Origin of the sequence: Cognatundibacterium oligocarboniphilum (genome assembly GCF_013377855.1) — a bacterium.
GTDB classification, from domain to species: domain Bacteria; phylum Pseudomonadota; class Gammaproteobacteria; order Burkholderiales; family Burkholderiaceae_D; genus Undibacterium; species Undibacterium oligocarboniphilum.
This window is the reverse complement of the sequence record NZ_JABXYJ010000002.1, coordinates 230,687-288,173: the sequence shown is the minus strand read 5'-3', so window position 1 is coordinate 288,173 and position 57,487 is coordinate 230,687. Positions and strand designations below refer to the sequence as shown.

Annotated in this window: 56 protein-coding genes, 7 tRNA genes and 1 riboswitch (2 of these 64 cut by a window edge); of the genes, 40 read left to right on the top strand and 23 right to left on the bottom strand. The window is 51.1% G+C overall.

Annotation, left to right across the window (positions count from 1 at the left end):
• The 9 genes from HV832_RS04350 to HV832_RS04310 form a co-directional block, all read right to left on the bottom strand.
• A protein-coding gene (locus tag HV832_RS04350) for an acyltransferase family protein (RefSeq protein WP_176802327.1) crosses the window boundary here: on the bottom strand, positions 1–329 show its 5' end (the start). The gene continues 739 nt to the left of window position 1, outside the view; the window shows 329 of its 1,068 coding nt (coding positions 1–329); it begins with the start codon at positions 327–329; its stop codon lies off the left edge, out of view.
• 5 nt (positions 330–334) lie between these two features.
• Complete coding sequence (gene rng / locus HV832_RS04345; RefSeq protein ID WP_176802326.1) at positions 335–1,801, bottom strand: ribonuclease G; 1,467 nt, start codon at positions 1,799–1,801, stop codon at positions 335–337.
• 12 nt (positions 1,802–1,813) lie between these two features.
• Complete coding sequence (locus HV832_RS04340; RefSeq protein WP_176802325.1) at positions 1,814–2,431, bottom strand: Maf family protein; 618 nt, start codon at positions 2,429–2,431, stop codon at positions 1,814–1,816.
• A gap of 18 nt (positions 2,432–2,449) precedes the next feature.
• Complete coding sequence (gene rlmH, locus HV832_RS04335) at positions 2,450–2,920, bottom strand: 23S rRNA (pseudouridine(1915)-N(3))-methyltransferase RlmH (protein WP_176802324.1); 471 nt, start codon at positions 2,918–2,920, stop codon at positions 2,450–2,452.
• A 99-nt stretch (positions 2,921–3,019) separates the two neighbouring features.
• Positions 3,020–3,727, bottom strand: a complete 708-nt coding sequence (gene rsfS / locus HV832_RS04330) for a ribosome silencing factor (protein WP_176802323.1) — start codon at positions 3,725–3,727, stop codon at positions 3,020–3,022.
• Positions 3,728–3,729: 2 nt separating this feature from the next.
• On the bottom strand, positions 3,730–4,398 hold the full coding sequence (nadD, locus tag HV832_RS04325; protein WP_176802322.1) for a nicotinate (nicotinamide) nucleotide adenylyltransferase: 669 nt from the start codon (positions 4,396–4,398) through the stop codon (positions 3,730–3,732).
• Positions 4,389–5,297 (bottom strand): oxygen-dependent coproporphyrinogen oxidase, encoded by a 909-nt coding sequence (hemF, locus tag HV832_RS04320; protein WP_176802321.1) that lies wholly within the window; start codon positions 5,295–5,297, stop codon positions 4,389–4,391. Before hemF ends, nadD begins: the two co-directional genes overlap by 10 nt.
• Before the next feature lie 87 nt (positions 5,298–5,384).
• On the bottom strand, positions 5,385–6,659 hold the full coding sequence (gene purD / locus HV832_RS04315) for a phosphoribosylamine--glycine ligase (protein ID WP_176802320.1): 1,275 nt from the start codon (positions 6,657–6,659) through the stop codon (positions 5,385–5,387).
• Between the two features lies 1 nt (position 6,660).
• Positions 6,661–7,386 carry a YebC/PmpR family DNA-binding transcriptional regulator gene (locus HV832_RS04310; protein ID WP_176802319.1) on the bottom strand — a complete coding sequence of 242 codons (726 nt, stop codon included), beginning with the start codon at positions 7,384–7,386 and terminating at the stop codon, positions 6,661–6,663.
• A 297-nt stretch (positions 7,387–7,683) separates the two neighbouring features.
• Here HV832_RS04310 and HV832_RS04305 point away from each other — a divergent pair, with 297 nt between their 5' ends.
• The 4 genes from HV832_RS04305 (at position 7,684) to HV832_RS04290 (ending at position 12,020) form a co-directional block, all read left to right on the top strand.
• Positions 7,684–8,595 (top strand): DMT family transporter, encoded by a 912-nt coding sequence (locus HV832_RS04305; protein WP_176802318.1) that lies wholly within the window; start codon positions 7,684–7,686, stop codon positions 8,593–8,595.
• An 8-nt stretch (positions 8,596–8,603) separates the two neighbouring features.
• Entirely contained in the window at positions 8,604–9,578 is a 975-nt protein-coding gene (locus HV832_RS04300; protein WP_176802517.1) for a quinone oxidoreductase family protein, read from the top strand.
• 23 nt (positions 9,579–9,601) lie between these two features.
• Positions 9,602–9,739: a hypothetical protein gene (locus HV832_RS04295; protein WP_176802112.1), complete on the top strand. Its 138-nt coding sequence runs from the start codon at positions 9,602–9,604 to the stop codon at positions 9,737–9,739.
• An 85-nt stretch (positions 9,740–9,824) separates the two neighbouring features.
• Positions 9,825–12,020 (top strand): DUF1631 family protein, encoded by a 2,196-nt coding sequence (locus HV832_RS04290; RefSeq protein WP_176802317.1) that lies wholly within the window; start codon positions 9,825–9,827, stop codon positions 12,018–12,020.
• A 21-nt stretch (positions 12,021–12,041) separates the two neighbouring features.
• Here HV832_RS04290 and HV832_RS04285 read toward each other — a convergent pair whose 3' ends face one another.
• The gene (locus HV832_RS04285) at positions 12,042–12,674 is read right to left on the bottom strand and encodes a DUF4136 domain-containing protein (protein ID WP_176802316.1); all 633 of its coding nucleotides are present in this window, start codon (positions 12,672–12,674) and stop codon (positions 12,042–12,044) included.
• A 380-nt stretch (positions 12,675–13,054) separates the two neighbouring features.
• Here HV832_RS04285 and pepN point away from each other — a divergent pair, with 380 nt between their 5' ends.
• From pepN to HV832_RS04210, 15 genes are all read left to right on the top strand, one after another.
• A complete protein-coding gene (pepN, locus tag HV832_RS04280; protein ID WP_176802315.1) occupies positions 13,055–15,733 on the top strand; it encodes an aminopeptidase N in 2,679 nt (892 codons plus the stop codon).
• Positions 15,734–15,801: 68 nt separating this feature from the next.
• The gene (locus HV832_RS04275) at positions 15,802–16,797 is read left to right on the top strand and encodes a class 1 fructose-bisphosphatase (RefSeq protein WP_176802314.1); all 996 of its coding nucleotides are present in this window, start codon (positions 15,802–15,804) and stop codon (positions 16,795–16,797) included.
• Between the two features lie 293 nt (positions 16,798–17,090).
• The gene (locus HV832_RS04270; protein ID WP_176802313.1) at positions 17,091–17,360 is read left to right on the top strand and encodes a LysR substrate-binding domain-containing protein; all 270 of its coding nucleotides are present in this window, start codon (positions 17,091–17,093) and stop codon (positions 17,358–17,360) included.
• A 177-nt stretch (positions 17,361–17,537) separates the two neighbouring features.
• Positions 17,538–18,479, top strand: coding sequence for a cell envelope integrity protein TolA (tolA, locus tag HV832_RS04265; RefSeq protein ID WP_176802312.1), 942 nt, complete (start codon positions 17,538–17,540; stop codon positions 18,477–18,479).
• A 6-nt stretch (positions 18,480–18,485) separates the two neighbouring features.
• Complete coding sequence (gene tolB / locus HV832_RS04260) at positions 18,486–19,769, top strand: Tol-Pal system beta propeller repeat protein TolB (RefSeq protein WP_176802311.1); 1,284 nt, start codon at positions 18,486–18,488, stop codon at positions 19,767–19,769.
• 58 nt (positions 19,770–19,827) lie between these two features.
• Positions 19,828–20,361, top strand: coding sequence for a peptidoglycan-associated lipoprotein Pal (gene pal / locus HV832_RS04255; protein WP_176802310.1), 534 nt, complete (start codon positions 19,828–19,830; stop codon positions 20,359–20,361).
• Positions 20,362–20,457: 96 nt separating this feature from the next.
• Entirely contained in the window at positions 20,458–21,216 is a 759-nt protein-coding gene (ybgF, locus tag HV832_RS04250) for a tol-pal system protein YbgF (RefSeq protein WP_176802309.1), read from the top strand.
• Positions 21,217–21,283: 67 nt separating this feature from the next.
• Positions 21,284–21,359 (top strand) — tRNA-Lys (locus HV832_RS04245).
• A 57-nt stretch (positions 21,360–21,416) separates the two neighbouring features.
• Positions 21,417–21,492: transfer RNA gene (locus HV832_RS04240), tRNA-Lys, on the top strand.
• 57 nt (positions 21,493–21,549) lie between these two features.
• Positions 21,550–21,625: transfer RNA gene (locus HV832_RS04235), tRNA-Lys, on the top strand.
• A 57-nt stretch (positions 21,626–21,682) separates the two neighbouring features.
• A tRNA-Lys gene (locus HV832_RS04230) sits at positions 21,683–21,758 on the top strand.
• 57 nt (positions 21,759–21,815) lie between these two features.
• A tRNA-Lys gene (locus HV832_RS04225) sits at positions 21,816–21,891 on the top strand.
• A 57-nt stretch (positions 21,892–21,948) separates the two neighbouring features.
• Positions 21,949–22,024 (top strand) — tRNA-Lys (locus HV832_RS04220).
• A 154-nt stretch (positions 22,025–22,178) separates the two neighbouring features.
• Complete coding sequence (locus HV832_RS04215) at positions 22,179–23,063, top strand: class I SAM-dependent methyltransferase (RefSeq protein WP_176802308.1); 885 nt, start codon at positions 22,179–22,181, stop codon at positions 23,061–23,063.
• A gap of 121 nt (positions 23,064–23,184) precedes the next feature.
• Complete coding sequence (locus HV832_RS04210) at positions 23,185–24,642, top strand: Ppx/GppA phosphatase family protein (protein WP_176802307.1); 1,458 nt, start codon at positions 23,185–23,187, stop codon at positions 24,640–24,642.
• Between the two features lie 303 nt (positions 24,643–24,945).
• Here HV832_RS04210 and HV832_RS04205 read toward each other — a convergent pair whose 3' ends face one another.
• The 13 genes from HV832_RS04205 to HV832_RS04145 all read right to left on the bottom strand — a co-directional run bounded on the left by HV832_RS04205 (position 24,946) and on the right by HV832_RS04145 (position 36,180).
• Positions 24,946–26,007: an alginate lyase family protein gene (locus HV832_RS04205; protein WP_176802306.1), complete on the bottom strand. Its 1,062-nt coding sequence runs from the start codon at positions 26,005–26,007 to the stop codon at positions 24,946–24,948.
• A 139-nt stretch (positions 26,008–26,146) separates the two neighbouring features.
• The gene (locus HV832_RS04200) at positions 26,147–28,270 is read right to left on the bottom strand and encodes a TonB-dependent siderophore receptor (RefSeq protein WP_176802305.1); all 2,124 of its coding nucleotides are present in this window, start codon (positions 28,268–28,270) and stop codon (positions 26,147–26,149) included.
• A 55-nt stretch (positions 28,271–28,325) separates the two neighbouring features.
• Positions 28,326–28,438, bottom strand: a riboswitch (TPP riboswitch).
• 217 nt (positions 28,439–28,655) lie between these two features.
• Positions 28,656–29,537 (bottom strand): EamA family transporter RarD, encoded by an 882-nt coding sequence (rarD, locus tag HV832_RS04195; protein WP_176802304.1) that lies wholly within the window; start codon positions 29,535–29,537, stop codon positions 28,656–28,658.
• Positions 29,538–29,658: 121 nt separating this feature from the next.
• Entirely contained in the window at positions 29,659–30,579 is a 921-nt protein-coding gene (locus HV832_RS04190; RefSeq protein WP_176802303.1) for a cobalamin-binding protein, read from the bottom strand.
• A complete protein-coding gene (gene panC, locus HV832_RS04185) occupies positions 30,579–31,418 on the bottom strand; it encodes a pantoate--beta-alanine ligase (protein WP_176802302.1) in 840 nt (279 codons plus the stop codon). Before panC ends, HV832_RS04190 begins: the two co-directional genes overlap by 1 nt.
• A gap of 80 nt (positions 31,419–31,498) precedes the next feature.
• The gene (locus HV832_RS04180; protein ID WP_317889291.1) at positions 31,499–32,353 is read right to left on the bottom strand and encodes a segregation and condensation protein A; all 855 of its coding nucleotides are present in this window, start codon (positions 32,351–32,353) and stop codon (positions 31,499–31,501) included.
• A gap of 20 nt (positions 32,354–32,373) precedes the next feature.
• Positions 32,374–32,583, bottom strand: coding sequence for a DUF3460 family protein (locus HV832_RS04175; RefSeq protein WP_176802301.1), 210 nt, complete (start codon positions 32,581–32,583; stop codon positions 32,374–32,376).
• 122 nt (positions 32,584–32,705) lie between these two features.
• On the bottom strand, positions 32,706–33,287 hold the full coding sequence (locus tag HV832_RS04170; protein ID WP_176802300.1) for an LOG family protein: 582 nt from the start codon (positions 33,285–33,287) through the stop codon (positions 32,706–32,708).
• Positions 33,284–33,955 carry a TetR/AcrR family transcriptional regulator gene (locus tag HV832_RS04165; protein ID WP_176802299.1) on the bottom strand — a complete coding sequence of 224 codons (672 nt, stop codon included), beginning with the start codon at positions 33,953–33,955 and terminating at the stop codon, positions 33,284–33,286. The genes HV832_RS04170 and HV832_RS04165 overlap by 4 nt, the downstream gene beginning before the upstream one ends.
• Before the next feature lie 63 nt (positions 33,956–34,018).
• Positions 34,019–34,528 carry an RDD family protein gene (locus HV832_RS04160; protein ID WP_176802298.1) on the bottom strand — a complete coding sequence of 170 codons (510 nt, stop codon included), beginning with the start codon at positions 34,526–34,528 and terminating at the stop codon, positions 34,019–34,021.
• A 1-nt stretch (position 34,529) separates the two neighbouring features.
• Complete coding sequence (locus HV832_RS04155) at positions 34,530–35,192, bottom strand: DUF3106 domain-containing protein (RefSeq protein ID WP_176802297.1); 663 nt, start codon at positions 35,190–35,192, stop codon at positions 34,530–34,532.
• Positions 35,193–35,194: 2 nt separating this feature from the next.
• A complete protein-coding gene (locus HV832_RS04150; protein ID WP_176802296.1) occupies positions 35,195–35,611 on the bottom strand; it encodes a DUF3619 family protein in 417 nt (138 codons plus the stop codon).
• Positions 35,608–36,180, bottom strand: coding sequence for an RNA polymerase sigma factor (locus tag HV832_RS04145; RefSeq protein ID WP_176802295.1), 573 nt, complete (start codon positions 36,178–36,180; stop codon positions 35,608–35,610). The genes HV832_RS04150 and HV832_RS04145 overlap by 4 nt, the downstream gene beginning before the upstream one ends.
• A gap of 520 nt (positions 36,181–36,700) precedes the next feature.
• Here HV832_RS04145 and HV832_RS04140 point away from each other — a divergent pair.
• From HV832_RS04140 to nuoI, 21 genes are all read left to right on the top strand, one after another.
• Positions 36,701–38,416 (top strand): acetolactate synthase 3 catalytic subunit, encoded by a 1,716-nt coding sequence (locus tag HV832_RS04140; protein WP_176802294.1) that lies wholly within the window; start codon positions 36,701–36,703, stop codon positions 38,414–38,416.
• Positions 38,416–38,907 carry an acetolactate synthase small subunit gene (gene ilvN / locus HV832_RS04135; RefSeq protein ID WP_176802293.1) on the top strand — a complete coding sequence of 164 codons (492 nt, stop codon included), beginning with the start codon at positions 38,416–38,418 and terminating at the stop codon, positions 38,905–38,907. The genes HV832_RS04140 and ilvN overlap by 1 nt, the downstream gene beginning before the upstream one ends.
• 102 nt (positions 38,908–39,009) lie before the next feature.
• Positions 39,010–40,026: a ketol-acid reductoisomerase gene (gene ilvC / locus HV832_RS04130; protein WP_176802292.1), complete on the top strand. Its 1,017-nt coding sequence runs from the start codon at positions 39,010–39,012 to the stop codon at positions 40,024–40,026.
• A 204-nt stretch (positions 40,027–40,230) separates the two neighbouring features.
• Complete coding sequence (locus tag HV832_RS04125) at positions 40,231–40,959, top strand: SIMPL domain-containing protein (protein ID WP_176802291.1); 729 nt, start codon at positions 40,231–40,233, stop codon at positions 40,957–40,959.
• A 110-nt stretch (positions 40,960–41,069) separates the two neighbouring features.
• The gene (pssA, locus tag HV832_RS04120; RefSeq protein WP_176802290.1) at positions 41,070–41,936 is read left to right on the top strand and encodes a CDP-diacylglycerol--serine O-phosphatidyltransferase; all 867 of its coding nucleotides are present in this window, start codon (positions 41,070–41,072) and stop codon (positions 41,934–41,936) included.
• Between the two features lie 356 nt (positions 41,937–42,292).
• A complete protein-coding gene (locus HV832_RS04115) occupies positions 42,293–43,831 on the top strand; it encodes a 2-isopropylmalate synthase (protein ID WP_176802289.1) in 1,539 nt (512 codons plus the stop codon).
• 121 nt (positions 43,832–43,952) lie between these two features.
• Positions 43,953–44,222 (top strand): 30S ribosomal protein S15, encoded by a 270-nt coding sequence (gene rpsO / locus HV832_RS04110; RefSeq protein WP_176802288.1) that lies wholly within the window; start codon positions 43,953–43,955, stop codon positions 44,220–44,222.
• Between the two features lie 208 nt (positions 44,223–44,430).
• Positions 44,431–46,560: a polyribonucleotide nucleotidyltransferase gene (gene pnp, locus HV832_RS04105; protein ID WP_176802287.1), complete on the top strand. Its 2,130-nt coding sequence runs from the start codon at positions 44,431–44,433 to the stop codon at positions 46,558–46,560.
• Between the two features lie 89 nt (positions 46,561–46,649).
• The gene (locus tag HV832_RS04100; protein ID WP_176802286.1) at positions 46,650–47,636 is read left to right on the top strand and encodes an NAD(P)H-quinone oxidoreductase; all 987 of its coding nucleotides are present in this window, start codon (positions 46,650–46,652) and stop codon (positions 47,634–47,636) included.
• 140 nt (positions 47,637–47,776) lie between these two features.
• On the top strand, positions 47,777–48,526 hold the full coding sequence (tpiA, locus tag HV832_RS04095) for a triose-phosphate isomerase (protein WP_176802285.1): 750 nt from the start codon (positions 47,777–47,779) through the stop codon (positions 48,524–48,526).
• A 44-nt stretch (positions 48,527–48,570) separates the two neighbouring features.
• Positions 48,571–48,930: a preprotein translocase subunit SecG gene (secG, locus tag HV832_RS04090; protein ID WP_176802515.1), complete on the top strand. Its 360-nt coding sequence runs from the start codon at positions 48,571–48,573 to the stop codon at positions 48,928–48,930.
• Between the two features lie 84 nt (positions 48,931–49,014).
• Positions 49,015–49,099, top strand: a tRNA-Leu gene (locus HV832_RS04085).
• 112 nt (positions 49,100–49,211) lie between these two features.
• On the top strand, positions 49,212–49,571 hold the full coding sequence (locus HV832_RS04080; protein ID WP_176802284.1) for an NADH-quinone oxidoreductase subunit A: 360 nt from the start codon (positions 49,212–49,214) through the stop codon (positions 49,569–49,571).
• A 6-nt stretch (positions 49,572–49,577) separates the two neighbouring features.
• Positions 49,578–50,054, top strand: a complete 477-nt coding sequence (locus HV832_RS04075; protein ID WP_176802283.1) for a NuoB/complex I 20 kDa subunit family protein — start codon at positions 49,578–49,580, stop codon at positions 50,052–50,054.
• 29 nt (positions 50,055–50,083) lie between these two features.
• The gene (locus tag HV832_RS04070; RefSeq protein ID WP_176802282.1) at positions 50,084–50,680 is read left to right on the top strand and encodes an NADH-quinone oxidoreductase subunit C; all 597 of its coding nucleotides are present in this window, start codon (positions 50,084–50,086) and stop codon (positions 50,678–50,680) included.
• Complete coding sequence (locus HV832_RS04065) at positions 50,680–51,933, top strand: NADH-quinone oxidoreductase subunit D (RefSeq protein ID WP_176802281.1); 1,254 nt, start codon at positions 50,680–50,682, stop codon at positions 51,931–51,933. Before HV832_RS04070 ends, HV832_RS04065 begins: the two co-directional genes overlap by 1 nt.
• Positions 51,934–51,967: 34 nt before the next feature.
• Entirely contained in the window at positions 51,968–52,456 is a 489-nt protein-coding gene (nuoE, locus tag HV832_RS04060; RefSeq protein WP_176802280.1) for an NADH-quinone oxidoreductase subunit NuoE, read from the top strand.
• The gene (gene nuoF, locus HV832_RS04055; protein WP_176802279.1) at positions 52,456–53,751 is read left to right on the top strand and encodes an NADH-quinone oxidoreductase subunit NuoF; all 1,296 of its coding nucleotides are present in this window, start codon (positions 52,456–52,458) and stop codon (positions 53,749–53,751) included. Before nuoE ends, nuoF begins: the two co-directional genes overlap by 1 nt.
• A 32-nt stretch (positions 53,752–53,783) precedes the next feature.
• Positions 53,784–56,090: an NADH-quinone oxidoreductase subunit NuoG gene (gene nuoG, locus HV832_RS04050; RefSeq protein WP_176802278.1), complete on the top strand. Its 2,307-nt coding sequence runs from the start codon at positions 53,784–53,786 to the stop codon at positions 56,088–56,090.
• Positions 56,090–57,160: an NADH-quinone oxidoreductase subunit NuoH gene (nuoH, locus tag HV832_RS04045; protein ID WP_176802277.1), complete on the top strand. Its 1,071-nt coding sequence runs from the start codon at positions 56,090–56,092 to the stop codon at positions 57,158–57,160. Before nuoG ends, nuoH begins: the two co-directional genes overlap by 1 nt.
• A 12-nt stretch (positions 57,161–57,172) precedes the next feature.
• Positions 57,173–57,487: the 5' portion of an NADH-quinone oxidoreductase subunit NuoI gene (gene nuoI / locus HV832_RS04040; protein WP_176802276.1), read on the top strand. Its footprint extends 174 nt past the window's final position; 315 of the gene's 489 nt are visible here — the first part of the coding sequence; its start codon is at positions 57,173–57,175; its stop codon lies off the right edge, out of view.

The following is a 57,487-nucleotide window of genomic DNA, read 5'->3' as shown; positions in this document are numbered from 1 at the left end:
GTCCTGGCCGTGGTGAAACGTGACAACAGCACTTCTGTGCCGCCCTGCAGCAGCGACCAGATAAGGTAGGGATAAAGAATACTGTCGATCTTTTCGGCGACCAGCCCGCGGCTGCCGTATTTCTTCAGACCGGGTAGCAGGAACAGACCGGACAGGAAAAAAAACAGCGGCATGTGAAAGCTATAAATCACACTGTCGGCTACTGTGAACCAGGCCAGATCCACAGCCATACCTGCATTGACAATGCCGCGGCTCACATGACCGTATACCACCAGCAAAATGCCGATTCCCTTGGCAAAATCAACCCAGTTTTCGCGCTTTTGCTGCATGCTTGTCACATCAGGATAATGTCGTACTGCTCCTGATGGAACATGTTTTCTACCTGCAGGGAAATCGGTTTCTCGATGAAATCACCCAGCATTGCCAGATGCTGCGATTCTTCCTCCAGAAACATATCCACCACGACCTGCGAGGCCATGATACGGAACTCGCGGGGATTAAACTGCTTGGCTTCGCGCAACAGCTCACGCAGTATCTCGTAGCAGATGGTGCGGGCGGTCTTGACCTGTCCTTTGCCGTTACACGCGGGGCAGGTTTCGCACAGGACATGAGCCAGCGATTCGCGGGTGCGTTTGCGGGTGACTTCAACCAGGCCCAGTGCGGAGAAGCCTGATACTGACAATTTGGTGCGGTCGCGTGACAATGCTTTGTTCAGCTCCGACAACACAGCCGCTTTGTGCTCATCATTTTCCATATCGATGATATCGAGAATGATGATGCCACCCAGATTACGCAGGCGCAGCTGACGGGCAATGGCGTGCGCCGCTTCCAGATTGGTTTTGAAGATAGTGTCATCAAAGTTGCGGCCAGCGACAAAACTACCGGTATTGACGTCGATCGTCGTCATGGCTTCGGTCTGGTCGACAATCAGGTAGCCGCCGGATTTCAGATCGACACGGCGGCCCAGCGCCCGTTCGATTTCCTCTTCGACGCCATACAGGTCAAACAGCGGACGTTCGCCGGTGTAATGCTGCAGTTTGGCCAGCACGGAGGGCATGTAGCGGTTAGCAAATTCCTGCAGCATCAGGTAATTTTCGCGGGAATCTACCTGAATACTGTCGGTTTCTTCATTCACAAAATCACGCAGCACGCGCTGCGCCAGATTCAGATCCTGATACAGTAATGTGGTCGGCGGCTGGGTTTTGGCCAGTTGCGTAATGGTGGACCAGGTGCGCCGCAGATAATCGATATCGGCCTTTAAATCTTCGTCGGAAGCGTCTTCTGCCATTGTCCTGACGATGAAACCACCTTTTTCATCCGGCTGCTGCAATCCTTGAACTTTACTGCGAAGTGCTTCACGTTCAGCCTCGTTTTCAATTTTTTGCGAGATGCCGATATGGGAATCCTGAGGAAGGTAGACTAGCATGCGCCCGGCAATCGAAATCTGAGTCGAAAGGCGGGCCCCCTTGGTGCCTATCGGGTCTTTGATCACCTGCACGGTGATGGACTGACCGTCAAACAGCAGTTTTTCGATCGGAATCAGTGGTGCGTTCGCATTGCCTTCTTGTGGTCGTGCATCCCAGATGTCGGCAACATGCAGGAAAGCGGCCCGTTCCAGGCCAATGTCGATAAATGCAGATTGCATGCCAGGCAGTACGCGCACGACTTTACCCAGATAAATATTCCCGACCAGTCCGCGGGACAAGGTTCTTTCTATGTGCAACTCTTGAACAGCACCCTGAAAAATCAGGGCGACACGGGTTTCTTGCGGGGTAATGTTAATGAGGAGATTTTCGCTCATGAATATCGGAAATTAAGGAATAAAAATACCGGACTGACGTAATGCCTGACAAGTCTCAAATAAGGGTAAACCCATAATGCCAGAATAACTGCCATTGATGTGTGAAATAAAGCGGGCGGCAGCACCCTGTATGCCGTATCCGCCCGCTTTGTCATAAGGTTCCTGAGTGCTGCAATAAGCCAGAATCTGTTTTTCAGTTAAAGAGCTGAAGGTCACTTCGGAATACTGCGTCATGCTGACCTGCCCGTGCTGGTGCTGTACCGCAAGGCTGGTCAGTACTTGGTGAGTCTGGCCAGCCAGCATGGTCAGCATACGGATTGCTTCCTCAAGGTTTGCCGGTTTGCCCAGAATCTGATCCCGGAAGACCACCGTGGTATCTGCGGCCAGCACCGGGCGTACCGGTAATTTGCGCATATGCATGACTTTCCATGCCATTTCAGCTTTTTCTTTTGTGACACGGCTTACATATGTCAGCGGCAGTTCACCAGGCAGGACGATTTCACTGACATCCGGGCCGCGCGGTGGAGCATCGCGTAGCAGCAGTAATTCAAATTCGATGCCAACTTGTGCCAGCAATTCTCTGCGGCGCGGGCTTTTGGAGGCGAGGTAAATTTTGTTATCAGGCAGCATATTTGTCGAAAGTGAGATTCAGATCCGGTGATAAGGGTGATTTTGCGTGATACTCCATGCACGGTACAACTGCTCTGCCAGCAGAACTCTGACCATACCGTGCGGCAGGGTCAGGCTGGAAATTCTCAGCAGGGTGTCTGCGCTGGCTTTGAGTCCGGCATCCAGACCATCTGCGCCACCGATCAGAAATACGACATCACGCCCGTCCTGCTGCCACTGTGTCAGGTTCTGAGACAGCGCAACACTGGTCCAGTCCCTGCCCCGTTCATCGAGCGCGATAATCCGGGCATTCTTGGGGATCACAGCTTCAATTCTGGCACGTTCCAGCGCCATGACGGTTTCAGCCGTTTTACTGCCGGAACGCTCCACCGGTTTGATTTCCTTCAGGGACAGGCGGCATTCCGGAGGCATGCGTTTTGTGTATTCATGAAAACCGGTTTCTATCCAGTCTGGCATTTTGTGGCCAACGGCAACGATAATTAATTGCATACGGAGTTTCAGCGAAATAAATACGTAAATTGATTGCTAAAAAAATGGCTGCGCAAGGCAGCCATTTCTTCAGCATCATTCAGCAATGGAGCAACCGGTTCATTCGGCAGCTTTCTTGCGTGCAGGACGTTTGGCCGCGGCCTCTTTGGCTGACGCGATTGCTGTTTTTGTCGCTGCGACTTTTACCCGTGCACCGGTCGGAATTTTGGCAGGTTTGGCTGCGGCTCCTTCCGCTGTCTTTCGTGCTGCCGGTTTGCGCGCCGGTTTGACATCGCCGTCGGCTGCCTTGGTGGTACGTGGCTTGCGCGCCGTTTTTTTCGGCTCGTCATCCAGCGTGGTCTGAATTGCCATCATATCCGGAGTTACTTCCAGCGGTGCTGCCTTACCGGCTGGCTTGCGTGATGTGCGTTTCGGTTTGTCTGCAACATCATCACTTGGGCTGGCGCTCTTTCTTGCCGTACGTTTGGCGGCGCCCAGCTTGACCGGCTTGTCTCCCCAAATTTCTTCCAGACGATAGTAAGCGCGGATCGCTGGTTGCATGATGTGCACGACCATATCACCCAGATCAACCAGCACCCACTCGCCGGTGACTTCGCCTTCCATGCTGACGATTTGACCGCCGTTTTCCTTGACCTTGTCGCGCACCGAGGCTGCCAGCGCTTTGGTCTGGCGATTGGATGTCCCTGAAGCGATCAGGACGCGGTCAAACAGGCTGGTCAGATGGGTTGTGTCGAATAACTGTATGTCCTGGCCTTTAACGTCCTCGAGAGCGTCGACGACCAGAGTTTGTAATTTTTTAATATCCATTTTTAATAAATTGAATGTTGTTGTATGTAGTCTAGCACCTTGTGGGGGACTAGCAATCTCATTGTCGGGTTATGCTGCTTTAATCCTGTGCGCAACTGCGTTGCCGATACATCCACCGCCAGCTCCGGTTCTGTACAGGTGCCGCCATAAGCCTGCCTGCGCATGACATCCGGCGTTACTGCGCGCCGCTGCCATTCGGCTGCCACTGCAGGTGCGGCGATATCGAGGCTGAAGCCCGGTCTGGCAGCAACGCATAAATTGGCTACCTCAAACAGGCTGCGCCATTCATGCCATGTATGCAGATTTTGCAGCTGGTCGGCACCCATCGCAAAACAGATGGATACCTTATCACCCCATGTACTACGCAGGGCACGCAGGGTGTCTATGGTATAAGTCGGCTGACGCTGGCGGTTTTTTTGTATTTCCTGTTCGTCAATACAGACCGGGCAGTCTGCCCAGTTTTCAAATGCCAGTTTCAGCATACTTACACGTTGCTCCGATGTAGCCGTCAGAGCGTTTTTTTGCCAGGGTTGACCCGCGGGAATAATGCGTAATTCATCTGGCCTCAGCATGTTGGCCAGACTGCGGGCAAGGGCGACATGACCTGCATGAACCGGATCAAAACTACCACCCAGAACCAGTATGCAGCGTGTGGCGGTGTTTACACCCATTCCCTGTGCACCAGAAAGTCTCGCGCCAGTGCTGCTTCCGGGCTATCAGCTTCCGGTGTCCAGTTGTAGCGCCATTTTACGACAGGTGGCATCGACATCAGGATAGATTCAGTGCGACCGCCGGATTGCAAACCAAAATGGGTACCCCGGTCAAACACCAGATTGAATTCCACATAACGTCCGCGCCGGTAGGCCTGAAAATCACGCTCACGTTCACCATAGGCGAGGTTCAGGCGCTTTTCAAGAATAGGTCGATAAGCGGGGATGAACGCGTTACCGACAGCCTGTGTCATGGCGAAGCTGCGCTCAAATCCGAGTTCATGAAAATCATCAAAAAATACTCCGCCGACACCGCGTGCCTCCTGACGGTGTTTCAGATAAAAATATTCGTCACACCATTTTTTAAAACGGGGATGTAAATGGTCGCCAAACGGCGTGAGCGCATTTTTACAAGTCTGGTGGAAGTGGCGGGCATCTTCTTCAAAGCCATAATAGGGTGTCAGATCCATGCCGCCGCCAAACCACCAGACTGCTTCGCCGTCAGCTGCATGGGTTGTGAAAAAGCGGACATTCATATGCACTGTCGGTGCATATGGATTGCGTGGATGTAATACCAGCGACACACCCATGGCTTCCCAGGCTCTGCCTGCGAGCTCCGGTCTGCCGGCAGCAGCCGATGCCGGCAGTTGCGTGCCACGGACATGAGAGAAGTTGACGCCGCCGCGTTCAAAGACCTGGCTATCTTCGATGACGCGTGAAATCCCGCCGCCACCCTCGGGACGCTCCCAGCTATCGCTCAGGAACAGCTTCCCGTCTGCTGCTTCCAGAGCCGACACAATATGATTCTGGAGATCCAGAAAATATTGTTTGACCACCTGAGTATTTGTGATGTCCGTCATATTGTTGCTTTCTTCAAAAAGCAAGACGGGCTGGACAGCGTCCAACCCATCACGATTACAAGGAGGCATCTGCCTCCCATCTGCTGATTAATGTTTGCGGTTCAGCGCGCGCCAGCCAATGTCGCGGCGATACTGTGCGCCATCGAAATGAATTTTTTCGACTGCGTCATAAGCATGTTTTTGCGCCAGCTTCACTGTGTCACCGAGACCGACAACGCACAGCACGCGGCCACCGCTGCAGCTCAGAGTTTTGTCTGTCAGCGTTGTACCTGCATGGAATGTCACGCAATCCGCTGTCTCTGCCGGAATACCGGTGATTTTATCGCCTTTGCGCGGGGTATCAGGATAGCCGGCAGCCGCCATCACGACGCCCATGGCAGTACGTCTATCCCATTCCAGCTCAACGCTATCGAGCGTGCCGTTGACTGCATGTTCCATGACTTGCACCAGATCGGTTTTCAGGCGTGCCATGATAGGCTGGGTTTCTGGATCTCCCATACGGCAGTTAAATTCCAGTGTTTTAGGATGACCCTGATCGTCGATCATCAGACCGGCGTACAGGAAGCCCGTGAAAACGATTCCGTCTTTTGCCATGCCTTGCACGGTCGGGACGATGATCTCGCGCATGACCCGTGCATGCAGCTGTGGTGTGACGATCGGGGCAGGAGAGTAGGCGCCCATGCCGCCGGTATTCGGGCCTTCATCATTGTCCAGCAGGCGTTTATGATCCTGACTGGTTGCCAGCGGAAGAATATTTTTGCCATCGACCATGACGATGAAACTGGCTTCTTCGCCAGCCAGAAACTCTTCGATCACGACGCGCGCACCGGCATCACCGAGCTTGTTGTCAGATAACATCATATCGATAGCTGCATGTGCTTCGGCCAGCGTCATTGCCACGACCACGCCTTTACCGGCAGCCAGTCCGTCGGCCTTGATCACAATCGGCGCACCTTTGGCATCAATGTATGCGTGTGCTGCCATAAGGTCGGCAAAAGTCTGATATTCCGCAGTCGGAATAGCATGGCGGTGCATGAATGCCTTGGCAAAATCTTTGGAACTTTCCAGTTGCGCAGCCTCTCTGGTAGGGCCAAAAATTTTCAGGCCGCGGTCGCGGAAAATATTGACAATACCGGCTGCCAGCGGCACTTCGGGGCCAACCACGGTCAGGCCAATATGTTCCTGTTCTGCGAAATCAGCCAGCGCTGCAGGATCCGTAATCGGGATATTTTTGAGACGGATATCGGTTGCTGTTCCACCATTGCCCGGTGCAACAAAGATCGTCTGTACGCGTTCAGACTGGGCGAGTTTCCAGGCAAGAGCGTGTTCGCGGCCACCTGAGCCGACAACGAGAATTTTCATCTTATTCTTCTATGATGGCGTTGGTATAAACTTCCTGCACGTCGTCCAGGTTTTCCAGCGCGTCGAGCAATTTTTGCATTTTGATTGCATCGTCACCGGTAAAGGCGGTTTCAGTCGCCGGTTTCATCGTCACTTCGGCAACTTCCGGCTTGAATCCTGCAGCTTCCAGCCTGGCACGGATATCGGACATATCAAACGGTGCGCACAGTACTTCAATGCCGCCTTCTTCATCAGTCAGGATGTCTTCGGCGCCAGCTTCGAGTGCCGCTTCCATCAGCGCATCTTCATTGGTGCCTGGTGCAAACAACATCTGACCGCAATGTTTGAACATGAAAGCGACAGAACCTTCTGTACCCATGTTGCCACCAAATTTGTTGAATGCATGACGTACTTCGGCTACCGTGCGAACCCGATTGTCGGTCATGCAGTCGACGATCAGTGCCGCGCCGCCGATGCCGTAGCCTTCGTAGCGAACTTCTTCATAGTTCGCACCTTCCAGAGTGCCGGCGCCACGTTGTATGGCACGTGTAACGTTTTCTTTCGGCATATTGGCGTCAGCGGCTTTATCAACAGCCAGGCGCAGGCGAGGGTTGGAATCCACATCTTCGCCACCCATACGTGCCGCAACGGTAATTTCTTTAATCAGACGGGTCCAGATTTTGCCGCGTTTTGCATCAGTCGCAGCTTTTTTGTGTTTGATATTGGCCCATTTACTATGTCCTGCCATGGTCGTTCTTTCCTGAATCGGCGCTAACGGATGATTGCTAACCGCTGTTCTGCCTAGCTTGGTTTGATATTGAAGTCGCGCATTTTACCATATAGACATGACAGAAATCCGACCGGAACCATGCCTCAGATCATGTAAATTCAGTTCAGTGATGCAGATCAGACAGATGAAAAAAATTGTTACGCCGGAAGAAAATGGCGGGATTGCGTACAATGGGTTATAGATGACATGACAATACCCTGAAACGATGTCTTGTTGTACCCGGTCTGATGCTGCTCAAATAATATAAATTTTTCCATGGATTCTCTCGTTCTGACGTCACATGCCAGACAACATTATCTCAGCGGTTTGCTGATCGCTATTGCCGGTGCGGTTTTGTTCTCTACTAAGGCTATTGTTGCTAAACTGATTTACCGTTATCACGTTGACGCGGTGACGCTGATTACATTCCGCATGGCGTTTTCCCTGCCGGTGTTTGCTGGCATTGCGTTGTGGCAGATGCGTCAGTCAGCAGCATTGCCAGCGGCAGACCGCTGGCGCCTGGTAGTGCTTGGTCTGATGGGATATTACCTGTCTTCGTTTCTGGATTTTCTCGGTCTGCAGTACATTACTGCCGGGCTGGAGCGGCTGATTCTGTTTTTGACGCCTTCTTTCGTCCTGCTGATGTCAGCTGTGTACTACCGCAGACCGGTCTCCCGGCTGGAATGGGCTGCCCTGATTGTCAGTTATCTGGGTATCGTGCTGGTTTTTCTGCATGATCTGAAATTCGGGGGGGCGGATGTCTTGCTGGGTTCTTTGCTGGTATTGGGTGCAGCGGTATCCTATGCGGTATATCTGATTCAGTCCGGACAACTGGTGATGAAGCTCGGCTCGCTGCGGCTGGTGTCTTACGCCATGTGCGTTTCCAGTGCCGCCTGCATCGGGCAATTTTTCATCCTGCGGCCTGGCAGCATGTTATTGCAACCAGCACCGGTGTACTGGCTGTCTCTGGTGAATGCGATTTTTTGTACGGTATTGCCGGTTTTCATGACAATGATTGCAGTAAAGCGGATCGGTGCGGCAACGGCTTCCCAGGCAGGTATGATAGGACCGGTCTCGACTTTGTTTTTAGGCGCATTTTTCCTGGCCGAACCCATTACCGGCTGGCAGCTTGCCGGTACGGTGCTGGTCATGGGTGGCATGTATCTTTTATCGAAGAAAAAAATCTAGGAGGCATGATGGTGAAAGCAGTCAGAATTCAACATACCGGCGGGCCGGAAGTCATGGAATACGTCGATGTCCCAATCGACGAACCAGGACCGGGTGAGGTCAGGGTCAGGCATCATGCATGCGGCTTGAATTATATTGATGTGTATTTCCGGACTGGTCTTTATGCTCAGCCTTTACCAGCCGGATTAGGAATGGAAGCGGCCGGTGTGGTCGAGGCAGTTGGCTCAGGTGTTACCCATTTGCGCGCTGGCGATCGGGTGGCCTACGCGGGGCGCCCGGTGGGCGCTTATGCCGAGGCGCGTATCATGCCTGCCGACAATATCGTCAGATTGCCGGACAGCATTTCTTTTGACACGGCGGCGGCGATGATGCTGCAAGGATTAACCGTCCAATATCTGTTTCATCGGACATTCCCTCTGCGTGGTGGCGAAACTATCCTGTTTCATGCAGCGGCGGGCGGGGTTGGTCTGATTGCCTGCCAGTGGGCGCGGGCAATTGGCGTCACCATGATCGGCACTGTCGGTTCGGATGAGAAGGCTGAACTGGCAAAAGCACATGGCTGTGCGCATGTAATCAACTACAATACAGAAAATTTTGTACAACGTGTCAGGGAAATCACCGGAGGAAAAGGTGTTCCCGTAGTTTACGATTCGATTGGCCGCGATACGTTCATCGGCTCACTCGATTGCCTGTCGCCCATGGGGATGATGGTCAGCTTTGGCAGTGCTTCCGGTCCGGTACCGTCATTCAGCCTGAACGAGCTGGCATCCCGCGGTTCATTGTTCATCACACGACCAAGCCTGATGAACTACACGGCAAAGCGCGAAGACCTGGAACAGATGGCGGCACAGTTGTTTGCAATGGTGGAAAGCGGAAAAGTGAAAATTGATATCCGCCAGCGTTACCCTTTAAGCGAAGTTCAGCAGGCACATCGCGATCTGGAAGCCAGAAAAACAACAGGTTCCACCTTGTTAATTCCATAAAGCAACAAATAAGACCATAAAATATGCGTGAATCTGATAATAACTTTCCGGTAACGAATGACGGCACGCCCAAGTTTGGGCGTTTGTTAATCGTTCTGTTTTTTGCTGTGATGCTGATTGTGCTGATTACGGTGGCGACAGAGGCTTATTACAGTCCGTAACAGGGGTGGCTGAATCTGGTGCAGCGGATTATCATTCCGGAAAAAATTATCTGAAAGATTATTGATAGGCGCTGAAAACTGGGTAATGGATACAATTCCTTTAAATACTGCCAAAAAGCATGAATTTTCCAGCTCCGGACGTCTGCTCATGCTGCAGAGTCTGGTGCCGGTGGCAACCAATCTGATTTCATCTCAGCTGGAGGCATTTTCGTCGCGGCTGACAGATGCCTTGTTTAAAGTCTCGGACCAGACTGTCCAGCCGGAAGAAGCAGCAAAAAGCTTCGGGGCTTATCAATTGCTTAAGCGCAATCCTTCCACGTTTTATCGCCTCCTGGCATCCCAGATCAGCGCGATCCTGACCAAAGAAGTCAGTATTATCAATACCCGCAGAAAATATACTGAAACACATGATGCCAAAGATTTTTCTCTGGTGACGTTTGAGGAAATGGAAAATAAGGTATTGAGCAATAACCTGATCAAGGCTTTGGAAGTGAATAATGCCGAGAAACTGGTGGAACTGAATTCCCGGATTGGGCTGGCGCTGAACCGTACCCCGATCAGCGTTTCTCAAAACCCGTTCCGGCCTGAAGTTTTTGTCAACGCAGTCGTCCAGTCGTGGCAGGAATTTGAATCGGTACAGGAAACGCCCCGACTGATCTTAAGCCTGATGCAGCCTGACCTGTTTTTGCAGTTAGGGACCGTGTATCAGGGGTTAAATGATGCTTTGCATGAGCGTGGTGTTGTCGTTGATACCGATGCGGTCAAGCGGGAAAACAAAAAACGCCATACTCCGGTCAGTGACCGTAAGCATGAGTCGGGCGACCCGTATCTGGAAAATAAATTACGTAGCATTTTTTCTGCCAACGCACAGAAAATCGGGCAAACGGGGCAGGGTGCCCCTGTCAGAAATGCCGCCGGTGAAGCCGGAAGCGGACAATCAATGTCCTGGTCGGGCTCGTCGCTTGCTGGGCAGGGAGAGGAAGGGATGGCGGCGGCACCAGAGATGGTGATGATCGACCGGCATTTCTTTGACTATCTGACCGGCTTACAGAAACAGTTATTCCAGAATCAGCCCGCAGATGACCGCACCTATTTGCGTCGCCTCAGTCAGGAAGCGCCGGCAGCGGAACTGACCCACATAGATCAGAATACCATTGAACTTCTGGCCCGGATTTTTGATTATGTGTTCAATGATCCGAGCATTCCCGAAGAAATTAAATCCCTGATCGGACAGCTTCAGATTCCGACGTTGAAAGTGGCTTTGCTGGATAAGGATTTCTTTTTCAAAGAGAGCCATCCGGCCCGGGTACTGATCGATACGCTGGCAAAATCAAGTGTTTCCCTGGGACAGGATGCCAGTAATGAAGATCCGCTGTACCAGATGATCGAAGGTATTGTTGATCGGGTACAGCAGGATTTCGACCAGCAGATCGAGTTATTTTCCAATGTCGTCGCCGATCTGGAAGCTTTCCTGAAGGAAGAAGAGCAGCAGGCAGAACAGGCGATTTCCGAACCGGTTGCGCAGGCGCTACAACAGGAAAAGATGCGCCTGGCGCGGGAATTTGCCGAAAATGATGTCGCTATCCGCGTTGAAACCGGAGAGGTCGCCGGATTTCTGGAGGAGTTTTTACGCAATCAATGGATACGTATTTTAACGATTGCGCATAACGTCAAAGAAGAAAAGCCGAATGCACTGGAAAATGCATTGCGGACGATGGATGACCTGATCTGGAGCCTGAAGCCGAAGAATAGTCCGGAAGAGCGGAAAGAGCTGGTCAGCAAGTTGCCAGCGATGCTGACGTTATTGAATGCCTGGCTGAATGCGATCAAATGGGATGAGCCGGAGCGGGTCTTGTTTTTTTCCAAGCTGGCAGAGCGTCATGCGGCTATTGCCAGAGCACCTCTGGAGTTTTCACCGCGCCGGCAGTTGGAAATAGCGGTCAACATTGCCCAGCGCGCAAGTGAGAAAAAGCTGAACCGGCAGGTGAGCGATCAGTCGGAGCAATTGCCCGATCCGTGGTTGCCTGTGCTGGAAAAAATGGAGCGTGGCATCTGGCTCGATTTCATGAGCAGCAGTGGCGTCATTAACCGCTTTAAACTGGCCTGGGTCAGCCCTAAAAGAACACGCTATATTTTCACCAACAGAAAAGGGTATGACTCTTTTTCTATTTCCAGCGAAGAGCTGTTGGCGCAGTTGCGTACCGGTGATGCTGTCGAAGTTTCCGCCAGCTCGATTGTGGACCGCGCTCTGGTTGAGGCTTTACGCGATCCACCGGCCTGATTCTCTTGTATCCGCGATGGGTTAATTTTTATTAAGCGGAATTTCAACCTTAGTTGTGCTGCCGCTTTGCCCGGGGAAATTTTTCAAGGCGCTCTCAATCAGATAGGGCATGCTTTCCGTAATATTCGGATTCAGCTGTTCCGTGCTGGCTTTGATATCAGCCAGCTTCTTGCCATTGGAAAAGTCACTGATGCTGATTTCCAGCTGGTGCAGGTAATAGCGACGTACCGTAATATCAGACGTTCTCAGCATATAGAAAGGGCTGCCGAAATAGTAAGGCGAATACGGATAGAAGTGATATGCCCGGCTGAAATGAAGTCGCCAGTAAGGATCCATCATGGCTGGTCCCCAAGGCATCGAATACTGGATTTCGCTTGGTGACGTTGCGTATTGCAGGTTCACTTTCAGCGCTGGCGTCATGCCCGATGTGACTTCCTGAAAACCATGCAAACCCAATTGTTGTCGCAATTCATCTTCATAAACTTTGTATTCCGGATTATTTTCCTGCGCAGGCAAACGCTCGACAATGTAGCTGCTCGACGATAGCTGTTGCGGCCATTCGTGGAAAGTCGTGACCTGACCGGTGAAAGTCGTTGCGCATCCAGACAGCAGTATGCCTAAAGAGATGACTGTGGCGGATAAAAATCGTTTCATGACTGACTCCTTACTTGAAAATATCAGACATATCGGTACTGAAGCTGCAATACGCGCCGGTCTCGATTCAGATCTCACACCGATATGCCTGCTGATGCTAGCTATAATAAGACGAAGTATTGCTGATTTCTATTTCGGTGTGTAACTGTCTGACTGCTTATCCTGCTGCGGGGTTCCCCGATAAGTGATTCTGCTTCGGTCATTTTCCAGCATACAGACTTATCTGTGAGCGCATCGTTTCGTGCCTGCAGCCGCTGGTATTGGTAGAATGATGGTGTCGGAGCATATTGAATTCATCTTGACTCATGAATCCGTGCATTCCGGTCAGGTTCACAAGATTCTGACCACTTTCCTCATTTTATTCAGCGAGACATCAGGCTATGCGTAACGATACCGCACCAACACCTCAAGCTATTTACCGTAAAGACTATGTTGCCCCCGGTTATTGGGTGGATACGGTAGAAATGGGCTTTGATCTGGATCTTGACCATACCCATGTCGCGACCAGACTCACCATGCGCAGAAATCACGACAGCGCGGAAAAAGATCTGGTGCTGTTTGGTGCGTCACTCAAGTTGCTGCAATTGCGGATGAACGGCGTGAATCTCAAGAAATCGGCTTATTCGATTGACGGAGAAATCATGCGGATCCCGAATGCCCCTGATCAGGTGGTGTTGGAGATTGAAACCCGGATTCAGCCGGTAAAAAATACTTCCTTGTCCGGTCTGTACGCATCCAACGGCAACTTCATTACTCAGTGCGAAGCTGAGGGTTTTCGGAAGATCACATGGTTCCCGGATCGTCCGGATGTGATGGCGAAATACACCGTGATGCTGCGCGCTGATAAAAAGAAATTCCCCGTTTTGCTGGCAAACGGCAATCTGATCGAACAAGGTGATCTGGGCGATGGCCGCCATTTTGCAAAATGGGAAGATCCCTTCAAAAAACCGTCTTATCTGTTTGCTCTGGTCGCCGGGAAGCTGGTATGTCAGGAAGAAAAATACCAGCTGCAGTCTGGCCGCAAGGTACTGCTGCAGGTGTGGGTGGAAGACGGTAATCTGGATAAAACCCAACATGCCATGGATTCGCTGAAAAACAGTATCCGGTGGGATGAAGAGCGCTTTGGCCTGGAGCTTGATCTGGATCGCTTCATGATTGTTGCGACCAGTGACTTCAACATGGGGGCGATGGAAAACAAGGGGTTAAATATTTTCAACACCAAGTATGTGCTTGCCAATCCGCGTATTGCTACAGATGTGGATTACGCAGGCATAGAATCTGTTGTCGGACACGAGTATTTCCATAACTGGACCGGTAACCGGGTCACCTGCCGCGACTGGTTCCAATTGTCGCTGAAAGAAGGATTGACTGTCTTCCGGGATCAGGAATTTTCTGCCGATCTGGTCGGCACGGCTACTGGCCGGGCGGTGAAACGGATTGAGGATGTGCGGATATTGCGTCAGGTGCAGTTCTCGGAAGATGCAGGGCCAATGGCACATCCGGTACGCCCTGATTCTTTTGTTGAGATTAACAATTTTTATACCGTCACGATTTACGAAAAAGGTGCCGAGGTTGTGCGTATGTACTATACCTTGCTGGGGCATGATGGTTTCCGCAAAGGAATGGACCTGTACTTTGCGAGGCATGACGGTCAGGCGGTGGAGTGCGATGATTTCCGGGCTGCGATGGCGGATTCCAGTGGGCGCGATCTGACGCAGTTTGAGCGCTGGTATAGTCAGGCCGGAACCCCGCATGTCAAGGTGCAGACTGCGTATGATGCGGCAGCACAGATATATGAAATCACATTGACACAATCCTGTGCAGCGACACCGGGACAGGCAGAAAAACGTCCTTTCCACATCCCGGTGGCGATGGGGCTGCTGGATAGTGCCGGACATGATATGCCTTTGCATTGTGATGGTTACGAGAATCAGTCCGGAGCAAACAGTCTGGTACTTGAGCTGACTGATACCACACAGACATTCCGCTTCAGCCAGATCGGAAGCCTGCCAGTGCCTTCACTATTGAGAAATTTCTCTGCGCCGGTGATCCTGGATATTGAATACAGCGATGATGATCTGAGCCATCTGCTGGCGCATGACAGCGATCCCTTCAATCGTTGGGAAGCAGGACAGCGTCTGGCATCCCGCCGTCTGGTTCGCCTGACCAAAGCGGTGCAGCAAGGTGAGAAGCTGGAGCTCGACCAGTTGTTTATCGAGGCATGGCGCCGCATACTGAACGATGAATCGCTTGATCCTTCATTCCGCGAACTGATGCTGACTTTACCTTCCGAAGCGATGATCGCTGAAGAATTCAGTGTGGTTGATCCGCAAGCGATTCATACCGCGCGCCAGTTTGTTCGTGCCACATTGACGCAGCATTTACGTGCGGATTTGCTGCGAATCTACGAAACTTATCTGACACCAGGAAAATATAGTCCTGATGCTGCGTCGATGGCAAAGCGCAGCCTGAAAAATCTTGCCTTATCCTATTTGCTGGAATGGGTCGATGACAGCACACTGGCGCTGGCACTGACACAGTTTGATGAGGCTGAAAATATGACCGACCGGCTGGCTGCGCTGACAGCGCTGACCAATTTTAACGGTAGCGGCAAACAGGTCAAGCAGGCAGCCAAGGCGCTCAAAAAGTTCTATAAAGAATTTAAACATGAAGCGCTGGTCATCGATAAATGGTTCATGTTGCAGGCCACAGCACACACGACTGATGTGAAGACTATTTGCGAACTGATGGAGCATCCTGCATTTACATTGACGAATCCCAACCGGGCGCGCAGTCTGATCTTTGGTTTTTGTAATGCCAATCCATCTCGTTTCCATGCTGCAGATGGAAGCGGCTATACCTTGTGGGCTGAACTGGTGATTGCACTCAACAAGATCAATCCACAGGTTGCCGCCCGCCTGGCGCGCAGCCTGGATCGCTGGAAAAAATATCCCGGGCATTTGCAGGCAAAGATGAAAGCGGCGCTGGGTAAGGTCGCTGCTGCCAAGAATTTATCCAAAGATGTTGCAGAAGTCATCAGCAAAGCGCTGGCGGCGTAAGCAGATTGTGGCCGTGCTGAATGACATATCAGGGGCGGTCTCTGAAAATTTTAATGAAGAGGAGCATTATGAAACGTGTCAGTCTGACCCAGTATCTGGTCGAAGAACAGCGTCTGAATAATTCGATTCCGGCAGAGTTGCGCCTGCTGATCGAAGTCGTCGCCCGGGCTTGCAAAACCATTAGCCACGCTGTTGGCAAAGGTGCGCTCGGCGAAGTGCTGGGTAGTGCAGGCAGTGAAAATGTGCAAGGCGAAGTTCAGAAAAAACTCGATATTCTGTCCAACGAAATCCTGCTGGAGGCCAATGAGTGGGGCGGCCATCTGGCTGCGATGGCATCCGAAGAAATGGAAACCATCCATCAGATTCCGAACCGTTATCCGAAGGGCGAATACATGCTCTTGTTTGATCCACTGGATGGTTCGAGCAACATTGACGTCAATGTTTCTATTGGCACGATTTTCTCGGTCCTGAAAGCACCGGAAGGCATGACCGAACCGACCGAGCAGGATTTTCTGCAGGCAGGCAGCAAACAAGTTGCTGCCGGTTATGCCGTTTATGGTCCACAAACGGTACTGGTACTGACAACGGGTAATGGCGTGAACTGCTTTACACTGGACCGTGAAATGGGTTCGTGGGTTCTGACACAGCGTAATATGCAGATTCCGGAAGATACCAAGGAGTTTGCGATCAATGCATCGAATACCCGCCACTGGTATCCACCTGTTACGCGCTATGTCGATGAAATGCTGGCCGGTAAAACCGGACCGCGCGGCAAGGATTTCAATATGCGCTGGATCGCTTCTATGGTGGCTGATGTGCACCGTATTCTGAACCGTGGCGGGATTTTTATGTATCCTGCCGATCAGCGTGAGCCGGATAAAGCCGGCAAGCTGCGCTTGATGTACGAGGCCAATCCGATGTCTTTCATCGTTGAACAGGCCGGTGGCGCATCCACCAATGGCCAGCAGCGTATGCTTGATGTCCAGCCAACTTCGCTGCATCAGCGGGTTGCCGTGTTCCTGGGGTCAAAAAATGAAGTAGAACGGGTCACGTCTTATCATTAGCAGTGACTTTTCATCACTCTCGATCATGCGGGGCGTTCAGCCCCGTTTTTTTTTCGATTTTTGATTTTTACAGATCGGTAAAGATCAGTTTCGAATACCTTTGATGAGGCAGCAACCAAAGAAAAACAGGCTTGGCTGCAGTCATGCAGACAAGCCTGAAAAGGGAAACACAGTGGGGCGACAGTCACTGTGCAGCGAAAAATTTCCCGGTACACAGAAACTGCCATTGCAAAGGTATTGGGGATACCGGATGCCATGGCAGTGTCGCAGGTGGCACCAGGCTGACAGTGCAGATGAAATCCCGCTTTCAGGTTGATGCACCGAGTTTGCTGCTGGCACTGTTGCTGCAGGGTGCAGGTATTTCGGTAATGGAGGAATTGTCATTGCAGGATGTATTGCGCAATGGCGATCTGGTGCGTATTTCCCCCGAATGGAGTTTGCCATCCGGCGGGATTTATGCGGTATTGCCGCCGGGGCGTCATATTCCTGCAAAAACTCGTGCATTTATTGATTTTTATCGCGATTTTTTGCAGAACTCAACGTGTACCGACGCTATTGCCTGATATGTGGATGAACAGGGAATTGTCACAGTGGGTTACAAATACCGGATTGGCTTTTCTGATGCAGAACTCGCTGAGAGGTTTATAATTTCACCTCAGGCAACATTCAATGAATGACGCCTCTGTTATACCATTACCCATTTCCGGAACCATGTCCGTGTTGGCGAGTCCAAATCAGTTATGAATTCAGTTTCTCTTCCGGGATATCCGCGGTCACCGCAGCGACAGTCTGGTCAGTGGCGCTCCGTCGTGCTGGCGGCTCTGGTGCATATCTTGCTGATCGGTTTTCTATGGGTGGGAATCCGCTGGCAGAACAAAGAATCGACTGCCGTCGAGGCAGAAGTCTGGGATATGACGACCCGTGAGGCAGCACCTCAGCCGGTGGCCGATATACCGCCGCCTGAACCTGTTTTGCAAAAAGACACTCCGTCGCCAGTCATTAAGGAAGAATTACCCAAAGAAGATCCTGAAATTGCCTTGCAGCAGAAAAAACGTCAGCTCGCCGAGCAGAAAAAAGAAGAGGCGCGTCAGCGTGCGCTGGAAGAAGAAAAAAAACTGGCGGCAGAAAAAGAACAGCAGTTGAAAAAAGAAAAAGAGCGTGAGAAACAAAAAGAGCTGCAACGCGAACAGGATCGCCTGAAAGAAAAAGAACACGAAAAAGAACGCGACAGAGAGAAGCTGGAAAAACAGAAACTGGCTGATCAGAAAGCACAACAGGCGAAAGAAAAAGCGGCTAGTGATAAGCTTTTTAAGGAAAATATGCAGCGGCTGGCAGCGCAGGCTGGCGTGACCGGCAGCGGTGGCAGTGGTACAGCTGTCAAGTCCACCGGTAATAATCGCGGTGATCCGAGCTATGCCGCTAAAATCGCCGCTAAAGTACGATCTAATACAAACTTCAGCGGCATGGAGAGCACAGTGGGTAATCCTACTGTTGAATATCGCATCGACTTATTGCCAGATGGCTCGCTGCGTGGTGCAATACGCAAACTGAAATCATCCGGCGTCCCCGGTTTTGATGAGGCCGTTGCAAAAGCTATTGAAAAATCTGCGCCATTTCCACGGGATAAAACGGGCGAAGTCCCGCCAAGCCTGGAACTGGTTTACAAAATGAAAGAAGAGTAATTCTGAATGAGTTCTGTATTCAATAAAATTGTATTCAGTGCCGCATTGCTGGCGATTGGTGGTTTGCTGTACACGCCGGTGCAGGCTCAGTTACGGGTAGAAGTATCGGGCGTCGGTTCCAGCCAGATTCCGGTGGCGATTGCCGCTTTTGCGGATGAAATGCTGATACCGCAGCAGATCACCTCTATCATCAAAGATGACCTGAACCGCAGCGGCTATTTCAAAATTATTGATGCGGATGCTGTGATCACAGAGTCGGCGCCCGTGAATTTCGACGAATGGAGAAAGCGTGGTGCTGAGGCGCTGGTAGTCGGTAGTGTGCAGCGACTCGCAGATGGTCGTTTCGATGTGCGTTATCGCTTGCTCGATACGGTGAAGTCCGTGCCGCTGTCAGGTTTTTCTGTCGCCACTCCACCCACCAATACCCGTCTGACAGCGCATAAAATCGCTGACGATATTTATGAAAAACTCACTGGTATCCCCGGCGCATTTGCGACCCGGATCGCTTATGTGACCAAGGCCGGCAATGAGTATCGTCTTGAAGTGGCTGATGCAGATGGCGATGGCATCAAGGTCGCCCTGCGTTCCAATGAACCGATCATTTCTCCTGCATGGTCTGCCGATGGCACCAAGGTCGCGTATGTCTCTTTTGAAGCCAAGAAACCCGTTGTCTGGGTGCAGAACCTGGTAACGGGCGAACGGCGTATCGTTGCCAATTTCAAAGGCAACAATTCGGCTCCGGCATGGTCACCAGACGGCAGCCGGCTGGCCGTGGCACTGTCACGCGACGGTCTGACACAAATTTACACGGTAAACGCAGATGGTTCCGGCTTGCAGAAACTGACCAGCAGCAGCGGCATCGATACTGAGCCGCAGTTTTCAGCGGATGGGCAATCCGTCTATTTCCTGAGCGACCGTGGTGGCAGTCCTCAGATTTACCGGATTAATACGAATGGCGGCGAGGCAAAACGGGTCACATTCAACGGCACTTATAACATCACGCCGCGCATTTCCCCTGATGGTCGCACACTGGCCTATATCTCGCGACGTGATAATAAATTCCAGCTGTATGTGCTGGATCTGGCAACAGGGCAAGAACAGCGTTTGTCTGATACGACCAAAGACGAGTCCCCGAGTTTTTCACCGAACGGCCGTTATATTATGTATGCAACGGAATCCGGACGCCGGGGTGCGCTGGCCGTGGTGTCGGTCGATGGCAAGGTGAAACAGAAATTGACGGTGCAAGCCGGAGATATCAGGGAGCCCACCTGGGGTCCCTTTATGAAATAAATGATGGGCATTGAACGTTATCGTTGATGGTGTAATTATTTTTTATTCAGGAGAAAAAATGCGACTCACTTCCCAATCAAAAACACTGGCATTAATGATTTCCAGTGTCGTGCTGATGTCAGCATGCGCTTCTAAAGTACCGTTGCAAGAAAAAGCGAAGGTTGAAGAAAAACCGATCGCGACGACATCCACGCCTGCTGATCCGAACGCAGTGAAAACCGTATCAACCGGTTCTGTTGATCCGCTTGACGACCCGAAAGGCGTGCTGGCAAAACGCAGTGTGTATTTTGACTTTGACAGCTATGTTGTTAAGGATGAATACAAATCTGTCGTCGATGCGCACTCCAAATACCTGACTTCCAATAAGCGCAGGATCCTGATTCAGGGAAATACGGATGAGCGTGGCGGCAGCGAATACAACCTGGCACTGGGCCAGAAACGTGCCGAGGCCGTGCGCAAGTCCATGAATCTGCTGGGTGTGTCTGATGGTCAGATGGAAGCCGTTTCTCTGGGTAAGGAAAAACCAAAAGCAGCAGGACATGACGAAGCTGCATGGGCAGAAAACCGCCGCGCTGATATCGTTTATCAGTAATGACCTGACAGGACTGTCGTCATGACGGTCTCACCGTGTATGACGCCGGGTTCCCTGTCTGGGTGATCCGGCGTTTTCATTTTTCTTCTGAATGCTATGAAATTAATTTCTGTCCGCCACTCTGTTGCCATTGCAGCCCTGTTTGTGTTGCTGGCTCCTTCACTGGCTTCTGCCGGTTTGTTTGATGACGATGAGGCGCGCAAGGCAATTCTGGATTTGCGCAGCAAAGTCGATGCGCTCAATACCCGCCTTGATGCGAAACTCGATACCAAGGCAGATAAAAATACTGCGCTCGATCTGGCAAATGAAAACGAGCAGCTGCGTGCTGAAATGGCGAAACTGCGCGGACAACTGGAAGTGTTGGCCAATGATGTCGCCAATACGCAGCGCCGTCAGCAGGATTTTTATGTGGACCTCGATAACCGTCTGCGTAAGATCGAGCCTAAACGCATGACAGTGGATGGCAAGGAAACGACGGTTGAGCCGACCGAACAGCGTAACTATGATGCGGCCATGTCATTGTTTAAAGCGGGTGATTATAAAAATGCGGTTACGGCATTTTCCGGATTCCTGAGTGCTTACCCGCAATCGGGATATGCCGGTTCTGCGCAATACTGGCTCGGTAATTCTTATTACGCGCAGCGTGATTGCAAGAACACGGTTCCGGCGATGCAGCAGTTGGTCAAAACTTATCCCGATCATCCTAAAGCACCAGATGCGCTGCTGAACATTGCCGGATGTTATACCGAGCTGAAGGAAAAAGCTGCGGCCAAAAAAACGCTGGAAACATTGATCAGCCAGTATCCTGATACCGAAGCAGCGCAGGCTGCCAAAAATCGGCTGAGCGCAAAATAGAATCACGCTATTAATCCTGCGTCACCATTGACAGCCGGCTCTGATCGTTCTATAATCTCGGTCTTTCGGGTCGTTAGCTCAGCTGGTAGAGCAGCGGACTTTTAATCCGTTGGTCGCAGGTTCGAATCCCGCACGGCCTACCACGAATACCAAAAAGACTTATGTCGTACCAGTAAGTCTTTTATTTTTTAGCAAGTTTTGGGTCGTTAGCTCAGCTGGTAGAGCAGCGGACTTTTAATCCGTTGGTCGCAGGTTCGAATCCCGCACGGCCTACCACGAATACCAAAAAGACTTATGTCGTACCAGTAAGTCTTTTATTTTTTAGCAAGTTTTGGGTCGTTAGCTCAGCTGGTAGAGCAGCGGACTTTTGATCCGTTGGTCGCAGGTTCGAATCCCGCACGGCCTACCACGAATACCAAAAAGACTTATGTCGTACCAGAAAGTCTTTTATTTTTTAGCAAGTTATGGGTCGTTAGCTCAGCTGGTAGAGCAGCGGACTTTTGATCCGTTGGTCGCAGGTTCGAATCCCGCACGGCCTACCACGAATACCAAAAAGACTTATGTCGTACCAGAAAGTCTTTTATTTTTTAGCAAGTTATGGGTCGTTAGCTCAGCTGGTAGAGCAGCGGACTTTTAATCCGTTGGTCGCAGGTTCGAATCCCGCACGGCCTACCACGAATACCAAAAAGACTTATGTCGAACCAGAAAGTCTTTTATTTTTTAGCAAGTTTTGGGTCGTTAGCTCAGCTGGTAGAGCAGCGGACTTTTAATCCGGTGGTCGCAGGTTCGAATCCCGCACGGCCTACCAAAACAAAGGACGCAGGTGAAAGCCTGTGTCCTTTTTTGTTTTTGGCGGCAGCTGGCGCATTTGGGAATGATGAAATTTCTGATGTTCCCCGCGCAGTTCGCCAGAATCAGCGAATTGGAATTATCATTCCGATTCAGTTACCGGATGCACCATCATGAAGAAATCTGCCAGCAAGCCAGTTTTACCGAATAAAAACCAACTTACTGCTGAAAAGCATGATATCCGGCCGGGACAGTCACTGGAGTTGTTGAAGGAGTTGCATATCCTGACGCGGGATGGCAAGCTGAATCAGGACAGCCGCCGCAAACTCAAGCAGGTGTATCACCTGTACCAGTTTATTGAGCCTTTGCTCAACACTTTGCAAGAGGATCATACTGATATCTGTCTCGTCGATCATGGTGCCGGAAAATCCTATCTGGGATTTATTCTCTACGACCTGTTTTTCAAGGCCGGGCAGGCAACGAGCAAAGCGCATATCTACGGAATCGAAACCCGCGACGAGCTGGTCCGTAAATCGGCAGAGCTGGCGCAGCGTCTGGATTTTCCGGGCATGTCTTTTCTGAATCTGTCGGTGGCGGATTCGATTACCTCGGCACAGTTGCCGGAACAGGTGGACATGGTGACGGCGCTGCATGCCTGCGATACGGCCACCGACGATGCGATTCAGTTTGCCCTGAAAAAGAAGGCACGCTTTATGGTGCTGGTGCCTTGTTGTCAGGCGGAGGTCGCGGCAGAGCTGCGCAAGCATAAAGGCGAAGCTGTCCGCCAGAACCCTTTGTCTGAAATGTGGCGGCATCCGATCCATACACGCGAGTTTGGCAGCCAGATCACGAATGTGCTGCGCTGTCTGCAACTGGAGGCGCATGGTTACCAGGTCCGTGTGACGGAACTGGTGGGGTGGGAGCATTCCATGAAAAATGAGCTGATTATTGCTGAATATAAAGGGTTGCCTGCCAGACGGCCGGCGGAACGTCTGGCTGAAGTATTGAAAACGACAGGACTGGAATCTTTGCAGAGACGTTTTTTTGTCACACCGTAAAAGCAGCGTCACCTGCTGGTCACAAAAAATGATTAATATCATTTCTCAGCACCATACAATACCGTTTTATCTGTGACTTCATTCACCATCTGACAGAGTTTGATAGAAAAGGAAAGAAAACATGCTGGCCGCCGTTGATCTGGGTTCCAACAGTTTTCGTATGCATATTGCGCGCCATGAAGGTGACGCCATCCGGGTTGTGAAAAGCGCCCGTGAACCGATCCGGCTGGCAGCCGGACTGGATCTGGACGGTAACCTGACCCCGGAGGCGATGCAGAGCGCGGTCAGCTGTCTGGCGCGTTTCCGCGAAATCCTGAACGCCTATCCGATTGACAGCCTGCGGGTGGTAGCGACCAATACCGTTCGTGTTGCAAAAAACGCCGATCAGTTGTTGCCGCGCGCCGAAGCAGCGATCGGTCATGCGATCGATGTTATTTCGGGCGAAGAGGAAGGCCGCCTGATTTACATGGGTGTGGCCAATGCCGTGGCGATACCGGGAGAACGCCGGCTGGTGATGGATATCGGTGGCGGCTCCACAGAAGTGATTCTGGGCCGTGGTCATGAAATTGTGAAGGTCGAATCGTTCAGCATCGGAACGGTCAGGCACAGTGCCAGTTTTTTTCCGGATGGTCGTCTGACGGAGGCTGCGTTTGAAGCCGCCGTGCTATCGGCGCGTTCCATGTTTGAAGATGCCGCACCGCCGTATCAGCCGCAGCACTGGCGTAAGGCTTATGGCTCATCCGGCACCATGCGGGCGATTGCAGATGCGATTATCAAAGGTGGTCTCGGTGATGGCAAGCTGACGCTCAACAGCCTGAATGCACTGAAACAGTATTGCGTACAGTGCGGGCAGATCAGCGACCTGGAACTCAGCGGCATAAGGCCGGAGCGGGTGGCAATGGTCGTGGGCGGGCTGGCAATTCTGATCGGTCTGATGACAGAGTTTCAGATTGAAGTGCTGATTCCGATTGAAGCCGGTCTGCGCATGGGCGTCATGTGGGATCTGCATCTGCGTGCCAACAAACGCGATCGGCGTGAAGTGGCGGTGCAGCACGTGGCGCAGCTGTTCCACACCGATATGTCGCGTGCCAACCGCGTTGCAGATATGGTGAAATCGTTGTATCTGCAACTCAGGCCTGCGGGCGACGAATACCTGCGCCTGCTGCAATGGAGTGCCACGCTGCACGAAGTTGGCATGGTGGTATCCCACACCGGTTATCACAAACACGGTGCCTACATGATTGAAAATGCCGATATGGCGGGTTTCACGACGCGCGAGCAGCGCATCATGAGCAAATTTATCCTGAGCCAGAAAGGCAACCTCAGAAAAGTCGCAGAAGGTTTGTCCGACCCTGACTTTACCAAAGCCGTGCTGGCGTTGCGACTCTCCGTCATGCTGATGCATTCCCGCGCTGAAATCGAGTATGAAGACATGCGTCTGAAAATGAAAAAAGCCATCGAACTCGAAATGCGCAGAGACTGGGTTTCTGGGCATCCGACAGTTGCCTACTGGTTGCAGAAGGAAATCGAATGCTGGCGCGAAATCGGCGTCGACTTTCTGGTCAGAACCAACGTCTGAGCTGACTGCAAAGATAATTCAAATTACCCGTTAATGGGGAGTATGGGGGGAAATCACCCTGTTCTCAATATGAATAAAGGGTTTTTAAAAATACTCCGGGGAGTATCTTGTGCTTTCTACGTTGTATGGCAAAGAGGAAAATGGCCATCACCGTAATACAGACGCTTTGCGGTGATGATGTCATGTATCGCCGGAGGTCAGGTCTCCGGCCCGACTGCGTGATTCTGTGAGAATGCGCTGCCGAGTGACGGAAAGCAATGCGAATAAACACAGATCCATTCGTTTTTGACGTTTGACTGATGTTCAGTCCGCAGTAAACAGCATCAGCAATTCCAGTCCGTTCATTCCGACTTTACCTTCTCGTAGTACCGTGTCTGCATCCGGATTGGGGTAGTGTTTTTGCAAAATGGAAAAGTAGGCAGCGTTGCGTATGCCATTCAGTTTGCCATCGTTGCTCTGATAGTAGGGGAAGGTATCCGGGTAACGCGTCCAGCGGGCGGCTCTGGCATAGGCCAGTCCCAGTTTTCGTCCGGCATCACCCTGGTAGACATCAAAGCCGCGAAGAGCCAATATTTCAGCTGCCACTGCGGTGGGTAACAGGGTGTAATGGGTGTAACTCAGACCGTTGATTCCCTGATCTGCGCCACCGCAGTAATTGTTGGTGTTGCTGCGGCAGATTTCCAGTGGCAGAGAGCCGTCATCGGCGACCTGACTTTGCATCAGCGCCTGCCAGCGGTGACTCGTCTTTGCCAGCTGTTGGGTATTCCCGAGATAGGCGGCGATGCTGGCATCCAGTAATACTCCCCAGTTCCCATGATTATTGGCTTTATCCGCATGTGTCGTGGCTGCTGCTTTATCTGTGAGCAGGGCTCTGAATGTCGTGTCGTCCCAGTCGTTCACACCTCGCACCAGACTCGCGCCGATAATGATTTGCGGCAGATTAAAATTAAAATCGGAGGCACCCTGTCCCTTGTCAACAGTTTTGACAGTCTTGCTCCAGGCGTCAATCATGGTTTGTGCATGACTGGCGTAGGCACGGTTCGTTGTCAACTGATAGCAGAGGGCGGCGCGATAAATAATACCCGCATCGGTGCTGAGATTTTTGGCGGTCGTGTCGTGCGTGATTCCTGTCGAGGAATAATGCGGAGCAGGGCTAAAATCGGCGACCGGCTGTGCTCTGGTATCGAGCTCGGTATCACAGCGTTTTTGCAAAGCTGTCCACCGTTCGGGCTGCTGTTGCAGTGCCTGAATCTGTGTTGATGTAATGAACAGGGGTTGTTCTGCGGGCATCTGCGCATGAACGAGCATGGTAGTACCCAGGGGCAGGATCATGACAGAGATTTTTCGCAAAGCGTTATGTATCATTTTCTCGTTGTGGTGAACTTTTGAGAGTAACGCCGGATAATGGACTACACGAACCAAGCGAACCCTGTTGACGCATCAAGTATAGTACAGGCCGGTATGCAGAAGCCGCCGGCCTGTTCCGGTGATGATGATCTTTTGTTTAAAAATCAAATTGTGCTGACAGGCGATAGGTGCGTGGTGCGCCGGGGAACAGGTAGCCGCCGAGTGCCTGTGTGGCATCGCGCCAGTAGAAACGATCAGCCAGGTTATCGATATTGAAGCGGATGGTGGTAGCGGTTCCGGCGATTTTTGTCGCATAGCGCGCACCCAGATTCCAGACCTGATAACCGGGAACGATGATGCTGTTGTCCGGTGTGTAGGCTTTGTTGCCTGAATATTGCCAGCTGCCGTTCAGACTCAGTCCGTTGATTTGCGCGACGGTGTAATCGGCGTAGAGGGTGGCTTTTTGTTTCGGGACGTTCAGCACGCGCTGCCCATCGAGTGCCGGGTTGCCGGTGTCCTGTTGTCTGGCTTGCAGCGCGCTGATGCTGGCGCCCAGAGTCCATTGTGCGGTCAGTCTGCCCTGAGCGGACAGCTCCAGTCCGGTGTGCTGCGCTTCACCGTTTTGCACATAGAAATTGGCATCGTTGACGTACTCCAGCGGTTTGGTGATGCGGAACAGGGCTGCCGATACGCTGAGGTCGCGGTTCAGTTCGGCCTTGATACCGGTTTCAATCTGCTTTGAGCGCGCAGGATTTTGCATCTGATTCTGGTTCAGGGTGCCGAATGGGGCGACGCCACCGTGTTCCAGCCCTTGTGCCGTAGAAATGTAGGTGCTGATTTCTGCCCGTGGTTTGTATACCAGTGCGGCATTGGAAACCCAGTAATGACGGTCATAACCCGCTGCATCGACCTGATTGCGGGTGATGTGCAGACGGCGGATGCCTGCGTGGAATTGCCATTGCTCACTAAAATGAATCACATCCTGCGCCAGCAGCGATTGTTCGCGGTCGGTGCGGCGCAGGCTGGCGACGCCCGGCTGATTTGGAGAGGACGGTACGGCAACCGGATGGAACAGGTTGCTGCTGCCGACGTAGTCGTACACATAGTCACCGAAGTAATCTTCGCGACGCGATGTGGTAACACCCAATACCAACTGATGCCGGATCAGGCCGGTGACGATGCGGCCAGTCAGCAGCGCCTGGCTGCCCAGTAGCGATTTGGATTCGTTCAGACTGCGGTAATCGTAGACGTCATAATCGCCATTTGCGCAATAGCCCGGATACAGGTTGGCAGCGCTGCAGCCGTAAGGAAAGGCGGTGTAGTCGTCGCGCCGGAAGCGATGCTGGTTGGCGGCAACGCTGGCACTCCAGTCGGTATTCAGTCGGTATTCAAAACGCATTCCCAGATTGCTGTCGCGGGTATCCACCGGCTTGGCCCACGGCTGCTGGTTCAGCATCATGTCTGCTTGCACGCCGGTTGGCAAATCGGTGCCGTTAAACAGCTGAAACCCGGGAACCGATAATTGTGATTTGTGCTGGTAATCGGCATCCAGTTGCAGCAATGCCTGTGGCGACAGATGCCAGTCGAAGGCGATGGAGGCAAACTGGCGCTCGCCGTCGGCACCTTTGACGTAAGAGCGCAGGCGTTCTCCGGCAGCATTGATGCGGTAACCGAATTGCCGGTCGTTACTCAGATCGCTCAGATCAACGTTGCCGTACAGGGTGCCGCGTTCGGAAATGGATGTGCTGATACTGCGCACGGGGGTGGCAGCCGGGCGTTTGGTGACGTAATCAATGATGCCGCCGGGTGTGGCAAAGCCGGACTGAAAGCCGGAAATACCTTTGAGGATTTCAATCCGTTCTTTATTTTCCAGCGGGATGGAAGCATCGCCCGGAATGGCAAAACCGTCTTTGCGGTAGCTGCTGTTATTATCCAGCGCAAATCCACGGATGGAAAACTGTTCAGCATAACCAACGGCATTGTAGGCGTCATTCACGCTGGCGTCGTATTTCATTGCATCGGTGGTCTGACGTATCTGCAGATTCTGCAATTGCTGGCTGTTCCAGCCGTGGATGGAAAAGGGCGTATCGAGTAGCAGGGCTTCGGTGAAGCCGGCGGCTTTGCTGCGTGCGTCTTGGTTGTCTTGCGGCTTGAGGCCGGTGACGATCACTTCCTGCGGGTTCGATTCGTTACTCTGGGCGTATGCTGTGGCGGCGAATGCCTGCGCGATGGCGATGACCAGCAGGCTGCGGTGAAAAGCGGGAATGGAATGTGGTGTCATGGTGCTCTCGTTGTGCTGATGTCAGCGCGGGAGCAGGCAAAGCGGAGAGGGAACCGGACGTAACTTTGCGCTTCCCTTCGCTGGCATTATCCAGATCAGGTAGAAGGGACTCTCTCACCCGGAACAATGCTGTCTGATAGCGCTGTTCCAGGACCCCTAGCGAAGTCGCTACTTTACCATGTTTCGGCATGCTCTGGCCGAAATCAGGGAGAATGGCATGCCGTTCATGACCAACACCGCTGTCTGTGCCGGACTGCGTTGACGAGATCAGGAACAGGCAGCAGGGTGTGTCGGTTTAAAAATATACTGGGGGAGTATTTTAAAAAGACCTTATTTTGTCTTGGCTGCAAGCCTGAAAATGCAGATACTCCCCTATTTTATTATGTCAGGCAGATTTTGGAGTACGGAAACTGAGCCACAGACCTTCTGCGGAATAGATCACCAGCGCTGCCCAGATTGCGATGAAACCGAACAATTTATGCTGGTCAAATGCTTCGTGAAACAGCCACACGCCGAGCAGCAGTTGAACCATGGGCGCAATGTATTGCAGTAGGCCGAGCGTGGTCATCGGTATTCTGCGCGCGCCGGCGGCAAACAGCAGTAAGGGGATGGCAGTCACCGGGCCGCTGAGCGCCAGCAACATTTGAATATCTGTGCCCTGCGTCAGTAAGGCGTTACCGCCATGCAGGCTGAGCCAGCACAGATAGGCGGCAGCAAACGGGAACAGCAGCGCCGTTTCCAGCGACAAGCCCTCCAGCGCGCCGAGCGGGGAGGTTTTACGCAGCAAACCGTAGGTGCCGAATGTCAGCGCCAGCGTCAGGCCGATCCAGGGCAGGCGGCCAGTCTGCCAGGTGAGCCAGCCTACGCCCAGCGCGGCAAATGCCACCGCCAGCCATTGACCGTAACGCAGGCGTTCCCGTAAAAAGACCGAGCCGATCAGAATATTCACCAGCGGGGTGATGAAATAACCGAGGCTGGCATCAATCACATGGCCGTCGTTGACTGCCCAGATATATACGAACCAGTTAGCCGATAGCAGCAGGGCGCTGAGTGCAAATCCACCGATTATCCTGGGCTGGCGGGCTGTCTCACTGATCCATGACCATTGGCGACGCCATGTCAGAATACCTGCCAGGAACAGCAGCGACCAGACCATGCGGTTAAGCAGAATTTCCAGTGCAGGAACACTGTGTAATGCCTTGAAATACAGGGGAAACAAACCCCAGATGGTATAGGCGGAACCCGCCAGTAATGTGCCTTTACGCATCAGAAAATTCCAGAATGGTAGCTGCCGGTGCAGCTGAAGGCATGATTATCCTCGTAATGCTGATTTCCTGCTGAGAAAGATCCGATCAGATGGGGAGGACGGGGAGGCGGCAGAAGGAATGTCAGCGGGTGCGGGCTGCGGCAATTGCTTTGCACAGCGCTTCGGTGCCGTCCAGAATACGGGGGCCGGCACGATTGAGCCAGTCTGCCGGTATGGCATAAAAATGCCCTTTCCTGGTGGCATTCAGTACGCCGAAGCTGCGCCAGGATTGCAGGCTGTCGGTATTGTCACCACCTGTGATGATGGCATCCGGATTGGCTGTCAGCACGGCTTCCGTAGTCACCGTCGGGCTGATTTCTTTCAGATGACCAAAGATATTTTGTCCGCCGCACAGACGGATGGCGACCGAGACCAGATGTGTATCATTGAGTGTCATCAGCGGCTTGTTCCAGACCTGGTAAAACACCCGGACCGGTGGTGTCGAAGCCGGTTGCTGATAACGCTGCTGTATCGCAGCAAGCCGCTGGCGAAATTCCTGTGCCGCTGCTTTGCCTTTGGCGCTAGTCCCTGCCAGTACGGACAGGCGTTCAATCGAACTGGCCACCATCTCAAAATCACGCGGCTCGCTTTCGAAGACAGGCAGGTGCTGATCGCGTAGTTTGTTTGCCAGCAAACGGGCATTGCCGGTGCCCCAGATCACGATCAGGTCAGGCTGGTATGCCAGCAATCTTTCCAGATCCAGGGCAAACACATTACCGACGGAAGGCAGGCTTTTCGCCGCATCCGGAAAATTACTGTAATCGCTGATAGCGACAATCTGTGATCCGGCACCGGCAGCAAACAGCAATTCAGTCGTATGCGGCGCCAGACTGACGATACGGCGTGCCGGCTGGTTCAGCGTCACATTACGCTGCGCATCGTCCTGCACGCTGACAGCCGCATGGGCTGGCATCGCCAGCATGCTCAGAGCCGTAGCGGCACTGGCGATGACGCAGGTAGCAGCAAGGTACAGACGTGCTGGCAGATGCACGGACAGGCGCATCAGATTTCCAGATTGTCGATCAGACGGGTGCCGCCGAGTTTGGCCGCTGCCAGTACCACCATCGGCACGCCCTGTGCCAGATCACCGGCAGAAGGCGGTTGCAGGTCGGCCTGTTTGCGCACGGCGATGTAATCAGGTTTCCAATGGCGTTCAGCCAGCTTCGCCATGGCAGAGCGTTCCAGTTCAAACATATCGAGATGCCCGGCGCGGACTTCTTCGGCCACTTCATGCAGGGCGCGGTACAGTGCCGGTGCTTCGGCGCGTTCTTCGTCAGACAGGTAACGGTTACGGGAAGAAAGAGCCAGACCATCTTCAGCCCGGTAGGTTTCGGCGGCGATAATCTGGGTTGGCAGAGCAAACTGTTTGCTCATATTGCGCACAATCATCAACTGCTGATAATCTTTTTTCCCGAACACGGCTACCCGCGGTTGCACGCAGGAAAACAGTTTCAGAACAACTGTGGTCACGCCGGTAAAAAAACCAGGCCGGAATTCGCCTTCGAGGATATTACCCAGATCGTCCGGTGGGCGGACACGGTATTCCTGCGGCTCAGGGTACATATCTTTTTCCGTCGGTGCGAACAGGATGTAGACGCCTTCTTTTTCAAGTTTTTCGACGTCTGCCTGGAACGTGCGGGGATATTTATCGAAATCTTCGTTCGGGCCAAATTGCAGACGGTTGACGAAAATCGAAGCAACGACAGGATCACCATGTTTTTTTGCAAGCCGCATCAGCGACAGATGGCCGTCGTGCAGATTACCCATGGTCGGGACGAATGCTGTGCGTAACTGGCCACTCAGATGGTCGCGCAGTTCTTCAATGGAGGAGATGATTTTCATGTGCTTATCAGCGATATCAATGATGTTGGAATAATGAGCAGCAGATGTTTCTGGTGATTCTGTTCTGCACCGGAATCTGGTCAGACTGGCGAATAGGCCAGCCGTACATAAATCGGAGCAAAAGCTTCTGCCTGTGTGATCTCGATCAGCGTTTCTTTGGCGAGTTCCAGTAGCGCCACAAAATTCACTACCAGTACCGGTGCACCGCGCGACGGATCGAATAATTCAGAAAATTCGATAAACCGTGCCGACTGCAGCTTGCGCAGAATACCCGACATATGCTCGCGCACAGACAGTTCCTCGCGGCTGATTTTGTGGTGCGCGACAAGTGTTGCACGTTTCAGGACATCGGCCCAGGCCGCCTGGAGGTCGGCGATCTCAACGTGTGGCCAGTGCAAAACAGTATTTTGTTCGATGAATACCTGGGCATGCAGAAAATCTCTGCCAAGCTGAGGAATGGCATTCAGGTCATAGGCGGCGAGCTTCATCTGCTCATACTCCAGCAAACGACGCACCAGTTCTGCGCGGGGGTCTTCTGCTTCTTCGCCTTCGGTGGTTTTGGCTGAGGGCAGTAACATGCGTGACTTAATTTCAATCAGCATGGCCGCCATCAGCAGATACTCTGCCGCCAGCTCCAGATTATGTTTGCGGATCTGATCCACATACTTCAGATATTGCAGCGTGACTTGCGCCATTGGGATATCCAGAATATTGAAATTCTGCTTGCGGATCAGATACAGCAGTAAATCGAGCGGCCCTTCAAAAGCTTCCAGAAAAACTTCCAGCGCATCCGGAGGGATGTATAAGTCGTTGGGCAGCTTGAACAAAGGTTCGCCATACAGCCTGGCGAAAGCCATGCCATCAATGACATCCGGGGTGCTGTCAACGGCACCGGGCGGAGGTAATTCAACCGGAGGAAGCTCTGTGGAGGTCACCAGCGTTGCGCCTGTACAGGTCAGCCTTTAGTCTGATACACGTAGGGCTGCTGTGCCACACGGGATTCCAGATTACGTTTTTGCTGATCCAGGTCAATCGGCGCTTTGTCCCACAGCAGCGCACGTCCGTCACGCTGGCTTTGTTCGAGTTTGGGATTCGCGCCCTTGAGGCTTTGGATAAAGTTCGTAGCTTCGGATTCGTACAGGGAAAATTGCTTGGAAAATTTCATGATGTTGAAATGAACACGTAAAGGAACGGACGAAGCGGCATTTTACTCTGTATTCAGACTGATACCGCATTTCCGGTTGAATAGAAGCAGGAGCGTTACTGTAATCCGACAGGCGATACAGCTTATAAATCTCGGCTTTCGACCCATTTGCGGACATGCACCGGCTGATAGGTAAGGAAATGCTGCAGCAACTGTAGCGGATCGTCGCTGGCAAACAGCAGGTCCAGATGCGCTGGGCGCATGAATCCCTGTTGTTGAGTATGATTCAGGAATTGCAGCAAACCGTCATAAAACCCTGCCGGATTCAGCAGGCCGACAGGTTTTTCATGGAAGCCGAGTTGCGCCCAGGTCATGATTTCAAACAGCTCTTCCAGTGTTCCGATGCCGCCTGGCATGGCAATGAAAGCATCGGATAATTCGGCCATCATGGCCTTGCGCTCATGCATATTGCGCACGATATGCAACTGCGTCAGTCCGTGGTGGCCGACTTCTTTATTCATTAATGCCTGTGGAATCACGCCGGTGACATGGCCGCCGCAGAGCATCACTTCATCCGCAATGATGCCCATGAGTCCGACGTTGCCACCGCCATAGACTAGATTGAGTTGCTGGCTGACCAGCGTGCGGGCAAGCTGTCTGGCGGCATCGGCGTAGATCGGGGAAATTCCCGGGGACGAGCCGCAATATACGCAGATATTCTTCATGCCGGATTAATTTTGCGCAGATAGTCTTGTGACAGTTTTTCAAACACCTGCTTAGTGTCGCCGCGGAGATAGGGACTGATCAGCACGATCACCTGATAGCAGCCGCGTGCCAGTGATTCGGACATGGTCTGTAATTCGGTGTATTTACGCGGATTGCGGACATATTCGTAAGACAACCAGTATGTAGCCACCACCACCATATTGGTGGCCAGCGCATCAATATCCATGTCCGTGGCTTCGAATTCTCCATCTGCACGCAAACCGATGCAAAGTTCCGTGGCGACTTTGATTTTGTGCGACAGGATCTCTTTGAAATTCAGTTCCAGTTTGCGATTGCGTGATAGCAGGTCATTCAGGTCGCGGTAAAAGAAGCGATAGCGCCAGACCAGCTCAAAAGTCAGATGCAGGTAAGTCCAGATATCCTGAATATTGGCTTTGCGCCCTTGGGGAAAGGCGAGTTTTTTATTAATTTCCGCTTCAAACTGGGTGAAGATGGAATTAACAATGTCATCTTTGTTGCGGAAGTGGTAGTAAAGATTGCCGGGAGAAATATTCATTTCTTCGGCGATGACTGTCGTGGTGATATTCGGTTCGCCAAATTCATTGAACAGTCGCAGGGATAATTCGAGGATGCGTTCCCGAGTGCGGCGAGGAGCTTTGTGTTGCATGTCATTCTTCTCGGTAGATTATTTCATAAGAATAACATCCTTCAGCGCAACAGCAAAACTGCGCTATGCCTGTGTTGTCAGTCTGGTCTCTGCCGGAACGTCAATCAGTCGGGTTTTTGCCAGTCTGTCATGCAAAAACTGTCCATCCTTGTCCATTCTGGCTGTCAGCGCCCAGCCCGCGATGCCCAGAGCCACGACAATGACCATATGCCATTCTTTGAGTCCAAACTGATAATCCAGCGCCATGGCGGGTAAAAACCACATCCACGACAGGCAGTAACGGACAACGGCCTTGATCACCGGTACGCGGCTGCCATCGAGATCAGTGACCCGGATACGCCAGGTCTGCATCGCCAGGGTCTGCCCGGAACGGCTCCAGCAAAATACAAAATAAGCACCGATCACGAGAAACAGCCAGAATTGCCTGAGGTGCCGCAACATCAGTGCGTGCCTGCTTTGGGTAATGACATCGAAAATAAATCCGGAAACAAAAACGATGCCAAACAGCAGCATCGCTTCATAGACCATGCAGATCAGTCTGCGGCGTAACAGTGGTACTTGTAATCCGGTCAATTTATTTACTTGTCTGAGTGGATGACGCCGCGGAAGCCGGAAGAGGTTCTACCGGAAGCGCTGGTGGCGTGACGACAGGCAGGCTGGCTGCCGTAATGCTTGCAGGGGCAGGAGCAAACACCGGCTGTGGTTTAATGGTCGTTGGCTTGTGCACTTGTTTCAGTGGCGGCAATGCCTGCGGATTTCTGATTGATTCAGCCGATAAATTAGTCAGTCGTTTCTTTTTTTCGTGCTCATCGGCAAGGCGTTTTTTTTCTTCCGGACTCAACTGCTGATATTGCTGCCATTGCGCCGATTTTTGCTCAGGCTTGACTTGTGTTGCCTTGGCGTAATTTTCCCTTGCTGCCATCCGTTGTTCCGGTGTCAGTTTCAGCCAGTCGCGCATTCTTTCCTGCATTCTGGCTTGCTCATCAGGTTTCATGTTGGCATAGCGGGTGGCGATTTCCAGCCACTTTTTCTTGCGTTGCTCTGTCAGCTTGTCCCATTCGCCAGCTAAAGGAGTCAGTGCCTGTTTTTGAATGGGGGTTAGTTCGGACCAGAATGGATGTGCGGTGGAAACGGCAGCCGTTGCTGGCTGCGCGGCGCTTCCGCCAGCATTCGCCAGTGGAAGGAGGAGAGAAATAACGAGAAAAAGACCGATCTGACGCCAGCTTTTGAACGACACGCTTATTCCTCCGCTTTGTTCAGGTATGCCGTGAAGCCTGTATCCACATAGGCAGCCGGAGGCAGCTCATCAACCAATACCGCTGTATCAATATCGGCGAGTTCGTTGAGATTCTGCTGCTGTTCGTATTCGTAAATACCGATCAGACCCGCAATCAGCACCAGCAATGGCAGCAACATGCCTAAGCGGCCAAGCCATGAACCGGGGCCCTGAAACGATAATCCGTTGTTGCCGGCAAAAACACTTTTCAGCGCCAGCACTGCCATCGGTGCTTCCTGCTTTTTGCGGGACAATGCCAGTTTGCGTGCCTGTGCCAGCCGCTCCAGAGTCGGAGCGGAGATGTTTTCTGCTGATTCATTCAGCGCCCGCCTTACTTTGTAAGCAAAGTCGAGATCTCTGGATTCTTTTGAGTAGTTCATAGCTGTATTCCTTTAGCCTTGAGTGTTGCGGCCAATGCGTGAGTTGCACGGGAGCAATGCGTTTTGACGCTGCCTTCAGAGCAGCCCATTGCCGCAGCTGTTTCCGCCACATCCATGTCTTCCCAGTAACGCATGAGGAAGGCTTCCCGTTGACGAGCCGGTAGTTTTTTTATTTCATCGTCAATAATATTGAGAACTTGCTCACGTTCTATTTTGTCCGCAGTAGATTCGGCTGCTTCGGTGCCTTCTTCGGCGGCATAACTTTCCAGTAAATCAAAGTTATCGTCTTCCTGATTATTCGCAGGGGTGATGCTGGAAAACAGGCTGACCCAGGTATTTCTGACTTTTTCCCTTCTGAAAAAATCCAGAATCGTATTTTGTAAAATACGCTGAAAAAGCATGGGCAGCTCATTGGCAGGTTTGTCACCATATTTTTCAGAGAGTTTGATCATCGCTTCCTGAACAATGTCCAGGGCGGATTCTTCGTTCCTCACGGTGTAGACGGCGTGCTTGAAAGCGCGTCTTTCTACATTTTCGAGAAAATTTGATAATTCTTTATCTGTAGCCATTGTTGGCGATCGTCTTTATTTACTTATCCAGCCAAGTTTAAAACGCAGGCCGGAATATTGTCGTTGACGGATGCTGGTATTTAAAATTGCGCATATGCTAGCAAAAATACCTTATTGTGTCCCCATTTTTGTCATCGTGAAACATTTGCCAGTCAGATTTTTCATCAGATCTGAAATAATTCCGCTTGACCAAAATGCTGCGACGCAGTACCGTATGACCTCGCCTCAAAATCTCGGGGCACCAATACCTGACTGACATAGCCCACAATGCTATACCCGGCAGGTGCGCTTTAATTAGCTGTTTGTTCTGACCCATGCCATAAGCGTGAGAAGTCTGTCGTTGCAAAGCCTTACCACTGATTGAACGAGTGCTTCAAGTATTGCCTGGAACCATGTCCAACGGATGTGTGAAGGGGAATATGCCCGCACAAAAAGGAATATCAGCTTACCGGCCCGGCAACGTGGTTTCGCAGGAAGGAACATCCGATCAATTTCCTATGGACCTTGAAAGGACAACATAATGAGTTCAGAGTTAACCGGCGCAGAGATACTGGTCAAGTGTTTGGCCGAAGAGGGTGTTGAACACGTTTTCGGATATCCGGGCGGTGCAGTACTCTATATCTACGATGCAATTTTCAATCAGGACAAGTTTCAGCATGTGCTGGTTCGCCATGAACAGGCCGCAATTCATGCTGCTGATGCTTATTCCCGTTCTTCCAGTAAAGTCGGTGTCGCCATTGTGACATCCGGACCAGGCGTCACCAATGCAGTGACGGGGCTGGCAACGGCTTACATGGATTCTATTCCTATGGTAGTGATTTCCGGACAAGTACCAAGCGCCGTGATCGGCCAGGATGCTTTTCAGGAGTGCGACACCGTTGGAATTACCCGTCCTTGCGTCAAGCATAATTTCCTGGTCAAAGACGTTCGAGATCTGGCAGAGACGGTTAAAAAAGCCTTCTTTATCGCGACAACCGGCCGTCCGGGGCCGGTGCTGGTGGATATCCCGAAAGATATCAGCATGCACAAGACCACCTACCACTATCCGAAGGAAGTGGAGATGCGTTCTTACAAACCGGTCGACAAGGGTCATGCAGGACAGATCCGCAAGGCGGTGCAATTGTTGCTGCAGGCTGAGCGCCCGATGATATACACCGGTGGCGGTGTGATTCTGGCGCATGCTGCACCGGAATTGAATCAGCTGGTTGATATACTGGGTTACCCTTGCACGAACACGCTGATGGGGCTCGGTGCTTACCGCGCCAGCGATGAAAAGTTCGTTGGTATGCCGGGCATGCATGGTACTTATGAAGCCAACATGGCGATGCAACATTGTGACGTGCTGATTGCAATCGGTGCCCGTTTTGATGACCGCGTAATTGGCAATCCCAAACATTTCGCGTCGCATCCGCGCAAGATTATTCACATTGATATTGATCCGTCTTCCATTTCCAAGCGGGTTAAAGTCGATATACCTATCGTGGGTAATGTGAAGGATGTGCTACAGGAGATGCTGTCGCAGTTGAATTCTGTCGAAACCCGGCCAGATCAGAAGGCGCTTGCTGCCTGGTGGAAGCAGATCAACGAATGGCGCGGACGCGAGTGCCTGAAATACAGCGTGTCGGACGATGTGATCAAACCGCAGTCTGTTGTAGAGAAAGTCTGGGAAGTAACGCACGGCGACGCATTCGTGACTTCTGACGTTGGTCAGCACCAGATGTGGGCGGCGCAATACTATCGTTTCGATAAACCACGTCGCTGGATCAATTCTGGCGGACTTGGAACCATGGGCGTCGGTTTGCCGTATGCCATGGGTGTACAGATGGCAAATCCTGGCGCTACCGTAGCCTGCATTACCGGTGAGGCTTCCATCCAGATGTGTATCCAGGAACTGGCAACCTGCAAACAGTATCATCTGACCCCGAAAATTATTTTGCTGAATAACCGCTTTCTCGGCATGGTGCGGCAGTGGCAGCAGATTGATTATGGTTCACGCTATTCGGAATCGTACATGGATTCCTTACCTGACTTCACCAAGCTGGTTGAGGCCTACGGTCATGTCGGCATGAAAATCGAAAATCCTGCTGATGTGGACGGTGCTGTCCGTGAAGCATTCGGGATGAAAGACCGGCTGGTATTCATGAACTTTATTACCGATCAGACCGAAAACGTCTGGCCGATGGTGAAGGCAGGCAAAGGTCTGACTGAAATGCTGCTCGGTTCGGAGGATCTGTGATGAGGCATATTATTTCCATTCTCCTTGAAAACGAAGCTGGCGCCCTGTCGCGTGTAGTCGGCTTGTTTTCTGCGCGAGGCTATAACATCGAAACTCTGACAGTTGCGCCGACCGAAGATGCAACACTGTCCCGGATGACGATCGTGACCTCCGGTTCCGACGACATCATTGAGCAGATCACAAAACACCTGAATCGCCTGATTGAGGTAGTGAAAGTGGTTGATCTGACTGAAGGCTCGCATATCGAACGCGAGCTGATGCTGATCAAGGTCAGGGCGGTAGGCAAGGAGCGTGAGGAAATGAAGCGCACGGCAGATATTTTCCGCGGTCGCATCATTGACGTCACCGAAAAAACCTACACCATCGAATTGACAGGCAACAAGAGCAAACTGGATGCTTTTATTGACTCGATCGATCGTACTGCAATTCTCGAAACAGTCAGAACCGGTGGTTCTGGCATCGGGCGTGGTGAGCGCATCCTGAAGGTGTAAGCAGTAGTGGGCTGGCTGTAGCAAACAACGATGCAGCAATTGTCAGCCAACAAAAACTATCAGAATTAATTCAAATAAATTATTTAACGGACAGGATATAAAATGAAAGTTTTTTACGATAAAGATTGTGATCTCTCCCTGATCAAGGGCAAAAATGTCACCATCATTGGTTACGGTTCACAGGGACATGCTCACGCGCAAAACCTGAACGATTCCGGCTGCAAAGTGACCGTCGCTCTGCGTAAAGGCGGTGCTTCCTGGGATAAAGCAAAAAATGCCGGTCTGAATGTCGCTGAAGTCAATGAAGCGGTGAAAGCAGCTGACGTCATTATGATTTTGCTGCCAGATGAAAATATCGCTCAGGTCTATAATGAAAACGTTGCTCCGCACGCCAAGCAAGGCGCAGTGCTGGCATTTGCGCATGGTTTCAACGTTCATTACGGTCAGGTTGTTCCCCGTGCTGATCTGGACGTTATCATGATTGCGCCTAAGGCTCCTGGTCATACTGTACGCGGTACTTACACGCAGGGTGGCGGTGTGCCTCATCTGATCGCTGTGTATCAGGATAAATCTGGTTCTGCACGTGATATTGCTTTGTCCTACGCGATGGCAAACGGCGGTGGCCGTGCCGGCATTATCGAAACCAACTTCCGCGAAGAAACTGAGACTGATCTGTTTGGTGAGCAGGCAGTTCTGTGTGGTGGTACAGTTGAACTGATTAAAGCTGGTTTCGAGACGTTGGTTGAAGCCGGTTATGCACCGGAAATGGCTTACTTCGAATGTCTGCATGAACTGAAGCTGATCGTTGATCTGATCTATGAAGGCGGTATCGCCAACATGAATTATTCAATCTCCAACAATGCAGAATACGGCGAATATGTCACTGGTCCACGTGTTGTGACTGAAGACACCAAAAATGCGATGCGTCAATGCCTGAAAGACATTCAGACTGGCGAATATGCAAAAAGCTTTATTCTCGAGAACAAGGCAGGTGCTCCGACACTGATCTCCCGCCGTCGCCTGACTGCCGAGCATCAGATTGAAGAGGTCGGTGCTAAATTGCGTGCAATGATGCCTTGGATTGCTAAAAACAAACTGGTGGATCAATCCAAGAACTGATCAGTTCTTGGATGCATGTGTTTTGTAAAAAAACCGTCCAGTTGGGCGGTTTTTTATTATGACTCAGACTCGGTTTGTCTGAATGGATGATTGAATTGTCGGCAGGATAGAAAATTTCCCATATGCGCAAAAATTATCCCTTGCAACTTTGTCCCGAAATCATTGTCTGATGAGAAATTCAATTCACCGTATCAGGAGTCAGTGATGAAAAAAGTGATTTTATTGGCGGGTAGCCTGCTGTTTGCATTTCCCGTGTGCGGACAAAGCCTGACTGGTGCCGTAGTGACGGTCACGGGTAGTGCTGAACTGAAAATAGACAATGATCAGGCGACTGTCAGTTTCTTTGTTGAAGAACAGGATAAAGACAAGGCTGCGGCGGCATCGCGGGTTAACCAGAAAATGAAAGCTGGTACGGAAGCAATCCGCAAAGAAGATCCCCAGGCATTGCTGTCGACGAAAGGCTATTATAGTTATCCGGTTTACAGCGATGACGCTGCAATTCCGCCCGGACAGCCGCGTAAGCGTGTGCTGACAGGATGGCGTACCGGACAATATCTGGAAGTCAGGACAGTGAATTTAAAGCAGTTGCCAGCCACTGCGGCTGCGGCTCAGAAAATCATGGCATTGAATGGAGTTCAGTTCGGTTTGTCGGACGCGGCGATTGCCCGGGCTGAGAAAGAAAGAATTCAGGCAGGCTACCGGAACTTCTCCGAGAAACTCGGTGCGATCACCGAAACAATTGGAAAGCACACGAGCGACGTGGTGATTGATTCTCTGGATTTTGATGGGGCGGTGAATGAAATCCAGCGTTATGCGGTAGCTCCGGTGATGCTCAAGGCTTCCCGGGTGGAGGCGACGGTGAGTGAACCAAGTTTTGAACCGGGGATCACAGCATTAACAATTCGTGTCACTGGGAAAGTACATTTCAAGTGATCGCTTTCCAGCCGGCGTTTGTTTTCCAATAATCTAAACACGGTTATACTTCCCCATTAATGTTGATTTTTGCCCGACACGTTCGGGCTGTTTTTATTGAGTGTATCCGCATGCCATCTTTTAACCGACGTCATCCTAAAGGCAGTTTCAAACTTTTCCCGAAAGGTGTGCGTAAACCACATTTGCGCGTGGATCCTGACGGAAAGGTTTTGCCGGATCAGCCGGTAAAACGTGCACGCGGGATTTATCTATTACCGAATGCATTCACTACCGCTGCGCTGTTCTGCGGTTTTTATGCGATTGTGATGGCGATGGATCAGCGTTTTTCCCAGTCCGCACTGGCGATTTTTATTGCGATGGTGCTGGACAGTCTTGATGGTCGGGTGGCGCGTATGACGAATACACAGAGTGAATTTGGCGCGCAATACGATAGTTTGTCAGACATGATTTCTTTTGGCGCAGCGCCGGCATTGGTTGTGTATGAGTGGTCGTTGCGTGGCATGGATAAACTGGGATGGCTGGCTGCATTTATTTATTGTGCCGGTGCCGCATTGCGTCTGGCGCGATTTAATACCAACATCAGTATTGTCGATAAACGTTATTTTCAGGGGTTACCCAGCCCGGCTGCTGCAGCCCTGGTCGCTGGATTTGTGTTGTTGATGGATGATCTGCATTTTGCAGGGGCTGAACTGCGCTGGAGTGCCTGGAGCATTACATTGTTTGCCGGGCTGACGATGGTGACAAATGTTCCGTTTTACAGTTTTAAAGACATCAATCTGAAAAAGAGCGTCCCCTTTATGGCACCGTTGCTGGTGATGTTGGTGTATGTGATCGTGGTGAGCGACCCGCCTAAGGTATTGTTTGGATTGTTTGTTCTGTACGGTTTATCCGGTTATGTCGTTCTGTTGTGGCGTTGGCGAAAAGGGCGTCCGGTCAGCATTATCCAGACGAGTGAAGAGGGGCATCAGAAAAAATAAAATTCTGTTTTTTCTCATGTCATGCCACGTGGTGCCAAACACTACGTGGCTTTTCTTTTTTTACCAGCATTTAATTCAGAATTTGCTGCCATAAAATCTTGCACTTTTCTGTGTTCGCGCTTATAGTCATGAGCATGAACTTTACAGTCAATACCATTCGTGCAGCATCTTCAGCAGACATTTCTCGTCTGCTAGTGCTATTGACTTTCCTGCTAGTGCGGTAACGCACTAAATTCCCCATTCCCACAATCCGAGTAGTCTCCCCACCCGTGTGTGTCTTGCAAGGGCTGGCCCGGGAATATTCAGAATTTTCACTCACTACATTCATTTTTCGCAAATAACTTCAGGAGAAAATCATGACAGATAAACTCATCATATTCGATACCACGTTGCGTGACGGCGAGCAGTCTCCGGGCGCTTCCATGACCAAGGACGAGAAAATCAGGATCGCGAAACAACTGGAGCGCCTGAAAGTGGATGTGATTGAAGCTGGTTTTGCAGCCGCCTCTCCGGGTGATTTTGAGGCGATCAGAGCGATTGCGGCAACGATCAAGGACTCCACAATCTGCTCTCTGTCGCGGGCAAATGACCGAGATATCGCAAGGGCTGCTGAGGCTTTACAGGCGGCGCAACGAAAGCGTATCCATACTTTTATCGCAACCTCTCCGTTGCATATGGAAAAAAAACTGCGTATGAGCCCTGATCAGGTATTGGAGCAGGCGATTCAGGCAGTCCGTTTTGCCCGGAATTTTACCGATGATGTTGAATTCAGTCCCGAAGATGGCAGTCGTTCCGAGGTGGATTTTCTGTGCCGGGTGATTGAGGCGGTGATTAAAAAGGGAGCGACAACCATTAACTTTGCCGACACCGTCGGATATGGTGTGCCAGAGTTATACGGAAATATGCTTAAGACTTTGCGCGAACGGATTCCGAACTCCGACAAGGCAATCTGGTCTGTGCATTGCCATAACGACTTGGGAATGGCAGTTGCCAACTCTCTGGCGGGTGTGATGATCGGCGGTGCGCGTCAGGTCGAATGCACCATTAACGGTTTGGGTGAGCGGGCTGGTAATACCGCATTGGAAGAAATTGTGATGGCGGTTCGTACCCGTAAAGATTACTTTAATCTGGAATTGGGAATTGATACAGCGCAGATCGTACCGGCATCAAAACTGGTTTCCCAGATCACGGGCTTTGCGGTTCAGCCAAATAAGGCAGTGGTCGGCGCAAATGCGTTTGCCCATGCGTCCGGAATTCATCAGGACGGTATTCTCAAGGCACGCGATACCTATGAAATTATGCGAGCTGAAGACGTCGGCTGGAGTGCGAATAAGATTGTTTTGGGTAAATTATCCGGCCGGAATGCGTTTAAACAGCGTCTGGAGGAGTTGGGGATTGCGCTGGATTCTGAATCTGAAGTAAATGCGGCTTTTACGCGATTTAAAGAACTGGCAGACCGTAAATCTGAGATTTTCGATGAAGATATTCTGGCGCTGGTTTCCGACGAAGAGCAGGCCAGCGGTAGTGATGTGTTTCATTTCGTATCATTGGCACAACGTTCTGAAACCGGAGAGTTGCCGGTCGCCAAGGTGGTTTTTTCCATGGAAGGAGAGGAAGTCAGTTGCGAGGCTAACGGTAATGGTCCTGTAGATGCGATTGTGAATGCGATTGAATCTCGTGTGAGCAGCGGTGCAGAGTTATTGCTGTTTTCCGTCAATGCGATCACCACAGGAACACAATCTCAGGGCGAGGTGACGATGCGCTTATCCAAATCCGGCCGGATCGTGAATGGCGTTGGCGCTGATCCTGATATCGTGGTCGCTTCGGCCAAGGCCTATCTGTCTGCATTAAATAAGCTGGAATCTAAAGCTGAGAAACTGAACCCGCAAATTTGATCTGGTTTGATTTTTCATGTTATGATCTCGGGTCCCGTCATTCCGGCGGGATTTTATTTCACGATAGCGAAGGTTGCTGCTGAGGTTTTTGACTCTTGCTATCGCATGTAAAGGAAAAAAAATGTCTATCGAAAAAAATACAAAAGCCGCGATTGTTGCGGATAATGCCCGTGGTCAGAACGATACCGGTTCTCCTGAAGTTCAGGTTGCCCTGCTGACAGCGCGTATTAACGACCTGAATGGTCACTTCAAGGCCCATGCCAAAGACCATCATTCCCGTCGTGGTTTGATTATGATGGTTAACCGTCGTAAGAGCCTGTTATCTTATTTGAAAGCAAAAGATCTGAACCGCTATCGCGCTCTGATCGAAAAGCTTGGTCTGCGTAAGTAATTCTTGCTGAACCTGGCAAAAAATTTATAGCAAAAAGCCTGCGTCAGTTTTCTGTCGCAGGCTTTTTGCTTATCTGAGAGTTATTGATTTTGGCAAAATTTTCGGCAAATCCGCTGAAAATCGGCAAAAAAGCGATCCAGCAGGATTGCTTGTGGTGAGGTGAACGACAGCGCCTGAAAATCTGTCGGCAAAATAGAAAGGACACATTGTGTTTAATAAAGTTACCAAAACCTTCCAATATGGTCAGCATACAGTCACGCTGGAAACTGGAGAAATTGCACGCCAGGCTTCTGGTGCTGTACTGGTGTCGATTGACGATACCGTTGTATTGGCAACCGTTGTTGCTAAGAAAGATGCTAAGCCTGGTCAGGATTTCTTCCCCCTGACTGTTGATTACATGGAAAAAAGCTATGCGGCTGGCCGTATTCCTGGCGGTTTTTTCAAGCGCGAAGGACGTCCTTCGGAGAAAGAAACGCTGACGTCACGCCTGATCGATCGTCCGATCCGCCCGTTATTTCCTGAGGGATATCTGAACGAAGTACAGGTGATCGTGCATGTTTTGTCGGTGAATCCTGAAATTGATCCGGATATCGCTTCCATGATCGGTGCCTCGGCGGCGATCTGCCTGTCCGGCATTCCGTTTAACGGCCCGGTAGGTGCGGCCCGTGTTGGTTATATTGACGGTCAGTATGTCCTGAATCCGACAGCGACACAGTTGAAATCCTCCCAGATGGATCTGGTGGTTGCGGGTACTGAAGCGGCAGTGCTGATGGTTGAATCCGAAGCGCAGCAGTTATCAGAAGAAGTCATGCTGGGAGCGGTAGTGTTTGGCCATGAGCAGATGAAGGCTGTGATTGATGCAATCCATGATCTGGTCCGTGATGGCGGCAAACCTGAGGTGGAATGGTCGCCTGCACCGAAAAATGAAGTGCTGATCTCTGCTGTGACTGCAGTTGCCGAACCACTGTTGCGCTCTGCTTATCAGACAAAAGAAAAGCAGGCGCGTACCGAGCAACTGAAGGCGGCGGCGGGTACTGTCAGTGCGGCGTTGGCTGAACAAGCTGCTGCGCAGGGTGTGGCAGCACCTGATGGTGCTGAAGTTGGAAATATTCTGTTTGATCTGGAGTCGAAAATTGTCCGGTCGCAGATTCTCGAAGGTGAGCCACGTATTGATGGTCGCGACACCCGTACCGTGCGTCCGATTACGATCCGTACTGGCGTGTTGCCGCGCACGCATGGTACTGCACTGTTCACTCGTGGTGAAACCCAGGCGTTGGTCATTGCCACTCTTGGTACGGCGCGGGATGAGCAAAAGATCGATGCTCTGATGGGCGAATATTCTGACCGCTTCATGCTGCACTACAATATGCCACCTTTCGCTACTGGTGAGACTGGTCGTGTCGGCACACCGAAGCGTCGCGAAATCGGCCATGGCCGTCTGGCTAAGCGTGCACTTCAGGCGGCTTTACCTGAGGCTGATGAATTCAGCTACTCTGTTCGTCTGGTTTCTGAGATTACCGAATCCAACGGTTCTTCATCCATGGCGTCTGTTTGCGGTGGTTGTCTGGCGTTGATGGATGCCGGTGTGCCGATGAAGGCGCATGTGGCTGGTATTGCTATGGGTCTTATCAAGGAAGGCAATAAATTTGCTGTTCTGACGGATATTCTGGGTGATGAAGATCATCTGGGAGATATGGACTTTAAGGTTGCCGGTACTGCCCAAGGTATTACTGCATTGCAGATGGATATCAAGATTCAGGGAATTACCAAGGAAATTATGCAGGTCGCCCTGGCGCAAGCCAAAGAAGGCCGCGTTCATATTCTCGGCAAAATGCAGGAGGCTGTCCCAGTTGTTCGCACGGAATTGTCGGACTTTGCGCCACGCTTGATTACGATCAAGATCAATCCGGAAAAAATCCGCGATGTGATTGGTAAGGGCGGCGCTGTTATCCGTGCGCTGACTGAGGAAACCGGTACTCAGATTGATATCAGTGATGAGGGTGTGGTTACGATTGCTTCTGTTGATGCCGCGGCAGGTCAGGAAGCGAAGCGCCGCATTGAAGAGCTGACGGCTGAAGTTGAGGTTGGTAAAATTTATGAGGGGACTGTCCTGAAATTGCTGGACTTCGGTGCCATCGTGCAGATCATGCCGGGTAAGGATGGTTTGCTGCATATCAGCCAGATTGCTAACGAGCGCGTCAATGCCGTTGCTGATTACCTGAAGGAAGGTCAGCAGGTTCGGGTCAAGGTATTGGAAACTGATGATCGTGGCCGCTTTAAATTATCGATGAAGGCTGCATTGACGGATGGTGAAGGTCAGCAGCAACAGCAGCAATAAGCATTATTCCGTATTTCGGATGAAAAGCCTGCGCATTGCGCGGGCTTTTTTTATTGACATAAAATATCGTTTTTTATCAGGAGGCCATCATGCGGGCGATCGAAATCAGTGCTTACGGAGCACCAGAAATGTTATGTTTGTGTGAGCGTGATATTCCTGTTCCTCAGCGTAGTGAGGTCTTGATTCGGGTACATGCAGCTGGCGTTAACCGGCCGGATGTTCTCCAGAGACTTGGATTTTACCCGGTTCCTGCTGGCGCCTCGGATATTCCCGGGCTGGAAGTGTCGGGTGAAGTTGTTGGCGGCGACCTGGAGGGCTCTGGGTTTGAATTAGGTAGCCGTGTTTGTGCGCTGGTGCAGGGCGGTGGATATGCGGAGTATTGCGTCGCTCCAGTAGGGCAATGTCTGCGGATACCTGATGGTTTGAGTTTGCTTGAGGCGGCATCGCTGCCGGAAACTTATTTCACTGTCTGGAGTAATGTGTTTGATCGTGCAGGACTTGCACCGGGACAAACTTTGCTGGTTCAGGGCGGGACTTCCGGCATCGGTGTTGCTGCAATTCAGATTGCAAAAGCAATGGGGCACCGGGTATTTGTGACTGCAGGAAATGATGAAAAATGCCGTGCCGCTGAAAAACTGGGGGCTGAGCGTGCGATTAATTATAAAACTGAGAAATTTCCGGAGGTGGTAAAGGGGTTGACGGCCGGCAAGGGGGTTGACGTTATTCTCGACATGGTTGCCGGGAGCTATGTTCCCCAGGAGGTTGATTGTCTTGCGGATGATGGACGGCTGGTGATTATCGCGCTATTGGGCGGCTCCTCTGCGTCAGTTGATCTGGGGCAGGTTTTAAGGAGAAGATTGACAATTACCGGTTCTACGTTGCGCCCACGTCCTCCTGCTTTCAAGGCTGCCATTGCCGCCCAATTGCAGTCCAGGGTCTGGCCTTTGCTTGAAAAAAAGGAGATTGTGCCTGTCATTCATCATGTTTTTCCGCTGGAGCGCGCTGATCTGGCACACAAAATGATGGAAGAGGGCACGCATATCGGAAAAATTATGCTGCAGATCAATCCAGTCTGATGGGGTGAGCCCGTTTTTCCTTTGATATGAGGTTCAATCCATCGGGTGCCGATTACTGTTGGCGTTGGTATATTGCTTCCTTGTTTGACCGTCTCCTGTGCAGCGGGATACAATAGACGGTTATTTATATTTGGCTTACTATGCGACGCAAACTTATTGCTGGTAACTGGAAAATGAACGGTAGTTTTTCCGCAAACCGTTTGCTTCTTTCAGAAATTTTAGCGGGAGTGTCAACTACTCCTGCGTGCGACATTCTGGTGTGCGCGCCTGCGCCATATTTGTCTCAGTGTGCCGAAATACTGGCGAAAAGTGCTGTTGCCTGGGGAGCGCAGGATGTATCCGCTCACCCGCATGGGGCTTTTACTGGTGAAGTGTCAGCGGCAATGCTGGCAGACTGCGCTTGCCGGTATGTGATAATCGGCCATTCTGAGCGGCGTGCATATCATGCGGAATCTGATGAGTTGACGGCGCAGAAGGTTTTGCAGGCGCTGGCTAATAATCTGACTCCTGTTTTGTGTGTCGGGGAAACGCTTGAGCAGCGTGAAAGTGGGCAGACGAATTCTGTGGTTGCAGGACAGTTGTGTGCTGTGCTGGATGTCTTGGATGTGGGGCAGTTGTCGCGTCTCGTTATCGCCTACGAACCGGTGTGGGCAATTGGTACAGGGAAAACTGCGACACCGCAGATGGCTCAGGATGTTCATGCATTTCTGCGTCAGCAGGTCACTGTCAGGGACGCTGCCGCTGCAAATGTTGTGCGTATTTTGTATGGTGGCAGTATGAAGCCCGATAATGCTGCCGAGCTGTTGTGTATGGCGGATATTGATGGTGGGCTGATTGGCGGCGCTGCATTGAAGTCTGCGGATTTTCTGGCGATTGTTGCGGCAGTCTGACTGATGCTGTTTTCTTTTGATTGATTAAATTTTTAGGTGTTGGAATGCAAGCTTTTTTTACTTTGATAGTCGTCGTTCAGGTTTTGTCTGCTCTGGCAATTGTTGGTCTGGTTTTGTTGCAGCACGGTAAGGGTGCGGACATGGGGGCTTCGTTTGGTTCTGGCGCTTCTGGTAGCTTGTTTGGTGCAACTGGCTCTTCAAATTTTTTGTCTCGTTCCACGGGTGTGGCAGCAGTCATATTTTTTGGTGCAACTCTTGCGCTGGGCGTGGTTGGTTCTGGTAAAAAAGTGGCGGGTGGTGTCATGGATAATTTGCCGGTTTCCGCCAAGCCTGCAACAACTATTGCGGCTCCCGCATCTGCTCCGGTTGAATCTGGTACTTCTGGAAATCAGATTCCAAAATAAATTTATTGCCCGGTAAAAAAATATTGGATATCCGCAATTGTGCGTTGAACAATGAGGTTAGACATAGTAGAATATCGGGCTTATGCCGACGTGGTGAAATTGGTAGACACGCTATCTTGAGGGGGTAGTGGCGAAAGCTGTACGAGTTCGAGTCTCGTCGTCGGCACCAAAAAATAAGCCAAAAATTTTATGGCTTGGTCGAGGAAGTGGCTGTTTATCGTGAATGTAAATCAGGAGTGAACAGTGTGCTTCATATGGCGTTCAATTACAGGTAGCCTAACGTGAACCTCGAAAATTATTTCCCAGTTCTTCTCTTTATTCTGGTTGGCATCGGAGTTGGTGTGGTGCCGCAATTGTTGGGGCGAATTCTTGCTCCGTATAAGCCGGATTCTCAAAAAACATCTGCCTATGAGTGTGGCTTCGAAGCATTTGAAGATGCGCGTATGAAGTTTGATGTTCGCTATTATTTGATTGCGATTCTGTTTATTCTGTTTGATCTTGAGACGGCGTTTTTCTTTCCCTGGGGCGTTGCAATGCGTGATCTGGGATGGTCTGGTTTCTTGATTATGCTGGGCTTTGTGCTCGAATTTGCAGTTGGTTTTTGGTACATCTGGAAAAAAGGCGCTCTGGATTGGGAGTGATTGATTATGGCTATTGAAGGTGTATTGAGCGAAGGTTTTGTTACTACGACTGCTGATAAGCTGATTAATTGGACGCGTACCGGGTCAATGTGGCCAATGACTTTTGGCTTGGCATGTTGCGCAGTCGAGATGATGCATGCAGGTGCATCCCGTTATGATCTTGATCGGTTTGGTGTGGTCTTTCGTCCTTCGCCTCGTCAGTCCGATGTCATGATTGTTGCGGGAACCCTGTGTAATAAAATGGCGCCGGCTTTGCGTAAAGTTTATGATCAGATGGCTGAGCCTCGTTGGGTGATTTCTATGGGATCGTGCGCGAATGGTGGTGGTTATTATCACTATTCGTATTCGGTTGTTCGTGGTTGTGACCGGATTGTTCCGGTTGATATTTATGTGCCGGGGTGTCCGCCGACAGCTGAAGCGCTGATTTATGGGGTGATTCAGTTGCAGAATAAGATTAAACGTACGAATACTATCGCGCGCTGATCGTCAGATTGTTAGGGTAGCCTTTTATTATGACAACCAAATTAGAGAAACTTGAGGCGGCGGTTACGTCAGTCTTGGGGGGTCGTGTTCTTGAGTCAAGGAATGCATTGGATGAGCTGACTGTTGTCGTTGCTCCTGCTGACTATCTGTCGGTTATGCGCGATCTGCGCGATCATTCTGATACCTGTTTCGAAGAGCTGATTGATCTTTGTGGTGTTGATTATTCCTCGTATGGTGATGGTTCTTGGGAGGGCGCCCGCTTTGCGGTTGTATCCCATTTGTTGTCGATTGAGCATAACTGGCGTTTGCGGGTCAGGGTTTTTGCCATTGATGATGATATGCCGTTGATTCCATCTGTTTGTGATGTCTGGAATGCCGCAAACTGGTATGAGCGTGAGGCGTTTGATCTCTTCGGTATTTTGTTCGATGGCCATAACGATTTGCGTCGGATTCTGACAGACTATGGCTTTATTGGACACCCTTTCCGTAAGGATTTCCCAGTTTCTGGTTATGTTGAGATGCGATATGACGCTGATCAGAAGCGTGTTGTGTATCAGCCGGTCACGGTTGAGCCGCGCGAAAATACACCACGTGTTATCCGTGAAGAAAATTACGGGATGAAATAATGGCTGAGATAAAGAACTACACGCTCAACTTTGGGCCTCAACATCCTGCTGCTCACGGCGTTTTGCGCCTGGTTCTGGAGCTTGATGGTGAAGTTATTCAGCGTGCCGATCCGCACATTGGTCTGCTTCATCGTGCGACTGAGAAGTTGGCGGAACAAAAAACTTTCCTGCAATCCGTACCTTACATGGATCGTCTCGATTATGTATCCATGATGGCTAATGAGCATGCTTATGTCATGGCTATTGAGAAGATGCTGGGGTTGGAAGTTCCATTGCGCGCTCAGTATATCCGCGTAATGTTTGATGAGATTACGCGACTGCTGAATCATTTGCTGTGGATTGGTGCCCATGCGCTTGACGTCGGTGCAATGGCCGTATTTTTGTATGCCTTCCGCGAACGCGAAGATCTGATGGATTGCTATGAGGCAGTCTCAGGTGCACGTTTGCATGCGGCATATTATCGCCCTGGCGGTGTTTACCGCGATTTGCCTGAGCAAATGCCACAGTTCACAACGTCTGCCTTGAAAAATGAAAAGGCAATGCGTCAGATGAATGAGAATCGTCAGGGTTCTTTACTTGATTTCATTGAAGACTTCACAAATCGTTTCCCGGGTTACGTAGATGAATATGAAACTCTGCTGACCGATAATCGTATCTGGAAGCAGCGCTTGGTTGGTATCGGTGTTGTTTCTCCTGAGCGCGCCAAAGCAATGGGTTTTACTGGCCCTATGTTGCGTGGATCTGGTGTGGAGTGGGACTTGCGTAAAAAGCAGCCTTACGAAGTTTATGATCTGCTCGATTTTGATATCCCTGTTGGTGTCAATGGCGACAGTTATGACCGTTATCTGGTCCGGGTTGAAGAAATGCGTCAATCGAACCGGATTATCCGGCAATGCATCGAATGGCTGAGAAATAATCAGGGGCCGGTGATCAGTGGTAACCATAAGGTTTCGCCACCTCATCGTGTCAACATGAAGTCCAACATGGAAGAGCTGATTCATCACTTCAAACTATTTTCGGAAGGCTTCCATGTTCCGGCGGGTGAGGCGTACGCTGCTGTTGAGCACCCTAAAGGTGAGTTTGGTATTTATCTGATGTCGGATGGTGCGAATAAGCCTTATCGTTTGAAAATCCGTGCACCTGGGTACGCGCATCTGCAAGGTCTGGATGAGATGGCAAAAGGTCACATGATTGCCGATGCTGTCACCATCATCGGTACTCAGGATATTGTGTTTGGTGAGATTGATAGATAAAAACGTGATTTTGCGTTGATTCGAGGCATTGGCTATGGTGTTATCAGAGCAGGCATTTAAAAAAATTGATCGTGAACTGGCAAAGTTTCCGGCAGATCAGCGGCAATCCGCTGTCATGGCTGCTTTAGCTATTGCACAGGATGAGACTGGCTGGGTTTCCCCGGAGGTCATGCAGACTCTGGCAGACTATATCGGAATGCCCGCCGTTGCAGTCCAGGAGGTTGCGACCTTCTACAATATGTACAGCACAAAACCGGTTGGAAAATTCAAAATTTCAGTTTGTACGAATCTTCCTTGTGCCTTGTCTGGTGGTGAGCGTGCCGCACATCATCTGAAACAGAAATTAGGTATTGATTACAAAGAAACGACGGCTGATGGTCATTTCACCTTGGTTGAGGGCGAGTGCATGGGCGCTTGCGGTGATGCTCCCGTGATGCTGGTGAATAATAAGCGTATGTGCAGCTTCATGTCGAATGAGAAAATTGACAGCCTTGTCAATGAGTTGAAAGAGGCAGGTAAATAATGACGAGTCTGCATAATCGCCATATTAAGCCTTTAATTCTGGCAGGCTTGGATGGTAAAAACTGGCACCTGCAAGATTACGTGGCCCGTGGCGGGTACGAATCTTTAAAGCGCATTTTGTCCGAAAAAGTCCCGCCTGAGCAAGTGATTGCCGAGCTAAAAGCATCTTCATTACGTGGACGTGGTGGTGCGGGTTTCCCGACAGGATTGAAATGGAGTTTCATGCCCCGCCAGTTTCCAGGGCAGAAATATCTGGTCTGTAATACAGATGAAGGTGAGCCAGGCACATTTAAAGACCGGGATATTATTCGCTACAATCCGCATGCCCTGATCGAGGGGATGGCGATTGGTGCGTATGCCATGGGTATCAGTGTCGGCTATAACTATATCCACGGTGAGATTTTCGCTGAGTACGATCGTTTTGAAGAGGCGCTTGAGGAAGCGCGTGCTGCAGGGATGTTAGGTAATAATATTGCCGGCTCCGAGTTCAATTTTCAGTTGCACGCATTTCATGGCTATGGCGCCTACATCTGCGGTGAGGAAACAGCATTGCTCGAATCCCTGGAAGGGAAAAAAGGTCAGCCGCGTTTCAAGCCGCCATTCCCTGCCAGTTTTGGTTTATATGGCAAGCCAACCACAATCAATAATACTGAAACTTTTGCAGCAGTCCCATTTATCCTGGCGATGGGTGGTGAGAATTATGCTGCACTTGGCAAACCGAACAACGGCGGTACAAAAATCTTCTCAATTTCCGGCGATGTAGAGCGTCCTGGTAATTATGAAATACCTCTCGGGACACCATTTGCTACCTTGCTTGAACTGGCTGGTGGCATGCGTGGCGGTAAAAAAATCAAGGCAGTGATTCCAGGCGGATCTTCCGCACCGGTGATTGTCGGCGACGTCATGATGAATACTGATCTTGATTACGATTCCATTGCTAAAGCAGGTTCCATGTTGGGATCCGGAGCTGTGATTGTGATGGATGAAACGCGTTGTATGGTGAAATCCCTTGAGCGTTTATCGTATTTTTATTTTGAAGAGTCTTGCGGACAATGTACTCCTTGCCGTGAAGGAACTGGCTGGTTGTATCGCATGGTGCATCGTATTGAGCATGGGCAGGGTCGTCCAGAAGATCTCGATATGCTGAATGCCATTGCCGATAACATTCAGGGCAAAACAATTTGTGCATTGGGTGATGCTGCAGCCATGCCCGTGCGTGCATTCGTCAAGAACTTCCGCGAAGAATTTGAATATCACATCGAGCATAAGCATTGCTTGGTGCCCACTTACATGTAAGCCAGCTTCGGTTAGCACACTCAGAGTAGACCATGGTTGAAATCGAAATAGACGGCAAAAAAGTCGAAGTCCAAGAGGGCAGTATGGTGATGGATGCTGCCAATAAGCTTGGCACTTACATCCCTCATTTTTGCTACCACAAAAAATTATCCATTGCGGCTAACTGTCGCATGTGCTTGGTTGAGGTTGAGAAAGCGCCGAAACCATTGCCCGCCTGCGCTACTCCGGTGACGCCTGGCATGATTGTCCGTTCCTCTAGCGACAAGGCTGTCAAGGCGCAAAAAGCAGTGATGGAATTTTTGCTGATTAATCATCCGCTGGATTGTCCGATTTGCGATCAGGGTGGTGAATGCCAATTGCAGGATCTGGCGGTCGGCTACGGTGGCACCACATCCCGTTATCAGGAAGAAAAGCGTGTCGTATTCCATAAAGATGTCGGCCCGCTGGTCTCGATGGAGGAGATGAGCCGTTGTATCCATTGCACACGCTGCGTTCGCTTCGGCCAGGAAATTGCTGGTGTGATGGAACTTGGTATGCTCAACCGTGGTGAGCACTCTGAAATTACTTCTTTCGTTGGTAAAACCGTCGATTCCGAACTGTCCGGCAATATGATCGATCTGTGCCCGGTCGGTGCGCTGACTTCCAAGCCATTCCGCTACTCTGCACGTACCTGGGAGTTGTCACGTCGTAAATCGGTCAGTGCCCACGACGGTCTCGGTTCCAACCTGATCGTTCAGGTCAAGAACAATAAAGTCATGCGCGTGGTTCCCCTGGAAAATGAAGAGGTCAACGAATGCTGGTTGTCGGACAAAGATCGTTTTTCCTACGAAGGGCTGAACAGCGAGCAGCGTCTGACCAAGCCGATGATCAAACAGGGCGGACAGTGGCAGGAAACTGATTGGCAAACAGCGCTCGAATACGTAGCGCATGGTTTGCGTAATATTCGCCATGAGCACGGTGCAAATGCAGTGGCAGGTGTGGCAGCGCCAAGCGCAACTCTGGAAGAGCTCACATTGCTGCAACGCGTCGTCCGTGGACTTGGTTCTGACTGCGTTGATTTCCGCTTGCGCCAGTCCGATTTTGCGCTTGATGGCCAGGTTAAACCATGGCTGGGCACATCGATTGCAGAATTCGCTCAATTAAAAAATGTGTTCATCATCGGGTCTTTTCTCCGTAAAGACCATCCTTTACTGGCTGCGCGCCTGCGTCAGTCGGTCAAGTTGGGCACTAAACTGAGCATTTTGAATGCAACGGATGATGATCTGCTGATTCCTCTGGCGAATAAGTCTATCCTCGCTCCTGCTCAATGGCTGAGTTTCCTCGCAGAAGTGGCAGTCGCAGTTGCAGCTAAAAAAGAACTCGCAGTGCCTGCTGGCATGGAAGCCGTTCAGGCAAGCGCTGCAGCGACAGCGATTGCTGAGGGCATGATCGCAGGTAAAGCAGGCGTATTCCTTGGTAACACCGCCTCATACCACCCTGAGGCATCGAAACTGCATGCAGTTGCCGAATGGATTGCGAATGCAACAGAAGCGAAATTCGGTTATCTGACTGAGGCTGCGAATTCGGTTGGCGGTTATCTTGCGAATGCGTTTCCATCCAAAGATGCAAAACCGATGTTTTCCGAGGCGAAAAAAGCTTACATCGTTTTACATGCGGAGCCTGCGCTTGAATCCGCTTATCCTGTGCAAGCACAAGCAGCCTTGGCACAAGCAGATATGGTCGTTGTGATGTCGCCGTTCAGGCATGGCACGGAATACGCTGATGTATTGCTGCCGGTTTCACCATTCACTGAAACTTCCGGTACTTTTGTAAATTGCGAAGGCCGGGCGCAAAGCTTCTATGGCGTAGTCAAGCCTTTGGGAGATACTCGTCCAGCATGGAAAGTGTTGCGCGTTCTTGGCAATTTGCTGGGGCTAGAAAATTTTGACTTCGAGACTTCTGAAGCCGTGCGTGACGAGGTTCTGGGTAAACTCGATATCAGCGCCGTGCTGAATAACTTCTGTAACTTGCAACCCGCTTTGGCTGCACAGGCGACAAACAGTTTAGAGCGCGTTGCTGATGTCTCAATCTATGCGACTGATGCAATCGTGCGCCGCGCCGAATCTCTGCAAAAAACCGCTGATGCCCGTACTCCGCAGGCATGGATCAGCACACAATATGCACAGAAAATCGGTGTCGCTGCTGGTGATATGGTGAAAGTCAGTAAAGGCGGCTCGATTTTACTGCATGTCGGGATTGATCAAACCTTGCCAGAAAACGTCGTTCGTGTTGCTGCCGGCCATCAATTGACCAGCAGTCTCGATGGTATGTTTGGTGCGATTACTGTGGAGCGTGCGTAATGAATTTGCTGCTCACTATTAACACTTTAGGTCAGCAATATCTTGGTTATTTCTGGCCATTGGTATGGACCCTGATCAAGATTGTCTGCATTACTTTGCCTGTGATGGGGTGCGTCGCCTATCTGACCTTATGGGAACGCAAGATGATTGGCTGGATGCATATCCGCCTCGGCCCGAATCGCGTTGGCCCTGCCGGATTGCTGCAACCAATTGCTGATGCGTTGAAGTTGCTGTTGAAAGAAATTGTAGTACCAGCTAAAGCAAATAAAGTCTTATTTATTCTGGCGCCGATTATGACGATCATGCCGGCATTAGCAGCTTGGTCGGTTGTTCCGTTCGGCCCGGAAACTGTCTTGGCTAACGTTAATGCCGGATTGCTGTTGATCATGGCGATCACTTCAATGGAAGTATACGGCATCATTATTGCGGGCTGGGCATCCAATTCTAAATACGCATTTCTCGGAGCGATGCGTGCTTCGGCGCAAATGGTTTCGTATGAAATCGCGATGGGCTTCGTGCTGGTGATCGTGCTGATGGTATCCGGCAGTCTGAACTTGACTGATATTGTCAATGCGCAGACTAAAGGTTTTGCTGCCAGCCACGGCTTGAATCTGTTCTCTTGGAACTGGTTGCCGTTGCTACCGATGTTCGTCGTTTATGTGATCTCCGGTATCGCTGAAACGAATCGCCATCCTTTCGACGTGGTCGAAGGTGAATCTGAAATCGTTGCCGGTCACATGGTGGAATATTCCGGTATGTCGTTTGCGATGTTCTTCCTCGCCGAATACGCGAACATGATCCTGATCTCCGCGATGGCATCGCTGATGTTCTTGGGGGGCTGGTCTGCTCCGCTGAATTCCATTATTTTCAACTGGATTCCGGGCTGGATCTGGCTGGGCGTGAAAACCTTTTTCGTGGTATCGCTGTTCATCTGGGCACGTGCATCTTTCCCACGCTACCGTTATGATCAGATCATGCGTCTCGGCTGGAAAGTGTTTATCCCTCTGACTTTGGTGTATCTGGTGATTGTGGCTGCTTGGATGCAAACCTCGTGGAATATCTGGAAGTAAAAGGCTGAAAAAATGGAAGCGATTAAGGATTTTTTTGGCAGCTTGATGCTGCGTGAACTGCTGAAAGGACTGGCGCTGACTGGTCGCTATATGTTCGCACGCAAAATTACTGTCCAGTTCCCCGAAGAGAAGACACCACAGTCTCCGCGTTTCCGGGGGTTGCATGCATTGCGTCGCTATCCAAATGGCGAAGAGCGTTGTATAGCTTGCAAATTATGTGAAGCAGTTTGCCCGGCTATGGCAATTACGATTGAGTCTGATCAGCGTTCAGATGGCACACGCCGCACTACGCGTTATGACATTGATTTGACCAAGTGTATTTTCTGC

Bases quoted from the DNA above. Each gene is read 5' to 3' on its own strand.
- tolA (WP_176802312.1), top strand. From the start codon at position 17,538: ATGAATTCAGTTTCTCTTCCGGGATATCCGCGGTCACCGCAGCGACAG.
- pal (WP_176802310.1), top strand. From the start codon at position 19,828: ATGCGACTCACTTCCCAATCAAAAACACTGGCATTAATGATTTCCAGT.
- HV832_RS04190 (WP_176802303.1), bottom strand. From the start codon at position 30,579: ATGCGCCTGTCCGTGCATCTGCCAGCACGTCTGTACCTTGCTGCTACC.
- HV832_RS04140 (WP_176802294.1), top strand. From the start codon at position 36,701: ATGAGTTCAGAGTTAACCGGCGCAGAGATACTGGTCAAGTGTTTGGCC.
- HV832_RS04075 (WP_176802283.1), top strand. From the start codon at position 49,578: ATGGCTATTGAAGGTGTATTGAGCGAAGGTTTTGTTACTACGACTGCT.
- HV832_RS04270 (WP_176802313.1), top strand. From the start codon at position 17,091: ATGAAATCCCGCTTTCAGGTTGATGCACCGAGTTTGCTGCTGGCACTG.
- tolB (WP_176802311.1), top strand. From the start codon at position 18,486: ATGAGTTCTGTATTCAATAAAATTGTATTCAGTGCCGCATTGCTGGCG.
- rng (WP_176802326.1), bottom strand. From the start codon at position 1,801: ATGAGCGAAAATCTCCTCATTAACATTACCCCGCAAGAAACCCGTGTC.
- rpsO (WP_176802288.1), top strand. From the start codon at position 43,953: ATGTCTATCGAAAAAAATACAAAAGCCGCGATTGTTGCGGATAATGCC.
- HV832_RS04310 (WP_176802319.1), bottom strand. From the start codon at position 7,386: ATGGCAGGACATAGTAAATGGGCCAATATCAAACACAAAAAAGCTGCG.
- HV832_RS04340 (WP_176802325.1), bottom strand. From the start codon at position 2,431: ATGCTGCCTGATAACAAAATTTACCTCGCCTCCAAAAGCCCGCGCCGC.
- HV832_RS04065 (WP_176802281.1), top strand. From the start codon at position 50,680: ATGGCTGAGATAAAGAACTACACGCTCAACTTTGGGCCTCAACATCCT.
- tpiA (WP_176802285.1), top strand. From the start codon at position 47,777: ATGCGACGCAAACTTATTGCTGGTAACTGGAAAATGAACGGTAGTTTT.
- purD (WP_176802320.1), bottom strand. From the start codon at position 6,659: ATGAAAATTCTCGTTGTCGGCTCAGGTGGCCGCGAACACGCTCTTGCC.
- HV832_RS04285 (WP_176802316.1), bottom strand. From the start codon at position 12,674: ATGAAACGATTTTTATCCGCCACAGTCATCTCTTTAGGCATACTGCTG.
- HV832_RS04100 (WP_176802286.1), top strand. From the start codon at position 46,650: ATGCGGGCGATCGAAATCAGTGCTTACGGAGCACCAGAAATGTTATGT.
- HV832_RS04275 (WP_176802314.1), top strand. From the start codon at position 15,802: ATGAAACGTGTCAGTCTGACCCAGTATCTGGTCGAAGAACAGCGTCTG.
- HV832_RS04215 (WP_176802308.1), top strand. From the start codon at position 22,179: ATGAAGAAATCTGCCAGCAAGCCAGTTTTACCGAATAAAAACCAACTT.
- nuoE (WP_176802280.1), top strand. From the start codon at position 51,968: ATGGTGTTATCAGAGCAGGCATTTAAAAAAATTGATCGTGAACTGGCA.
- panC (WP_176802302.1), bottom strand. From the start codon at position 31,418: ATGAAAATCATCTCCTCCATTGAAGAACTGCGCGACCATCTGAGTGGC.
- rsfS (WP_176802323.1), bottom strand. From the start codon at position 3,727: ATGGATATTAAAAAATTACAAACTCTGGTCGTCGACGCTCTCGAGGAC.
- HV832_RS04210 (WP_176802307.1), top strand. From the start codon at position 23,185: ATGCTGGCCGCCGTTGATCTGGGTTCCAACAGTTTTCGTATGCATATT.
- pepN (WP_176802315.1), top strand. From the start codon at position 13,055: ATGCGTAACGATACCGCACCAACACCTCAAGCTATTTACCGTAAAGAC.
- HV832_RS04070 (WP_176802282.1), top strand. From the start codon at position 50,084: ATGACAACCAAATTAGAGAAACTTGAGGCGGCGGTTACGTCAGTCTTG.
- HV832_RS04290 (WP_176802317.1), top strand. From the start codon at position 9,825: ATGGATACAATTCCTTTAAATACTGCCAAAAAGCATGAATTTTCCAGC.
- HV832_RS04305 (WP_176802318.1), top strand. From the start codon at position 7,684: ATGGATTCTCTCGTTCTGACGTCACATGCCAGACAACATTATCTCAGC.
- HV832_RS04175 (WP_176802301.1), bottom strand. From the start codon at position 32,583: ATGAAATTTTCCAAGCAATTTTCCCTGTACGAATCCGAAGCTACGAAC.
- HV832_RS04295 (WP_176802112.1), top strand. From the start codon at position 9,602: ATGCGTGAATCTGATAATAACTTTCCGGTAACGAATGACGGCACGCCC.
- hemF (WP_176802321.1), bottom strand. From the start codon at position 5,297: ATGACGGACATCACAAATACTCAGGTGGTCAAACAATATTTTCTGGAT.
- rarD (WP_176802304.1), bottom strand. From the start codon at position 29,537: ATGCGTAAAGGCACATTACTGGCGGGTTCCGCCTATACCATCTGGGGT.
- HV832_RS04170 (WP_176802300.1), bottom strand. From the start codon at position 33,287: ATGAAGAATATCTGCGTATATTGCGGCTCGTCCCCGGGAATTTCCCCG.
- ilvN (WP_176802293.1), top strand. From the start codon at position 38,416: ATGAGGCATATTATTTCCATTCTCCTTGAAAACGAAGCTGGCGCCCTG.
- nuoF (WP_176802279.1), top strand. From the start codon at position 52,456: ATGACGAGTCTGCATAATCGCCATATTAAGCCTTTAATTCTGGCAGGC.
- HV832_RS04145 (WP_176802295.1), bottom strand. From the start codon at position 36,180: ATGGCTACAGATAAAGAATTATCAAATTTTCTCGAAAATGTAGAAAGA.
- HV832_RS04125 (WP_176802291.1), top strand. From the start codon at position 40,231: ATGAAAAAAGTGATTTTATTGGCGGGTAGCCTGCTGTTTGCATTTCCC.
- rlmH (WP_176802324.1), bottom strand. From the start codon at position 2,920: ATGCAATTAATTATCGTTGCCGTTGGCCACAAAATGCCAGACTGGATA.
- nuoG (WP_176802278.1), top strand. From the start codon at position 53,784: ATGGTTGAAATCGAAATAGACGGCAAAAAAGTCGAAGTCCAAGAGGGC.
- HV832_RS04205 (WP_176802306.1), bottom strand. From the start codon at position 26,007: ATGATACATAACGCTTTGCGAAAAATCTCTGTCATGATCCTGCCCCTG.
- ybgF (WP_176802309.1), top strand. From the start codon at position 20,458: ATGAAATTAATTTCTGTCCGCCACTCTGTTGCCATTGCAGCCCTGTTT.
- ilvC (WP_176802292.1), top strand. From the start codon at position 39,010: ATGAAAGTTTTTTACGATAAAGATTGTGATCTCTCCCTGATCAAGGGC.
- pssA (WP_176802290.1), top strand. From the start codon at position 41,070: ATGCCATCTTTTAACCGACGTCATCCTAAAGGCAGTTTCAAACTTTTC.
- HV832_RS04300 (WP_176802517.1), top strand. From the start codon at position 8,604: ATGGTGAAAGCAGTCAGAATTCAACATACCGGCGGGCCGGAAGTCATG.
- nuoH (WP_176802277.1), top strand. From the start codon at position 56,090: ATGAATTTGCTGCTCACTATTAACACTTTAGGTCAGCAATATCTTGGT.
- HV832_RS04200 (WP_176802305.1), bottom strand. From the start codon at position 28,270: ATGACACCACATTCCATTCCCGCTTTTCACCGCAGCCTGCTGGTCATC.
- HV832_RS04150 (WP_176802296.1), bottom strand. From the start codon at position 35,611: ATGAACTACTCAAAAGAATCCAGAGATCTCGACTTTGCTTACAAAGTA.
- HV832_RS04165 (WP_176802299.1), bottom strand. From the start codon at position 33,955: ATGCAACACAAAGCTCCTCGCCGCACTCGGGAACGCATCCTCGAATTA.
- nadD (WP_176802322.1), bottom strand. From the start codon at position 4,398: ATGGGTGTAAACACCGCCACACGCTGCATACTGGTTCTGGGTGGTAGT.
- HV832_RS04115 (WP_176802289.1), top strand. From the start codon at position 42,293: ATGACAGATAAACTCATCATATTCGATACCACGTTGCGTGACGGCGAG.
- secG (WP_176802515.1), top strand. From the start codon at position 48,571: ATGCAAGCTTTTTTTACTTTGATAGTCGTCGTTCAGGTTTTGTCTGCT.